General features: G+C 66.8%; 52 protein-coding genes (2 of these 52 cut by a window edge). 32 read left to right on the top strand and 20 right to left on the bottom strand.

Annotated elements, in window-relative coordinates; all coding sequences use genetic code 11:
- On the bottom strand, window positions 1–652 hold the 5' portion of the coding sequence (locus ACZLHH_RS20320) for a lipid A deacylase LpxR family protein (protein WP_032130312.1). Its footprint begins 422 nt before the window's first position; only the first 652 of its 1,074 coding nucleotides appear in the window; its start codon is at window positions 650–652; the stop codon falls past the left edge of the window.
- Window positions 653–913: 261 nt separating this feature from the next.
- Between ACZLHH_RS20320 and ACZLHH_RS20315 the strand changes: the two genes are divergently transcribed.
- The 7 genes from ACZLHH_RS20315 (at window position 914) to gnd (ending at window position 8,439) form a co-directional block, all read left to right on the top strand.
- Window positions 914–1,192, top strand: coding sequence for a YbeD family protein (locus ACZLHH_RS20315; RefSeq protein ID WP_005411067.1), 279 nt, complete (start codon window positions 914–916; stop codon window positions 1,190–1,192).
- Window positions 1,180–1,890: a lipoyl(octanoyl) transferase LipB gene (gene lipB / locus ACZLHH_RS20310; RefSeq protein WP_032130311.1), complete on the top strand. Its 711-nt coding sequence runs from the start codon at window positions 1,180–1,182 to the stop codon at window positions 1,888–1,890. The genes ACZLHH_RS20315 and lipB overlap by 13 nt, the downstream gene beginning before the upstream one ends.
- 19 nt (window positions 1,891–1,909) lie before the next feature.
- Complete coding sequence (gene lipA / locus ACZLHH_RS20305) at window positions 1,910–2,920, top strand: lipoyl synthase (RefSeq protein WP_032130310.1); 1,011 nt, start codon at window positions 1,910–1,912, stop codon at window positions 2,918–2,920.
- 318 nt (window positions 2,921–3,238) lie between these two features.
- Window positions 3,239–5,416 carry a carboxy terminal-processing peptidase gene (locus ACZLHH_RS20300; RefSeq protein WP_032130309.1) on the top strand — a complete coding sequence of 726 codons (2,178 nt, stop codon included), beginning with the start codon at window positions 3,239–3,241 and terminating at the stop codon, window positions 5,414–5,416.
- Window positions 5,417–5,658: 242 nt separating this feature from the next.
- Window positions 5,659–6,267 carry a DUF2242 domain-containing protein gene (locus ACZLHH_RS20295; protein WP_180844679.1) on the top strand — a complete coding sequence of 203 codons (609 nt, stop codon included), beginning with the start codon at window positions 5,659–5,661 and terminating at the stop codon, window positions 6,265–6,267.
- Window positions 6,268–6,284: 17 nt separating this feature from the next.
- Complete coding sequence (locus ACZLHH_RS20290; protein WP_180844678.1) at window positions 6,285–7,523, top strand: hypothetical protein; 1,239 nt, start codon at window positions 6,285–6,287, stop codon at window positions 7,521–7,523.
- A gap of 10 nt (window positions 7,524–7,533) precedes the next feature.
- The gene (gene gnd, locus ACZLHH_RS20285) at window positions 7,534–8,439 is read left to right on the top strand and encodes a phosphogluconate dehydrogenase (NAD(+)-dependent, decarboxylating) (protein ID WP_014648435.1); all 906 of its coding nucleotides are present in this window, start codon (window positions 7,534–7,536) and stop codon (window positions 8,437–8,439) included.
- A 354-nt stretch (window positions 8,440–8,793) separates the two neighbouring features.
- Here gnd and ACZLHH_RS20280 read toward each other — a convergent pair whose 3' ends face one another.
- The gene (locus ACZLHH_RS20280; protein ID WP_180844677.1) at window positions 8,794–9,837 is read right to left on the bottom strand and encodes an oxidoreductase; all 1,044 of its coding nucleotides are present in this window, start codon (window positions 9,835–9,837) and stop codon (window positions 8,794–8,796) included.
- Window positions 9,838–10,008: 171 nt separating this feature from the next.
- Between ACZLHH_RS20280 and ACZLHH_RS20275 the strand changes: the two genes are divergently transcribed.
- The 9 genes from ACZLHH_RS20275 (at window position 10,009) to ACZLHH_RS20235 (ending at window position 15,407) form a co-directional block, all read left to right on the top strand.
- On the top strand, window positions 10,009–10,392 hold the full coding sequence (locus tag ACZLHH_RS20275) for a BON domain-containing protein (protein WP_107433314.1): 384 nt from the start codon (window positions 10,009–10,011) through the stop codon (window positions 10,390–10,392).
- A gap of 231 nt (window positions 10,393–10,623) precedes the next feature.
- Window positions 10,624–12,441 (top strand): sensor histidine kinase, encoded by a 1,818-nt coding sequence (locus ACZLHH_RS20270; RefSeq protein WP_032130516.1) that lies wholly within the window; start codon window positions 10,624–10,626, stop codon window positions 12,439–12,441.
- On the top strand, window positions 12,438–12,878 hold the full coding sequence (locus ACZLHH_RS20265; protein ID WP_005411057.1) for a response regulator: 441 nt from the start codon (window positions 12,438–12,440) through the stop codon (window positions 12,876–12,878). Before ACZLHH_RS20270 ends, ACZLHH_RS20265 begins: the two co-directional genes overlap by 4 nt.
- A gap of 4 nt (window positions 12,879–12,882) precedes the next feature.
- A complete protein-coding gene (locus ACZLHH_RS20260) occupies window positions 12,883–14,394 on the top strand; it encodes an ATP-binding protein (RefSeq protein ID WP_049421376.1) in 1,512 nt (503 codons plus the stop codon).
- A gap of 208 nt (window positions 14,395–14,602) precedes the next feature.
- Complete coding sequence (locus ACZLHH_RS20255) at window positions 14,603–14,731, top strand: hypothetical protein (protein ID WP_262975181.1); 129 nt, start codon at window positions 14,603–14,605, stop codon at window positions 14,729–14,731.
- 40 nt (window positions 14,732–14,771) lie between these two features.
- A complete protein-coding gene (locus ACZLHH_RS20250) occupies window positions 14,772–14,900 on the top strand; it encodes a hypothetical protein (protein ID WP_440977439.1) in 129 nt (42 codons plus the stop codon).
- Between the two features lie 40 nt (window positions 14,901–14,940).
- On the top strand, window positions 14,941–15,069 hold the full coding sequence (locus ACZLHH_RS20245) for a hypothetical protein (protein WP_440977440.1): 129 nt from the start codon (window positions 14,941–14,943) through the stop codon (window positions 15,067–15,069).
- A gap of 40 nt (window positions 15,070–15,109) precedes the next feature.
- The gene (locus ACZLHH_RS20240; RefSeq protein ID WP_440977440.1) at window positions 15,110–15,238 is read left to right on the top strand and encodes a hypothetical protein; all 129 of its coding nucleotides are present in this window, start codon (window positions 15,110–15,112) and stop codon (window positions 15,236–15,238) included.
- Window positions 15,239–15,278: 40 nt separating this feature from the next.
- The gene (locus ACZLHH_RS20235) at window positions 15,279–15,407 is read left to right on the top strand and encodes a hypothetical protein (RefSeq protein WP_478478732.1); all 129 of its coding nucleotides are present in this window, start codon (window positions 15,279–15,281) and stop codon (window positions 15,405–15,407) included.
- A 75-nt stretch (window positions 15,408–15,482) separates the two neighbouring features.
- On the opposite strand, the gene ACZLHH_RS20230 is transcribed toward ACZLHH_RS20235, so the two are convergent.
- Window positions 15,483–16,226 carry a proteasome-type protease gene (locus tag ACZLHH_RS20230; RefSeq protein ID WP_049421375.1) on the bottom strand — a complete coding sequence of 248 codons (744 nt, stop codon included), beginning with the start codon at window positions 16,224–16,226 and terminating at the stop codon, window positions 15,483–15,485.
- 91 nt (window positions 16,227–16,317) lie between these two features.
- Between ACZLHH_RS20230 and folK the strand changes: the two genes are divergently transcribed.
- On the top strand, window positions 16,318–16,803 hold the full coding sequence (folK, locus tag ACZLHH_RS20225; protein ID WP_107432623.1) for a 2-amino-4-hydroxy-6-hydroxymethyldihydropteridine diphosphokinase: 486 nt from the start codon (window positions 16,318–16,320) through the stop codon (window positions 16,801–16,803).
- Window positions 16,804–16,863: 60 nt separating this feature from the next.
- Here the strand turns inward: folK and ACZLHH_RS20220 are convergent, their stop codons facing one another.
- Window positions 16,864–17,601, bottom strand: a complete 738-nt coding sequence (locus ACZLHH_RS20220) for a pteridine reductase (RefSeq protein WP_107432622.1) — start codon at window positions 17,599–17,601, stop codon at window positions 16,864–16,866.
- A gap of 59 nt (window positions 17,602–17,660) precedes the next feature.
- Between ACZLHH_RS20220 and ACZLHH_RS20215 the strand changes: the two genes are divergently transcribed.
- Both ACZLHH_RS20215 and ACZLHH_RS20210 read left to right on the top strand, forming a co-directional pair.
- On the top strand, window positions 17,661–18,845 hold the full coding sequence (locus ACZLHH_RS20215; protein WP_107432621.1) for a class I SAM-dependent methyltransferase: 1,185 nt from the start codon (window positions 17,661–17,663) through the stop codon (window positions 18,843–18,845).
- Window positions 18,842–19,234, top strand: coding sequence for a VanZ family protein (locus ACZLHH_RS20210; RefSeq protein ID WP_049421371.1), 393 nt, complete (start codon window positions 18,842–18,844; stop codon window positions 19,232–19,234). The genes ACZLHH_RS20215 and ACZLHH_RS20210 overlap by 4 nt, the downstream gene beginning before the upstream one ends.
- A 135-nt stretch (window positions 19,235–19,369) precedes the next feature.
- On the opposite strand, the gene ACZLHH_RS20205 is transcribed toward ACZLHH_RS20210, so the two are convergent.
- From ACZLHH_RS20205 to ACZLHH_RS20195, 3 genes are all read right to left on the bottom strand, one after another.
- Window positions 19,370–21,727, bottom strand: a complete 2,358-nt coding sequence (locus ACZLHH_RS20205) for a beta-N-acetylhexosaminidase (protein WP_180845303.1) — start codon at window positions 21,725–21,727, stop codon at window positions 19,370–19,372.
- Between the two features lie 111 nt (window positions 21,728–21,838).
- Window positions 21,839–24,547 (bottom strand): TonB-dependent receptor, encoded by a 2,709-nt coding sequence (locus ACZLHH_RS20200; RefSeq protein ID WP_180845304.1) that lies wholly within the window; start codon window positions 24,545–24,547, stop codon window positions 21,839–21,841.
- 143 nt (window positions 24,548–24,690) lie between these two features.
- Window positions 24,691–25,707, bottom strand: a complete 1,017-nt coding sequence (locus ACZLHH_RS20195; protein ID WP_180845305.1) for a glucokinase family protein — start codon at window positions 25,705–25,707, stop codon at window positions 24,691–24,693.
- 376 nt (window positions 25,708–26,083) lie between these two features.
- On the opposite strand from ACZLHH_RS20195, the gene ACZLHH_RS20190 reads away from it, so the two are divergent.
- The 6 genes from ACZLHH_RS20190 to ACZLHH_RS20165 all read left to right on the top strand — a co-directional run bounded on the left by ACZLHH_RS20190 (window position 26,084) and on the right by ACZLHH_RS20165 (window position 35,058).
- Entirely contained in the window at window positions 26,084–27,373 is a 1,290-nt protein-coding gene (locus tag ACZLHH_RS20190) for a sugar MFS transporter (protein ID WP_049421368.1), read from the top strand.
- Window positions 27,374–27,412: 39 nt separating this feature from the next.
- A complete protein-coding gene (locus ACZLHH_RS20185) occupies window positions 27,413–28,480 on the top strand; it encodes a LacI family DNA-binding transcriptional regulator (RefSeq protein ID WP_032128950.1) in 1,068 nt (355 codons plus the stop codon).
- 7 nt (window positions 28,481–28,487) lie between these two features.
- Window positions 28,488–29,516, top strand: coding sequence for an SIS domain-containing protein (locus ACZLHH_RS20180; RefSeq protein WP_049400482.1), 1,029 nt, complete (start codon window positions 28,488–28,490; stop codon window positions 29,514–29,516).
- A complete protein-coding gene (nagA, locus tag ACZLHH_RS20175; RefSeq protein ID WP_032128952.1) occupies window positions 29,516–30,664 on the top strand; it encodes an N-acetylglucosamine-6-phosphate deacetylase in 1,149 nt (382 codons plus the stop codon). The genes ACZLHH_RS20180 and nagA overlap by 1 nt, the downstream gene beginning before the upstream one ends.
- Window positions 30,664–31,731 carry an acyltransferase family protein gene (locus ACZLHH_RS20170; protein ID WP_180845306.1) on the top strand — a complete coding sequence of 356 codons (1,068 nt, stop codon included), beginning with the start codon at window positions 30,664–30,666 and terminating at the stop codon, window positions 31,729–31,731. The genes nagA and ACZLHH_RS20170 overlap by 1 nt, the downstream gene beginning before the upstream one ends.
- 297 nt (window positions 31,732–32,028) lie before the next feature.
- Complete coding sequence (locus tag ACZLHH_RS20165; RefSeq protein WP_180845307.1) at window positions 32,029–35,058, top strand: autotransporter family protein; 3,030 nt, start codon at window positions 32,029–32,031, stop codon at window positions 35,056–35,058.
- Between the two features lie 108 nt (window positions 35,059–35,166).
- Here the strand turns inward: ACZLHH_RS20165 and ACZLHH_RS20160 are convergent, their stop codons facing one another.
- Window positions 35,167–35,595 (bottom strand): hypothetical protein, encoded by a 429-nt coding sequence (locus ACZLHH_RS20160; RefSeq protein WP_180845308.1) that lies wholly within the window; start codon window positions 35,593–35,595, stop codon window positions 35,167–35,169.
- Window positions 35,596–36,012: 417 nt separating this feature from the next.
- Here ACZLHH_RS20160 and ACZLHH_RS20155 point away from each other — a divergent pair, with 417 nt between their 5' ends.
- The 3 genes from ACZLHH_RS20155 to ACZLHH_RS20145 are packed head-to-tail and all read left to right on the top strand — an operon-like array spanning window position 36,013 to window position 37,873.
- Complete coding sequence (locus ACZLHH_RS20155; RefSeq protein ID WP_180845309.1) at window positions 36,013–37,050, top strand: S41 family peptidase; 1,038 nt, start codon at window positions 36,013–36,015, stop codon at window positions 37,048–37,050.
- Between the two features lie 3 nt (window positions 37,051–37,053).
- On the top strand, window positions 37,054–37,389 hold the full coding sequence (locus tag ACZLHH_RS20150; protein WP_107432995.1) for a hypothetical protein: 336 nt from the start codon (window positions 37,054–37,056) through the stop codon (window positions 37,387–37,389).
- A gap of 49 nt (window positions 37,390–37,438) precedes the next feature.
- The gene (locus ACZLHH_RS20145) at window positions 37,439–37,873 is read left to right on the top strand and encodes an SseB family protein (protein ID WP_005419309.1); all 435 of its coding nucleotides are present in this window, start codon (window positions 37,439–37,441) and stop codon (window positions 37,871–37,873) included.
- Between the two features lie 48 nt (window positions 37,874–37,921).
- Here ACZLHH_RS20145 and ACZLHH_RS20140 read toward each other — a convergent pair whose 3' ends face one another.
- The 3 genes from ACZLHH_RS20140 to ACZLHH_RS20130 form a co-directional block, all read right to left on the bottom strand.
- Window positions 37,922–39,142: a multifunctional CCA addition/repair protein gene (locus ACZLHH_RS20140; RefSeq protein ID WP_180845310.1), complete on the bottom strand. Its 1,221-nt coding sequence runs from the start codon at window positions 39,140–39,142 to the stop codon at window positions 37,922–37,924.
- Window positions 39,143–39,255: 113 nt separating this feature from the next.
- Window positions 39,256–39,492 carry a hypothetical protein gene (locus ACZLHH_RS20135; protein WP_071229519.1) on the bottom strand — a complete coding sequence of 79 codons (237 nt, stop codon included), beginning with the start codon at window positions 39,490–39,492 and terminating at the stop codon, window positions 39,256–39,258.
- A gap of 106 nt (window positions 39,493–39,598) precedes the next feature.
- On the bottom strand, window positions 39,599–41,584 hold the full coding sequence (locus ACZLHH_RS20130; protein WP_180845317.1) for a transglycosylase SLT domain-containing protein: 1,986 nt from the start codon (window positions 41,582–41,584) through the stop codon (window positions 39,599–39,601).
- 151 nt (window positions 41,585–41,735) lie between these two features.
- On the opposite strand from ACZLHH_RS20130, the gene ACZLHH_RS20125 reads away from it, so the two are divergent.
- Complete coding sequence (locus ACZLHH_RS20125; protein ID WP_071229521.1) at window positions 41,736–42,143, top strand: ExbD/TolR family protein; 408 nt, start codon at window positions 41,736–41,738, stop codon at window positions 42,141–42,143.
- Window positions 42,144–42,152: 9 nt separating this feature from the next.
- Here the strand turns inward: ACZLHH_RS20125 and ACZLHH_RS20120 are convergent, their stop codons facing one another.
- Window positions 42,153–42,755: a hypothetical protein gene (locus ACZLHH_RS20120; protein ID WP_180845311.1), complete on the bottom strand. Its 603-nt coding sequence runs from the start codon at window positions 42,753–42,755 to the stop codon at window positions 42,153–42,155.
- Window positions 42,756–42,857: 102 nt separating this feature from the next.
- Between ACZLHH_RS20120 and ACZLHH_RS20115 the strand changes: the two genes are divergently transcribed.
- Entirely contained in the window at window positions 42,858–45,719 is a 2,862-nt protein-coding gene (locus ACZLHH_RS20115) for a TonB-dependent receptor (RefSeq protein ID WP_180845312.1), read from the top strand.
- Between the two features lie 108 nt (window positions 45,720–45,827).
- Here the strand turns inward: ACZLHH_RS20115 and fhuE are convergent, their stop codons facing one another.
- The 3 genes from fhuE to ACZLHH_RS20100 form a co-directional block, all read right to left on the bottom strand.
- Window positions 45,828–47,972, bottom strand: a complete 2,145-nt coding sequence (gene fhuE, locus ACZLHH_RS20110) for a ferric-rhodotorulic acid/ferric-coprogen receptor FhuE (protein WP_032128963.1) — start codon at window positions 47,970–47,972, stop codon at window positions 45,828–45,830.
- A 172-nt stretch (window positions 47,973–48,144) separates the two neighbouring features.
- Window positions 48,145–48,696, bottom strand: a complete 552-nt coding sequence (locus ACZLHH_RS20105) for a M23 family metallopeptidase (protein WP_071229523.1) — start codon at window positions 48,694–48,696, stop codon at window positions 48,145–48,147.
- 77 nt (window positions 48,697–48,773) lie between these two features.
- Window positions 48,774–49,256: an Lrp/AsnC family transcriptional regulator gene (locus ACZLHH_RS20100; protein ID WP_180845313.1), complete on the bottom strand. Its 483-nt coding sequence runs from the start codon at window positions 49,254–49,256 to the stop codon at window positions 48,774–48,776.
- A gap of 72 nt (window positions 49,257–49,328) precedes the next feature.
- Here ACZLHH_RS20100 and ACZLHH_RS20095 point away from each other — a divergent pair, with 72 nt between their 5' ends.
- Complete coding sequence (locus ACZLHH_RS20095) at window positions 49,329–50,204, top strand: EamA family transporter (protein ID WP_032128972.1); 876 nt, start codon at window positions 49,329–49,331, stop codon at window positions 50,202–50,204.
- A gap of 58 nt (window positions 50,205–50,262) precedes the next feature.
- On the opposite strand, the gene ACZLHH_RS20090 is transcribed toward ACZLHH_RS20095, so the two are convergent.
- The 4 genes from ACZLHH_RS20090 to ACZLHH_RS20075 all read right to left on the bottom strand — a co-directional run bounded on the left by ACZLHH_RS20090 (window position 50,263) and on the right by ACZLHH_RS20075 (window position 53,548).
- On the bottom strand, window positions 50,263–51,000 hold the full coding sequence (locus ACZLHH_RS20090; protein WP_005419292.1) for an endonuclease/exonuclease/phosphatase family protein: 738 nt from the start codon (window positions 50,998–51,000) through the stop codon (window positions 50,263–50,265).
- A gap of 53 nt (window positions 51,001–51,053) precedes the next feature.
- Entirely contained in the window at window positions 51,054–51,884 is an 831-nt protein-coding gene (locus ACZLHH_RS20085) for a thiol:disulfide interchange protein DsbA/DsbL (RefSeq protein ID WP_180845314.1), read from the bottom strand.
- A gap of 106 nt (window positions 51,885–51,990) precedes the next feature.
- Window positions 51,991–52,641, bottom strand: coding sequence for a thiol:disulfide interchange protein DsbA/DsbL (locus ACZLHH_RS20080; RefSeq protein WP_049400466.1), 651 nt, complete (start codon window positions 52,639–52,641; stop codon window positions 51,991–51,993).
- Window positions 52,642–52,747: 106 nt separating this feature from the next.
- A complete protein-coding gene (locus ACZLHH_RS20075; protein WP_180845315.1) occupies window positions 52,748–53,548 on the bottom strand; it encodes a c-type cytochrome in 801 nt (266 codons plus the stop codon).
- A gap of 155 nt (window positions 53,549–53,703) precedes the next feature.
- Between ACZLHH_RS20075 and yihA the strand changes: the two genes are divergently transcribed.
- The gene (gene yihA / locus ACZLHH_RS20070; protein ID WP_132810782.1) at window positions 53,704–54,306 is read left to right on the top strand and encodes a ribosome biogenesis GTP-binding protein YihA/YsxC; all 603 of its coding nucleotides are present in this window, start codon (window positions 53,704–53,706) and stop codon (window positions 54,304–54,306) included.
- 73 nt (window positions 54,307–54,379) lie between these two features.
- Here yihA and ACZLHH_RS20065 read toward each other — a convergent pair whose 3' ends face one another.
- Window positions 54,380–55,257, bottom strand: the 3' portion of a protein-coding gene (locus ACZLHH_RS20065; RefSeq protein ID WP_180845316.1) for an MBL fold metallo-hydrolase. 94 nt of this gene lie beyond the right edge of the window; 878 of the gene's 972 nt are visible here — the last part of the coding sequence; the start codon falls outside the window, past its right edge; the stop codon is at window positions 54,380–54,382.

Below are 55,257 nucleotides of genomic sequence, written 5' to 3'. Positions count from 1 at the left end.
AGCCGTCGGCATTGACGCTGGCATCGCCCGGCCAGCGGCGCATGCGCTCATGGGTCAGCATGAACAGCGGCTCGTTGTGCAGCTGGTTGTCCCAGCCCTTGAATTTCTCGTCACCCAGCACTTCGTGCACGGCATTCTGCACCTGCTTGCCCTGTGCCCACGGGCCAACCACGCCCAGCGTCAGCTGGGTGGTCTGCAGGCGGTCGCCGCTGCGCGCATTGAAACCGAAGTTTGCGATCAGTACGCCGGCGTAAGGGCGGTCGTCCTCGATCAGGTCCCTGCGGCTGAAATCGGTCGGGGTGAAGATGCCCTGGCCGATGCTGAAGATCATGTTCTGCTGTTCGAACTTGCCCGGATGCAGCCCTTCCAGGTACTGGTTCACCCAGCGGGCCATGCGTGGCAGGCAGGGGTCGTCGGTGTAATCGACCAGATTGGGCGAGACCAGGGTCAACAGTGCACCATTGGTATAGCCCTGGTCCTGGTGGCGGCCGCCGAACAGGTCGTTGTCAACGCGGAAATTGACCTGCGGAGGGTGGTCGCGCATCGCGTCCGGGCCACATTGTTCGGCCGCCTGGGCGGCGAGGGGGAGGGCAGCAGCCAGCAGGCCGGACAGCCCGAGGGCTGCAAGGCGGCGTTGGGAAGGGGGGCTCATGTGGAGGTTTTTTCTGTCTGTCGTTATATGCCGCGACACGGTACTCGTGCGGGCGTGATGGAACGAGCGCGTTCGAATCACTTGTCTGTTCCGAAAACGACATTGTCTCGTGAAGACAATCCTGCACTGTCCTGCGGCGCCCCAAGGGGCAACGGCCAATGCTGAACGGCTGTTCAGCTGCAACGCAGCGACTCACCGGTGCACTGTTTGACGTTGATGAATACTCTTGGGTTTGTTGGCCTGCGGCCCGATAATGGGGGCATGGAAATCAAGTCCGACAACCCCGACCACGGCTTCCAGTTCCCCGGCCAGTTCGAGCTCAGTGCCATGGGCCCGGCCAACCGCGGCCTGGAACATGAGCTTCCCCGCCTGCTGCTGGCTGCCGGCATCGATGTGGTGAATGAACGCATCAGCTGGAAGCATTCCTCCAACGGCAAGTACGTGTCCGTGCGCATCGTGTTCAAGGCCGAGAGCCGCGAACAGTACGACCTGGCGCACCAGGCACTGCGCGACCACCCGGAAGTGAAGTGGACGCTGTAGCCGACAGCTGCCCGGCCGAAGCCGCCCCGGAAGACCGCGCGCCGCGCCCGGCGCTGGTCCGCGACCTCGGCCGCCAGGCCTATGAACCGGTGTGGCGCGCCATGCAGCGCTTCACCGACCAGCGCAGCGAGGCCGACGCCGATGAGCTGTGGGTGGTCGAGCACGACCCGGTATTCACCCTGGGCCAGGCCGGCAAGGACGAGCATGTGCTGGCGCCGGGCGAGATCCCGGTGCTGCACGTGGACCGCGGCGGCCAGGTGACCTATCACGGCCCCGGCCAGCTGGTGGTCTATCCGCTGCTGCGCCTGCCACGGCTGGGCATCGGTGTGCGCGACTACGTGTGCCGCATCGAGCAGGCCATCATCGATACCCTGGCCGAGTGGAACATCGGCGCCGAACGCCGCGAGGGCGCCCCGGGCGTCTATGTCGGTGGCGCCAAGATCGCCGCGCTCGGCATCCGCGTGCGCCGCGGCTGCACCTTCCATGGCCTGGCCTTCAACGTGGCCATGGACCTGGAACCTTTCCACCGTATCAACCCCTGTGGCTATCAGGGGTTGCAGGTGACCTCGGTAGTAGACTTGGGTGGGCCCTCCGGGATGGAGGCCGTCAAGCCGGTGCTGCTGGACCACCTGGCCCGCCAGTTCGGCCTGCTGCTGCAGCCCACGCCCGAACTGCCTGATCTTTCTGCGGCCGCCTGACCGCCCCCCCGGAACTGCCATGACTGAAACCACCGCCCGTTCCATTCCCCTGCAGATCGTGCAGGGCGACTCCCCGTCCGCCGCGCCGTTGCAGGCCGGGGTCAAGCAACTGGGCGGTGACAAGATCAACCGCTCGCCGGTGCAGTTCGCCGACGCGCCGGTGCTGCGCAAGCCGTCCTGGATCCGCGTGCGCATTCCTTCGGGCAATGCGGTGCAGAACCTGAAGGCCAAGCTGCGCGAGAACCGCCTGGTGACGGTGTGCGAGGAAGCCAGCTGCCCGAACATCCACGAGTGCTTCGGCCACGGCACGGCAACGTTCATGATCCTCGGCGAGGTCTGCACCCGCCGCTGCTCGTTCTGCGACGTCGCCCACGGCCGCCCGAAGCCGCCGGATGCCAACGAACCGGCCAGCCTCGGCCAGACCGTGGCCGACATGGGGCTGAAGTACGTGGTGGTGACCAGCGTCGACCGCGATGACCTGCGCGACGGCGGTGCCCAGCACTTCGTCGACTGCATCAGTGCCATCCGCGCGAAGTCGCCGGGCACCCGCATCGAAGTGCTGACCCCGGACTTCCGCGGCAAGGGCCGCATGGAGCGCGCGCTGGAGATCCTGGCGCAGAACCCGCCGGACGTGTTCAACCACAACATCGAAACCGTGCCGGACCTGTACCGCAACGTGCGCCCGGGTGCGGACTACCAGTGGTCGCTGAACCTGCTGAAGAACTTCAAGGCGCAGCACCCGGACGTGCCGACCAAGAGCGGCATCATGCTGGGCCTGGGCGAAGAGTTCGAACAGATCAAGGCCACCATGCGTGACCTGCGCGCGCACGACGTGGACATGATCACCATCGGCCAGTACCTGCAGCCGACCGCGCACCACCACCCGGTGCTGAAGTACTGGACCCCCGAGGACTACAAGGCGCTGGAAGACTACGGCTACGAGCTGGGCTTCAGCCACGTGGCCTCCGGCCCGATGGTGCGCTCGTCGTACCACGCCGACGTGCAGGCCAAGGGCGCCGGCGTCCGATAAGCGGTTGCGCGATGCGCGCTACCGCTTCCCACGCTGCGCTGCGCACACCGTGGGCCCCGGCTTACCACCACCCACACCCCCGCCGCTTCGCGGCCGCCCCCTGACTCAGGGGGCTTGCAACCCCATGCCCTCTGCAACCGGACAGACGGCGCCGCTGGGTGCGCCGCTCTTCAGCCATTCACAATTTGCTACACCGGCCCGGCTAGGCTGGTTTTCCACCGAGCGCGGCCGGGTGACAAACCCGGCAACTTTCGGCACTGTCGTGGTGTCTTAACACCCCGCAGTCTCCCCCTTGGCAAGGCGCCTTCGAGCACGTCAATGAAATTCAAAGCCCCCGCATTCCTGATGGCCCTGGCGCTGGTCGCGCCGCTGGCGCTGGCGGCCAAGGCCGATTCGCCGGCATTGCCCGCTGCGGCAACCGCCGATCAGGTGACCACCTCCAAGCTGGTGTACGGCCTGCTGTCCGACAGCCGCTACGCGTACCGCCCGCGTGCGCTGGACGAGGCCACCTCCAAGGACGTGTTCAAGCGCTACCTGGAGACGCTGGACGGCGGCAAGCAGTACTTCACCCAGGCTGACGTGGCGCGCTTCGCGCCGTTCGAAGCCAACATTTCCTCGGCCATCCGTGGCGGCGAGCTGGAGCCGGCCTTCCAGGTGTTCGCGGTCTACAAGCAGCGCGTCGGCGAACGTGTGGCCTACGCTCGCAAGCTGCTCAAGCAGGAGCCGGACTTCACCACCGACGAGCGCTTCGAATACGACCGCAAGAAGGTGCCGTGGGCGGCCAGCAGTGCAGAGCTGGATGAGCTGTGGCGCAAGTCGGTCAAGAACGACTGGCTGCGCCTGAAGCTGGCCGGCAAGAAGCCGGACGACATCCGCAAGACGCTGGACAAGCGCTACGCGACGCTGGAGAAGTCGGTCAATGAACTGAAGGGCGAAGACGTCTTCCAGTTCTTCATGAACTCGTACACCAGTGCCGTTGACCCGCACACGGATTACTTCACCCCGCGCACCGCTGAGAACTTCAACCAGGCGATGTCGCTGTCGCTGGAAGGCATTGGTGCGCAGCTGCAGCGCCAGGACGACGTAGTGGTGATCCGCGAGATCATCGCCGGTGGCCCGGCCGCAGTGGATGGCACGCTGAAGCCGGGTGACCGTATCGTCGGCGTCGGCCAGGGCAAGTCCGGCCTGGTCGAGGACGTGATCGGCTGGCGCATCGACGACGTCGTGGCCAAGATCCGCGGCGCCAAGGATACCCAGGTCAAGCTGGAGTTCATCCCGGCTGCTGAGGGCGCCGACGGCAAGCACCACACTCTGGTGCTGACCCGCCAGAAGGTGCGCCTGGCCGAACAGGCCGCCAAGGGCGAGACCATGACCATTCCGGCCGCCAATGGCGAGCCGGCGCGCAAGGTCGGCGTGATCAAGCTGCCGACCTTCTACCAGGACTTCGAAGGCCGTCGCCGCAACGCGGCCGACTACGCCTCGGCCACCCGCGACGTGGCCAAGCTGCTGGCCGGCTTCAAGAACGACAAGCTGGACGGCGTGGTGCTGGACCTGCGCAACAACGGTGGTGGTTCGCTGGATGAAGCCATTGAACTGACCGGTCTGTTCATCGAGCAGGGCCCGGTGGTGCAGGTGCGGGAGTCCGGTGGCCGCGTCACCGTCAACAGCGACCGCAACCAGGGCGTGGCATGGGATGGCCCGCTGGCAGTGCTGATCAACCGCGGTTCGGCCTCGGCTTCGGAAATCTTTGCCGGTGCCATCCAGGATTACGGCCGTGGCCTGGTGATCGGTGAGACCAGCTTCGGCAAGGGCACCGTGCAGAACATCGTCGACCTGGACCGTTGGCCGAGTGGCGAGACCCAGCGCTTCGGCCAGGTGAAGCTGACCATCGCCCAGTTCTTCCGCATCAGCGGCAGCAGCACCCAGCACAAGGGTGTGGTGCCGGACCTGGCCTTCCCGGCCAGCGTCGATGCCACCGAGTTCGGCGAGAGCACCTACGACAACGCGCTGCCGTGGACCCGCATCGCTGCCGTGCCGCACACCCAGTACGGCAACTTCGCGCCGCTGCTGCCGAAGCTGGAAACCCGCCATGACGCGCGCATCGCCGCCGACAAGGAATTCCAGTGGTGGAACGAGGACGTGCAGCAGTTCCGCACCGAGGCCGCGAAGAAGTACATCTCGCTCAACGAGGCCACCCGCCGCGCCGAGCGTGAGCGCCAGGACACCCAGCGCAAGGAGCGCCAGGCGATGCGCAAGGAGCTGGGCCTGGCCTTGGACCCGCTGGCCGATGACAGCAACGACGACGGCCTGACTGGCAACGAGCGCGACATCGTCAAGGATGCCGCCCGCGAGAAGGCTGCCGAGAAGCGTCCGGACCCGCTGCTGCGCGAGTCGGCCTCGATCCTGGCCGATGCGGTGAACCTGCTGGCCAATGATCGCCCGCTGTCGGCGCAGGTGCTGCCGCAGTCGACCGGCGCTGGTCGCTGGGCGGACTGAGCCGGCGACGGCATGTGATACCCGAGGGGCCGGCATTGCCGGCCCCTTTCTGTCTGGGGATCTCGTTCACGGTAGCGCCGGGCCATGCCCAGCGAGCGAAGTGCCACAAACGACTTAATCCCCTCCGTCCCCTTTTCTGTGCATGAACCGGCAGCAACGGGGTGGCTCGGTCACGCCGGTTTCAACCTGCCGCACACGGCCGCAGGGCTACCCTTGGCGGTACCGTCCTCGCAGGAGTACCCATGCGGGCCTCCCGTCTTTCCAGTGCTGCCGTGGCGCTCGCCAGCGCCCTGATCCTGTCGGCCTGTGGTGGCCGCGCCGCCGACAGTACGTTGCTGCGCGAATCCTTTGATTCCGGCGACACCTTCTCGCGTACCGTCGATGGCCGCCCCGGTGACGCCTGCGAGGCCGCGCGGCGCACCCTGCTCAGCCAGGGCTACGCCATCGCCCGCTCCGACGAAGCGCAGGTGGAAGGCAACAAGAACTTCCAGCCACGCGAGGATGATCACGAGCAGCTGGTGCTGCGCATCTCGTGTGCCCCGCGTGGCAACCAGACGCTGGTATTCGTCAGCGCGGTGCAGGACCGCTATGCGCTGAAGAAGAGCCCGACGTCGGCCAGCGTGGGCGTGGGTGCATTGGGCTCGGTGTCGCTGCCGTTCGGCAGCAATGACGACTCGCTGGTGAAAGTGGCCAGCAGCACCGTCACCGATGCCGAGTTCTATCGCCGCTTCTTCCAGCGCCTGCAACAGTACCTGCCGGCGGATGCTGGCAAACCCGCACCGCCTGCGCTCGCGCCGCCCGAGCCTGCATCGTCCGAGCCCGCAACGACCCCCAGCACGGATCAAGGGTGATCGTGCGCGGCAGGTTGATGGGCGTGGCACTCCTGCTGATGCCCGCGCTGGGCATTGCGTCCGCAACGCCGGACTGCACGCAGGGCCTACTGCAGCGGCTGGGATGGCGCTTTGACGAGGTCACGGCCGGTGCACCACAGGTGCACGGCGGCCCGGTGTGTACACGTGCCTCGCTGGCTGAAGCACAGGCGGCAGGCGATCTGCGCGTGGGGTGGCCGGCCGGAATGTCCGCTGCAGCACGCCAGGCGTTGCTGCAACAGTTGCTGGACGATCCAGCCACGGTCTGCGCCTATGCCTTCGAACTGGGCGCGGCCACGCAACGTGCGGCTTCTGCACTGCAGGACAACCCCACCTTCCGCTTCTCCGGCCCGCAGCTGGGCTGGATCGGCTTCGGCCTGCAGGGCCCACGCGCGCAAGGCTGGCAGCGCACACGCAGTTTCGGTCGTGGCTTCGTGCCGAGCGCGGGTAACAGTCATGCACTGGAGGCGTTCTACAGCGGTGCCGTGCGTGCCGAATGCGGGGTCGGCCGCCAGGTCGCGCAGCTGGCTACGCAACGAGAGCTTTATGGTGATGCCGCGTTCGATACTGAGTTCGCAGCGGATGAACTGTCGATCGGCACCTTCCTCGCCCTGCACGAGACCGACAGCATCCTGCTCGGTGCCCACGCGGGTGATTTCTTCGCTGATGGCAAGGCGGTGCGCACCTCGGCGATGGGACGGCAGGCCTTCGTTGGCGTGCCCGGCTTCATCGAGCACGTGTACGACAAGGGCACGCTGGACGACCTGAGCAACCAGGCCGAGAACTTCGTCGTGGTCGAGGTGGGCGAGGGCGCCGCGCAGGCACTGGCTGCGCATGGCGGCCTGGCCTGGTACGACCAGCGCAATGCCGAACTCTGGAAACTCGCGCAGGGCATCCCGCGCATCGGCCAGCGTTACTTCGAGCGCCTGTTGTTCGAGCGCGATCCCAACCTTCGTGCACGGCTGGAACCGCGCTACCACGACACGCTGGCACGCATGGACCAGCTGCTGGACGATCCGTTCTACCAGCAGTTCGTGATCTATGTGCATCCACGCGGTATACGTCCCATCGGCTACCACATCGCCCGCCTGCTCGATCGCAACCCGCGAACGCCGTTTTCGATCGACCTGGCGGTGCACAATCTGCATACCACGCTCTACCGGCGTTGGCGCGAGGCGCAGCTGCGCCACTGCGCGGCTACCGGCAGGCCAGGCAGCCTGACCCTAGACCCCAACTGAAGGTGAAACAATGGACATTGCAATGATCGGCCTTGGCCGCATGGGCGCCAACATGGCCCAGCGCCTGCATCGCGGCGGCCACCGCGTGGTCGGCTACGACCCGGGCGAAGGCGCCCGCCAGCGCGCCGCCGAGGCCGGCCTGGAGGTGGTCGATTCGCTGGCCGCCGCGGTTGCCGCGCTGCCGGTACCGCGCGTGGTGTGGCTGATGGTGCCGGCCGGCGAAACCGTCGACCAGACCCTGGGCCAGTTGACCCCGCACCTGGCCGAGGGTGACATCGTCATCGATGGCGGCAACTCCAACTACCAGGACTCGATCCGTCGCGCCAAGGCACTGGCCGAAGACGATCTGGGCTACGTCGACTGCGGCACCAGTGGTGGCGTGTGGGGCCTGCAGGAGGGCTACAGCCTGATGGTCGGTGGCGAAGCGTCGGTGGTGGAGCAGATCGCACCGCTGCTGCGCACGCTGGCACCGGCCGAAGATCGTGGCTGGGGTCGTGTCGGCCCGTCCGGCGCTGGCCACTTCACCAAGATGGTCCACAACGGCATCGAGTACGGAATGATGCAGGCCTACGCCGAAGGCTTCGCGCTGATGGAGCGCAAGCAGGAAATGGAACTGGACCTGGCCCAGGTCGCCGAAGTCTGGCGCCACGGCAGCGTGGTGCGTTCGTGGCTGCTGGACCTGAGCACTGAAGCCCTCAAGCGCAATCCGTCGCTGGATGGCATCGCCCCGTACGTGGAGGATTCCGGCGAAGGCCGCTGGACCGTGGCCGAAGCGATCGCGCTCGATGTGCCGGCACCGGTGATCACCCTGTCGCTGCTGGAACGCCTGCGCTCGCGCGAATCGAATTCGTTCACCGACCGCCTGTTGTCGGCGATGCGCAATGAATTCGGCGGCCACGCCATCAAGAAATCGTAAGCACCGCGGTGGGGTCGGAGCCCTTTCCGCAGGAAAGGGCTCTGACCCCTTGCAGCCAGTCGAGCATGGCTCGACTCTACAAAAGCGTTCTCCGATCGTTTCCACGTCATCCACGCATGGCGTGGATGTGTCGACCAAGGTCGACACCTACCGTCGGGCGCGGGAATCTGTCGAAGGCGGGTGGGTCCGGTTGCGGGGGCGTGAGCGCCATGGATGGCGCGACCGAGCCTACAGGGACGTATTTACGGCGTCCCCCGCAACCGGACCCACCCCGCCATCACACGGATAGCTTGCCTTTGACGTTGACGTTGACGTTGCCGTTGATTCGGCAGGTGCAGGGCGCAGCCCTGCCGATCACCCCAACGCGATTCGCCGCCCTTCGCGCGCGCTGTCCATGCCGGCCTGCAGCAACCGCATCAGCTGCAGTGCCTGCACCGCACTGACCGTCGGCTCGCCATCGCCGTGCATCGCCGCCGAGAACTGCGAATACAGCCGCCGGTAGTCGCCCGGCAGGTTGTCCACGGTACTGCGCTGCACATTGTCCTCAGTATCGCAGCGCACCAGCTCGCCGTGCCGTGGGTCGATGCCCCAGCCTGGCGCTCCTGGCCCAACACCGCGCCGCAGCTGTGCCTCCTGCACGTCCAGCCCATGCTTGATCCAGCTGCCACGACTGCCATGCACACTGAAGTGCGGCGTGGGGGCCGCCACCAGCGAACCGGCATGCACGATCGCGCGATGCCTCGGGTAGTGCAGTACCGCGTGGAAGTAATCGATGCCGCTGCCACCTTCGCGTTGCACGGCCAGATCGGCATCGATGGCCTCGGGCCAGCCGAACAGCACCAGCATCTGGTCCAGCAGGTGCGGTCCGAGGTCGTACCACAGGCCGCTGCCCGGTCCGTCCTGCTCGCGCCAGCGGTCGCGCACCTGCGGCCGGTAGCGGTCGAAGTGCGCATGGCACTCGGCCACGTTACCGAGCGTGCCTTCGGCCAGCAGCGCCTGCAGGGTGAGGAAGTCGGCATCGAAGCGCCGGTTCTGGAACACGGTCGCGATGCGTCCGGCATCACGTGCCGCAGCCAGCACCGCTTCGGCTTCAGCGACATCCAGCGCGAACGGCTTGTCGACCAGCACATGCTTGCCCGCGGCCAACGCCGCGATCGCCAGCGGTGCGTGTTGTGCGTTCGGAGTGGCGATCACCACCGCGTCCACCGCCGGGTCGTCGAACACCTCCTGCGGCGTGGCGCGCACGTGCACGTCGCTGAACGCGCGCAGCAACGTGTCGCGCTGCGAACTGACGATGCTGTGCAGCACCAGCCCGGGCGTGTGCTGGATCAGCGGCGCATGGAAGACGCGGCCGGCGAGGCCGTAGCCGATCAGGGCCAGTTGCAGGTCGGGGCGCATGAGACGGCTCCGGCAATGGGGAAGGGCAGGGTAAACGACACCTGCGTACAGGCCAAAACTGAACCGTTGCCGTTGGAAACGCCTCGATTCACAGCGGCATGACCGCAACGCCACGCCTGCTCTACGGAGGCTTGTCCAGACTGGCAGCACATCCCGAAGGAGTACGACACGATGAGCAATACCACCCGCACGCTGATTGCTTCCGCCCTGACCCTGGGCCTGGCGCTGTCCTCCTCGGCTGCATTCGCCAAGGACCCGGCCGCGAAGAGCCCGCCGACCAGCACTCATCCGACGACCCATGCCGATCGCCATGACTCAAACGAGCCGGTGACCGACAGCTGGATCACCACCAAGGTGAAGGCCGACCTGCTGGCCAGCAGCAACGTTCCGGGCACTGAAATCAAGGTTGAAACCGTGAATGGCGTGGTCAGCCTGAGCGGTGCCGTGGCCACCCAGGCCGAGAAGGACAAGGCGGTCACCACCGCCAAGGGCATCAAGGGCGTGACCCGCGTCGATGCCGCCGCATTGAAGGTCAGCGCTGCCGCCAAGCGCTGAACCGGGCGGGCGCCCCGGTGCGGGGCGCCCGCTGCCTGGGTAGAGTCGAGCTTGCTCGACTGCCCTTTGGGTTGCAGCCGAGCACGTCTCGGCTCTACCGTGGGTTTCCGCAACCCGTTCAGCCAACCAGGCTGGAAACTCCAGAGTTGTGACCGCCTGCGCTATATTGCCCGTTCCGCCGCAGCCGGGCCGGTATCGGCCTACGCTCCGCGGCTGTGCTGACGAGGAACTATGGCGCTGGTTTTCAGTGATGACATCTGGGACCGTTGGCGGTTGCCGGCCTTGGCGCTGGCCGCCGCCGCGATCATCGTGGTGCCGTGGTTGACCCTGCGCCAACTGCAGCAGGACAGCGAAGATGCGATGGCCTGGGTCAATCATACCCAGGCCGTGGGTGTGGCCCTGCAGCAGCTGCAGGCTGATGTACGCGATGTCGAATCGGCTGCGCTGACCCTGTCCAAGGGTGTGGATGCGCCTGGCCTGCGCGAGCGCATGGCCAAAGCCAATGACCTTCCCGGTCGCCTGGCTGAACTGGGCCGGATGACCCGCGACAATCCTGAGCAGCTGATCCGCATCGGCCGTATCGAGTCGATGCTGGAAGGGCGCATGGCGCTTGCCCGCGAACTGGCAAAATCCGAACCCAACAGTGATCAGCGCGAGCTGGTGCAGGACCTGAGCACGCGCTATCCGATCCGTGGCCTGGTGGAGGAACTGCAGGCGAGCGAGCAGAAGCTGCTGACACAGCGCGCCGAGCAGGCCGCACGCCAGCGCAAGCAGACCGAGCTGGTGTCGTGGAGTTCGCTGGTGATCCAGCTGGCGCTGCTTGGCCTGGTGCTGTGGCTGCTGCAGCGGCAGATCGGTCGCCGCCTGCATGCCGAACGACAGTCGCTGCGTTCGGCCGCGCGTGCAGCCTCGGTGCTGCAGACCGTGCGTGAGCCGATCGTGCTGCTCGACCGCGACCTGCGTGTGCAGCTGCACAACCCTGCCTTCGCCGAGCTGTACGGGCTGCAGGATGAACGCGCCGATGGCCTGTTGCTGGACACTGTCGGCGACGGTGCATGGAAAGACCCCGTGATGCGCCAGCGACTGTCCGATGTGCTGTTGCGCGGCCGCGAACTGTGGGACTTCGAGCATGAACAGCGCGCCGCCGATGGCATGGTGCGCTACATGCTGCTCAACGCGCGGCGCATGCCGCTGCCGGACACCGACGACGAAGTGGTGTTGCTCACGGTCAGCGACGTCACCGTGCAGCGTGCCGTGCAGCTGCGGGTGGAGGAACTGAACCGCCAGCTGGAAGGCAAGGTTGCGCAGGTGTCCGAGGTCAACAGGGAACTGGAAGCCTTCAGCTACTCGGTGTCGCACGACCTGCGTGCACCACTGCGCCACGTGGCCGGTTTCTCCGACAAGCTGTCGCGCCACCTGGGCGACGCCGCCGATGACAAGAGCCGCCATTACCTGGAGGTGATCTCCAGTTCGGCGCGGCGCATGGCGGCACTGATCGACGACCTGCTGGTCTACTCGCGGCTGGGCCGCGCGGCAATGCGCCAGCAGGCGGTGGACATGCAGTCGCTGGTGGCCGATACCCGCGCCATGCTCGATTCCAACCTGCAGGCCGAGGCCGAGAACAGCGGCCATGCGCACCACGTGGAGTGGAGCATCGCGCCGCTGCCGATCGTGGTGGGCGATGAGAACATGATCCGCCAGGTCTGGCTGAACCTGCTCGGCAACGCGGTGAAGTACTCGGGCAACCGCGAACCAGCGAAGATCCGCGTGGACTACCAGCCACAGCCTGACGGCGGTCATCAGTTCACGGTCAGCGACAATGGTGCAGGCTTTGACATGGCCTACGCCGGCAAGCTGTTTGGTGTCTTCCAGCGCCTGCACAAGGCCAGCGACTACCCGGGTACCGGCATCGGCCTGGCCAGCGTGCGCCGCGTGCTCACCCGTCATGGCGGCCGTATCTGGGCCGAGGCTGAACCGGACGTCGGCGCCACCTTCCACTTCTACCTGCCTCCCGCGATCGATGCGGACAAACAAGGGCCTTCTGCATGACCACTCTGCGCACCATTCTTCTCGCCGAAGACAGCCCGGCTGATGCCGAAATGGCGATCGACGCCCTGGAAGAGGCGCGTCTGGCCAACCCCATCGTGCACGTCGAGGATGGCGTGGAAGTGATGGACTACCTGTTGCGCCGTGGTGCCTTCGCCAACCGCGAGGAAGGCCTGCCGGCGGTGCTGCTGCTGGACATCAAGATGCCGCGCATGGATGGCCTGGAGGTGCTGCGGCAGATCCGCGAGCACGAAGAGCTCAAGCGCCTGCCGGTGGTGATCCTGTCGTCCTCGCGCGAGGAAAGCGACCTGGCCCGCAGCTGGGACATGGGCGTGAACGCCTATGTGGTCAAGCCGGTGGACGTGGACCAGTTCTTCGGCGCGGTGCAGACCCTGGGCAAGTTCTGGGCGTTGATCAACCAGGCACCGGAACTCGAGTGAGCCCATGCCCCTGACCGGTCCCGCCCTTGGGGCGCTGCGCATCCTGCTGGTGGAGGACTCACCGGAAGATGCCGAGCTGATGTCCGAACAGATGCTCGACGCGGGCCTGGAAGCCCGCTTCGAACGTGTCGAGAGCGAGGGCGAACTGCGCCAGGCACTGGTCGCGTTCCAGCCGGACATCGTGCTGTCCGACCTGAGCATGCCGGGGTTCTCCGGTGATGACGCGCTGCGCATCGTGCGCGAGACATCACCGGAAGTGCCCTTCATCTTCGTCTCCGGCACCATGGGTGAGGAGAATGCAGTGGCGGCGCTGCAGAAGGGCGCCAACGATTACATCATCAAGCACCTGCCGGCGCGCCTGCCGTCGGCGGTGGCGCGTGCGATCCGCGATGCACGTAGCGCCATAGAGCGCGCACGGGTGGAAACCGAACTGATGCGCGCGCAGCGCCTGGAAAGCCTGTCGCTGCTTGCCGCCGGCCTCAGCCACGACCTGCGCAACATCCTGCAGCCGCTGCTGATCATGCCGGATCTGCTGAAGGCACGCACCGAGGATCCGCAGCTGCACCACCTGGCCGACGTCATCGCCGAATGCGGCCGCCGTGGCCACGAGATGGCCGAGTCGATGCTGTCGTTCGTGCGCGGCTCGCGCAAGCCGAGCGAGCGCATCGAGATCGATGGCCTGTTCGATGCGGTGGCGCTGCTGTTGCGCAGCAACGTGCCCGATGCGGTGCGCCTGGAGTTGCAGGTGCAGGACGAAGGCCTGGTGGTCGACGCCAACTACACCGAACTGCAGCAGGTGATGCTGAACCTGGCGCTCAACGCGATCCAGGCGATGCCCAATGGCGGCCGCCTGAGCCTGACCGCCAGCCATGCCGGCCAGCGCGATGGCGTGGACTGGATGCAGATCTGCGTGGCCGATGAAGGCATCGGCATGGATGCGGACACGCTGTCACACCTGTTCAATCCGTTCTTCACCACCAAGGCCGATGGCACCGGCCTGGGGCTGATTTCCTGCAAGCGCATCGTTGAAGGCGCCGGTGGCAGCATCCACGTCAACAGCCAGCCGGGGCAGGGCACCTGCTTCGAACTGCGGCTGCCGATGCATGAGGCCATCGATGGCAGCGAGCCGATCGAGCAGCTGGTGGCGCTGGGCAGTGGCCAGTCGATCCTGGTGGTTGACGGCGAAGCCACACGCCTGTCGCTGCTCGGCAACGCGCTGTCCAGCCAGGGTTACCAGTTGCAGCTGGCCTCCGATGGCCCGGCGGCGTTGCGCTGGATGCAGCAGGAGGCGATGCCGGCGCTGGTGATTGCCGATGCCGGCTCCAAACTGCTGCCGGCCAGCCAGCTGCTGGGCGAGATGGCCACGCTTGGCTACCGCGGTCCGGCGCTGGTGCTGGAGGATCCGGCGGTGCCAGTCGCGGCGGACGCGTTCCCGGCCGGTGTGGAGGTGCATGTGCTGCACAAGCCGCTGCAGATGCAGCAGGTCTTCCGCGCGGTGGCTGAAGCGCTGGGCTGATGCCGCGGTAGTGCCGGCCGCTGGCCGGCATCGCCGTGCAGTGGGATCACTGCGGTTGCCGGCCAGCGGCCGGCACTACCGGTCCCCGGTTTCCCTGGCGATGCGTGGCTGGTGTTGCCGCTGCCGATGCAGCAGGTGTTCCGCGCGGTGGCCGAAGCGCTGGGCTGACGCCGCGGTAGTGCCGGCCGCTGGCCGGCATCGCCGTGCGATGGGATCACTGCGGTTGCCGGCCAGCGGCCGGCACTACCAGTCCCCGGTTTCCCTGGAGATGCGTGGCTGGTATTGGCCGCTGCCGATGCAGCAGGTCTTCCGCGCGGTGGCCGAAGCGCTGGGCTGATGCCGCGGTAGTGCCGGCCGCTGGCCGGCATTCCCGTGCGGTGGGATCACTGCGGTTGCCGGCCAGCGACCGGCACTACCAGTCCCCGGTTTCCCTGGAGATGCGTGGCTGGTATTGGCCGCTGCCGATGCAGCAGGTCTTCCGCGCGGTGGCTGAAGCGCTGGGCTGACGCCGCGGTAGTGCCGGCCGCTGGCCGGCATTCCCGTGCGATGGGATTACTGCGGTTGCCGGCCAGCGGCCGGCACTACCGGTCCCCGGTTTCCCTGGAGATGCGTGGCTGGTATTGGCCGCTGCCGATGCAGCAGGTGTTCCGCGCGGTGGCCGAAGCGCTGGGCTGACGCCCCGGTAGTGCCGGTCGCTGGCCGGCATCGCCGTGCGATGGGATTACTGCGGTTGCCGGCCAGCGGCCGGCACTACCGGTCCCCGGTTTCCCTGGAGATGCGTGGCTGGTATTGGCCGCTGCCGATGCAGCAGGTGTTCCGCGCGGTGGCCGAAGCGCTGGGCTGACGCCCCGGTAGTGCCGGTCGCTGGCCGGCATCGCCGTGCGATGGGATTACTGCGGTTGCCGGCCAGCGGCCGGCACTACCGGTCCCCGGTTTCCCTGGAGATGCGTGGCTGCTATTGGCCGCTGCCGATGCAGCAGGTCTTCCGCGCGGTGGCCGAAGCGCTGGGCTGATGCCGCGGTAGTGCCGGCCGCTGGCCGGAATCGCCGTGCGGTGGGATCACTGCGGTTGCCGGCCAGCGGCCGGCACTACCGGTCCAGGGTTTCCCAGGGGAACCGCGGCAGCGCGTCCACCGCCTGTTCCAGCCGCCGCGACCAGTTCTGGTGAATATCGGCATACAACGCGGAATCCGCGCCCAGCCGCAGCTGCTGGCCGATGCGCAGCTCGCCGTCGCGCAGCAGCGCCAGATCGATCGGCAGGCCCACCGACAGGTTGGAACGGATGGTGGAGTCCAGCGAGACGATCGCCGTGCGCGCGGCATCCTCCAGGTGTGTGGCCGGACTGAGGATGCGATCGAGTATAGGTTTGCCGTACTTGGACTCACCGATCTGCAGGTAGGGCGTTTCCGGCGAAGCAGCGATGGCGTTGCCGAGCGGGTAGATCATGTACAGCCCGGGACGCTCGCCGGCGATCTGGCCGCCGAAGATCAGCGTGGCCTGGGTGTTGACCCCGTCATGGCCGTGTTCGCTGTGGCTGCTGTGCACCTGGCTGTCCACCAGCAGCTGGCCGACGTACTCGGCGGCTTCGAACAGATGGGCCATGTCGCGCAGGTTGGGCGTGCGCCGTTCGCCGGCATCGCGCCCCAGGCGCGACACCAGCAGCTGGGTGGTGGCCAGGTTGCCAGCCGCCATCAGCACGTAGGCTGCCTGGCCGGGGTACTCGAACACGTGCAGCTTGCGGTGCACGCGCACATCGTCCAGCGAGGCATTGGTCCGGGTGTCGGCGGCGAAGACCAGGCCCTCGTCCACCTCGATTCCAACGCAATAGGTCATGTCGGTGCCCTATCATGTGCGTCCCGGATTGTAGGCAGGCCGCCGTGACGACGGCATGTCCACGCCCCCCAAGTGCCGTCACCTGAACCGCATGACCACCGTGCTCCTGAGCCTGGGCAGCAACGTCCAGCCCCGTCGCTACCTCCACGCCGCGGTGGCGGCCCTGCGCGAGCGCTTCGGCGCGCTGCAGGTGTCGCCCGCCTACCGTACCGCCGCGGTCGGCTTCGATGGCCCGGCCTTCCTCAACAATGCGGTGGCGATCGAAACCGACCTGCCGCTGCAGGAACTGGACGAGTGGCTGCATGCGCTGGAAGACGCGCACGGGCGCGACCGCAGCGGGCCGCGCTTCTCCGATCGGACCCTGGACATCGACGTAGTGTTCTACGGCGACCTGGTGGTGGAAGGTCCCGGCCACCTGCGCATTCCGCGCCCGGAGCTGAAGCATGCCTTCGTGCTGAAGCCGCTGGCCGACATCGCGCCGGGCTTCATCGACCCGGTCAGCGGGTTGGACCTGGCCACGCTGTGGCGTGCGCACAGACAGTTTGGCGAGGCGTTCGAGGTGGTGGACCTGGAATGAGGGTGGTTGCCGGCCAGCGGCCGGCACTACCGCTCGCGCCGGCCGCTGGCCGGCAACATTTCAACTGACCGTGCGCCCACCATCCACGCGCAGGGTGTGGCCGGTGACGAAGCTGGCTTCGGCCACCAGCCAGTAGACCGCCTCGGCGATCTCCTCGACCGTGCCGATCCGTGCCAGCGGCGTGCGTGCCAGCAGCGCTTCGCGGGCGAAATCGTCCTTGCCCTGTTCCGGCCACAGGATCGCCCCCGGCGCTACCGCATTGACCCGCACTTTCGGCGCCAGCTCCAGCGCCAGCGAGCGGGTGGCCATCTCCAGCGCGGCCTTGGCCATGGTGTAGGCGATGTGGTCGCGCATCGGGTCGGTGCCGTGCAGGTCGGTCAGGTTGACGATGCAGCCCTGCTGGCGGCGCAGGTAGGGCGCCGCCGCCTGTGACAGCAGCAGTGGCGCGCGCGCGTTGACCGCATACAGCTCGTCCATTGCCTCGGCAGTGACCTGGCCGATCGGGGTGGGGAAGAAGTTGGAGGCGTTGTTGACCAGCGCGTCCAGTCGCCCGAAGTGGGTGACGGCCTGTTCCACCAGGTCGGCCAGGGCGTCGGCGTCACGTAGGTCGGCCTGCAGGGCCAGCACGCTGCCCGGGCGCACGTTGTCGAAATCGAACGCGGCCTGCTGCAGCTCGGCGCTGGAGGTGTTGGCGTGCAGCACCACCGACCAGCCACAGGCATGGAACTGGCGGGCGATGGCCGCACCGATCCGGCGCGCGCTGCCGGTGATCAGGACCACGGGGTGGGTGTCGCTCATCGAGGGTCCTCCAAGGCTCGGCTATCCTGTGCACCATTGTCACCGCATTCGAAGACGCCATGCAGCCCACCTTCCCCTTGCCCGAAGCCGATGCCCTGGCCCACAGCGACCAGCTGGCCGCCGCCCTGCGCGCCGAAATCCTTGCGCAGGGCGGGGCGATGCCGTTCTCGCGCTTCATGGAACTGTGCCTGTACACCCCCGGCTGGGGCTATTACAGCGCCGGCGCCAGCAAGTTCGGTGGCAGCGGTGACTTCACCACCGCGCCCGAGCTCGGCAGCCTGTTTGCCGGCAGCGTGGCCAATGCGCTGGCGCCGGTGTTCGCCCAGCTGGGTACGCAGGCGCGCATGCTGGAGCTCGGCGGTGGTACCGGCGCCTTCGCCGAGGCGGTGCTGCTGCGCCTGGCCGAGCTGGACGCACTGCCCTCGCGGTACGCCATCCTCGAACCCAGCGCCGACCTGCGCGAGCGCCAGCAGCAGCGCCTGCAGCAGAACCTGCCGGCCGAGCTGGCGGCGCGCGTGGGCTGGGTCGACCGCCCGTTCGAGGAGGACTGGGAGGGCGTGGTGTTTGCCAACGAGGTGATCGACGCGCTGCCGACCCCGCGCTTCCTGATCCGGGATGGCGAGGTCTATGAGGAAACCGTCGAGCTGGATGCCGAAGGCAACTTCATCCGCGGCGCGCAGCCGGCCGACATCCTGCTCAATGGCGCGGTACGCCACATCGAGCGCTACCTGGAAAAGCCCTTCGCCGAGGGCTACCGCTCCGAAGTGCTGCCGCAGCTGCCGTACTGGCTGCAGGCGGTGGCCGGTGGCCTGCAGCGTGGCGCGATGCTGTTCGTCGACTACGGTTACAACCGCGGCGAGTTCTACCAGCACGACCGCGACGATGGCACCGTGCGTGCGTTCTACCGCCACCACGTGCACAACGACGTGCATCGCTGGCCGGGCCTGCAGGACATCACGGCGTCGGTGGATTTCACGGCGATGGCCGAGGCCGGCATGCACGGCGGTTTCGAGCTGGCCGGTTACTGCAGCCAGGCCAGTTTCCTGCTTGGCAACGGCCTGGACCAGGTGCTGCTGCTGGCCGAGGAACGCACCGATGAAGTGGGGCGCATCCAGCTGCGCGACCAGGTGAAGAAGTTGACCCTGCCGACGGAGATGGGCGAGCGCTTCCAGGCTATCGGCCTGCAGCGTGGCGTCGACTTCGAACCGGCCTTCGAGCTGGGTGACCTGAGCTGGCGCCTGTGAGCCACGCGTTGCCGGTGATCAAGCCGCTGCGGCGGCCCCGGCTCTGGGCCGCGCTGTGGGCGGTGGCAGTACTGCTGGTGATCGTGGTCTGTCTGATCCCACCACCGCCGATTCCGTTGCCGGAAAACAGCGACAAGGGCGAACACTTTCTCGCCTATTTCATCCTGGCCGGCAGCGCGGTGCAGCTGTTCCGTCGGGGCCGCCCGCTGCTGTGGGTGGGCGTGGGCCTGGTGCTGATGGGCATCGGCATCGAGTTCGCGCAGGGCGCGCTGACCAGCAACCGCATGGCCGACCCGATGGATGCGCTGGCCAACACCATTGGCGTGCTGGCCGGCATGGCCACCGCACTGACCCCGATGCGCGACCTGCTGCTGCGCTGGCGCGGGTAAAGGCGTGCCAACCAAGGTTGGCACCTACCGGTAGATCCACGCTGCGTGTGGATGGAATCAGTAGATCCACGCCATGCGTGGATGAGCTGCCCGAGGTGCCGACCAAGGTCGGCACCCACCATGACAGACCTGTCATTACTTCCCCAGCGTGACCTCATCCAGCACCCACATCGCCGGGCGCGTGTCGCCGGTGAAGTTGATGCACAGGTCGCCGTTACCCTGGGTGCCCTTCGGCAGCGTCGCACGCAGCGTCACGAAGCCATCGGCATCCGGCTTGGCCGGCAGCGGTACCTCAGCCAGCACCTTGCCGCTGCAGTCGCCGCGACGCACCTGCATCTCGCCGTGGGCACGCTTGGCCTTTTCGAAACGGCGCTTGGGTTCGTCGTGGGCCAGTTGGAAGTAATACGGGATGCGACCTGCACGCACTTCCACGCTGCCGATGCCGTCCAGCTGCGCCTGCGGCCAGCGCCAGCACGGCTGGAAGATGTCCACGTTGAACACCGCACGGTTGCCTTCGCGTGGGCCATCGTCTTCCAGGCGCAGCACCAGGCCCTTCTTGCCCACGCAGCTGAGCAGCTCATCGCTGCGGCGGCTGAGCAGCGACTGTGCGGTGAAGGTGGCAATGGTCGGTTTCGCCGCCAGCATCTGGCCCTGGTAGAACGCGGCAGCCTGCACGGTGGTTGGCAGTTTTCCGGTCAGCGGCTGCTGGTACAGCGGTGACTGCGCGCTCACCGGCTGGCCATCGGTGCTGTAGCGCACTTCATAGCCCAGCGGATTGGCCAGCGACACCGTCACCGTGTTGTCCGCGCGATTGTCGGTGTAGTCCACGCCCACTTCGAACGGAGTCTGCGCATAGGCCAGGCCCCAGGCACGGTAGCGCTGCAGCTGGGACGGCAGGCGCGCGAGGAAATCGCGGAAATCGCGATGTTCCGGCGTGCTCCAGCCGGTCTCGGCCACGGCGGCCAGGCGTGGGAACAGGTTGTGCTGCAGGCGTGCGTAGCTGCGCGTGTGCTCGGTGAACATGTTGGCCTGCAGGCCGAGGATGTGCCCGCGCTTGTCAGCGGCCAGCTCGGCCGGCACCGGCTCGAAGTTGTACAGCTTGCCGAGGTTGACTTGGGTCGGGCGGCCGGGCGGTTCGTTCGGCGAGGCCGTCTGCAGGTAATCCAGATAGAGGTAGCCGACCGGTGACATGATCACGTCATGGCCGGCGCTGGCCGCAGCCAGACCGCCTTCGGTGCCCTGCCAGGACATCACCGTGGCCTGCGGCGGCAGCCCACCTTCGAGGATCTCATCCCAGCCGATCAGGCGCCGGTCGTGCTCCTCCAGGAAGGTCTCCAGGCGCTTGATGATGTGGCTCTGCATGGCCATTTCATCCTTGATGCCCAGCGCACGCATGCGCTGCTGCACCTGCTTCGACGCTTCCCACTGGTCCTTCACCGCCTCGTCGCCACCGACGTGCACGTACTTGGCCGGGAACAGGTCGATCACTTCTTCCAGCACGTTCTCGAGGAAGGTGACGGTGCTGTCTTCAGTGTTGAACAGGTTGGGGAACACGCCCCATTCACTGATCGGTTTCAACGGCGTATCGATGGTGCCCAGCTCCGGATACGCAGCAATCGCGGCAGTCGCGTGGCCCGGCACATCGATTTCCGGAATCACCTGGATATGCAGCTTCGCCGCATAGGCAATAACTTCGCGGATCTGGTCCTGCGTGTAGAAGCCGCAATACGGATGCTCCTTGCCAGTGACCGGATCGATGCCACCGTCGCCGGCCGGCAGGCGGCAGCTGCCTACGTCGGTCAGCTTCGGATAGCGCTTGATCTCCATGCGCCAACCCTGGTCATCGGTCAGGTGCCAGTGGAAGGTGTTGAGCTTGTGCGCGGCCATCGCATCGAGCACGCGCTTGATCTCGTCCAGGCTCTGGAAGTGACGTGCGGAATCGAGCATGAAACCGCGCCAGCTGAAGCGCGGCGCGTCCTGGATCTGCACCGCCGGCAGCACGCCATTGCTGCCGCCGGTGGCGAGCTGGGCGAGGGTGGTCGCGCCGTAGAACAGGCCGGTTTCGTTGCCGGCCTGGATCAGCACGCCCTGCGCGGTGCTCTCCAGCGTGTAGCTTTCGCCGCTGTCGCGGAAGGTGGGCACGATCTGGAAGCGGATGCTGCCCGACGTGCCTGCCGCCTTGCCCCTGGCTGGTGCAAGGCGCGGACCACCGCTGCGGGCCAGCAGATCGGCGAACTGGCTGGCGACGCGCTGCGCGGCTTCGCCTTCGGCCTGCAGCACGGTGTCGGCGCGGACGGTGATGCCGCTGCCCTGGCCGCGCTGCACGGTCGCCGGTGCGGGAATCAGCATGAGGCTGCCGGCGCGCAGCAGAGGGCCGGGTGCTTCAGTGGCGGGTGTGGGGTCGGCGGCAAGTGCCGGCAGTGCCGGCAACAGGGCGAGCAGGCTGCCCAGCAGCACTGCGCTGCGCATCCGGGCGCGGGAAGGCTTGACCATCGGTACGACTCCTTGGAACGGTGCGATGAACGCTATACATGAAAAACGCCGGGCCCGGAATGACCCAGGCCCGGCGTGCGTGCACGACTCGGCGATGTTGCCGCCGCTGGATCAGTACTTGAAGCGGAAGTTGAGGTAGTACTGGCGACCGTTGCTGTAGAACGAGGTCGGGATGGCCGCGGTCTGGTAGTACTTGTAGGTCGGGTTGTTGAGGTTGAGCGCATCGAAGCTGATGCTCAGCCAGTCGGTGGCCTTGTAGCTCAGCGACGCCGACAGGGTGCCGAAGTCATCCTGGTAGTACGGGTTGGCGCCGGACAGGCCGATCAGGAACGACGAACGGCGGGTATAGCTGACGCGTGCACCGAAGGTATCGTTCTCGAAGTAGGCACCGACGTTGTAGGTGTTCTTCGAAGTACCCAGCAGGTTGTCGCTGCCATCGGCCCAGGTGTGGTCGGTGCTGCCATCGGCGTAGGTGTAGTTGGCATTGACACCGAAGTACTCGCCGATCGGCTGCTCATAGGCCACTTCGATACCGCGCACCTTGCCGTCGGCATTGCGCGGGCGGGAGATGTTGTATTCCTCGAGACGGTTGGTCAGCTCGCTGAACAGCATTTCCTTCTCGGTGCTGAAGGCGACGTAGTCCTTCAGGCGCATCGAGTAGGCACCGATCGACAACATGCCGCGCGGCATGAAGTACCACTCCAGGTTGGCGTCGAAGTTGGTCGACACCACCGGCTTCAACTTCGGATTGCCGCCACCGCCGGTCCGGTTCAGGTCCGAACCGTAGGACGAGGCACCCAGTGCCGAGAAGTCCGGCAGGGTCTGGGTCTGCGATGCGGCCACGCGCAGCACCAGGTCGTCACGCAGGTCGTACTTGAAGTTGGCGCTCGGCAGCACACGGTTGTGCTTGTTCTCGAAAGCTTCGCGGGTCCACGCGCCGAACAGGCTGCTCACGTCCGGCACGGTCGAGCCGGTGGCGGCGGCGTAGGTATCGATATCCTGCTTGATGTTGACGTAGCGCAGGCCGACGTTGCCGCTCCAGCGGTCGCCGCTGAAGTTGCCCTGTACGTAGGCAGCAAAGTTCTTCTCGGACACCTTCCACTCGGCGCCGTAGTTGTGGCGGCCGGTCGGGCCGTCATTGCCGGACAGCCAGGTGGAGTTGTTGGTCACTGCTTCCTTCAGTGCGCCCGGGGTGAAGTACCACAGGTCACGCGGGAAGCTGCCACCGATGCCGTTGGCGAAGCCACCGGGGAAGTTGGCAGTGGCGCCGTTCTTCAGCGCATTCCAGATCGCGCCCGGGGTTGCGCCTTCCGGCGACTTGGCCTCGCGCTCGTGGTCGCCGAAGCGGGCGCCGAAATCAATCGAGTTCAGTACGCCAGCGTCGGCGAAGTACTGGTTGAAATCGAGCGTGGCCCACTTTTCCTTGTCGATCGCGGTGACCTGCTGGTTGCCCCAGGTACCGAAGTCGGTCACGCCGCTCGGGCCGATGTTGCCCCCGACGTTCCAGTCGATCGGCGAGCCGTTGCCGTGGGTTGCCCAGGTGGCGCCGCCACCACGGGCCAGGTTGACTTCGGCGATGTACTGGCGCGGCGTTTCGCCGGTGCCCTTGGTGCTGCCAGCCTGGAATTTCATGCCCAGGTTGTCGCTGATCTGCCAGTCGGCATCGAAGGTGATGTAGTTGGTCTTGGCCTTCGACTCGCGGTAGATCATGTCGTACACCGCGTAGTCGCGGTCGGCCTGGCCGGCGAAGGTGGCGTTGGACAGCACGCCATCCTTGATGACGTAACCCGGATTCGGGGCCTGGCCCGGAATCAGGATCTTGTTGCCATTGGCATCTTCAACGGTGCGGTCATTGAGGATGCGGCCACCCCACAGCATGAAGTTGCGGTTGTAGTTGTTCGCCTTCAGTTCCGAGCTGAAGCCTTCCAGGCCCAGGGTCAGGTTGTCCATCGGCTTGAACTGCAGCGACACCAGGCCGCCCTTGCGCTCGCGGGTCTGTTCGAACAGGGTCGAGCCGAGCAGGCCCGGGGCATAGACGCCGGCCAGGTCCGGGTTGGACTTGGCCACGGTGCCATTCGGATCGATCTGGAAGAAACCGCCCGGGATTTCCTGCGCTTCGCGGCGCAGCTCGCGCTTCTGGCTGAAGGCCTGCACCATCACGCCGAAGTTGCCTTCGTCGTTCTTGTAGTTGAACAGTGCCGACAGCTGCGGGTCGTTGGACTTGGCCTGGTCCGAACGCACCATGCCGACGGAGCCTTCCGCAGTGAGCTGCTTGGAGAATTCCAGCGGCTTGCGGGTGATGATGTTGACGGTACCGGTGGTGCCGCCGTCCTGCAGCTTGGCCTGCGAGGACTTGTTGACTTCCACCGAGCTGACCAGTTCCGATGGCAGCAGCGAGTAGCTGACGCTGCGGCCGACGTTGTTGCCCTGGCTGAGCACGAACCAGTCGGCCGAGCCGACGGTATGGCCGTTGATCAGGGTCTGGGTCAGGCTCGGGCTGGTGCCGCGCAGGCTGACACGGTCGGCTTCGTCGAAGCCGCCTTCGTCGGCGCTGGACGAGCTGATGTTCACACCCGGCAGGCGCTGCAGGGTGTCGGCGACGTTGTGCGCGGGCAGCTTGCCCACGTCTTCGGCGGTGACCACTTCCACGCGCGCATTGGCTTCGCGCTTGGTATCCAGCGACTTTTCCATCGAACCACGGATGCCGGTGACCTGCACGGTATCCAGGTCGGTGGCGGTCTGGGTGGCCTGCTGCGCGTGCGCGCTGAAGGCGAGGCAGCTGACGATGGCGGCCGAAAGCAGGGTCTTGCGGGTGTTCATGATGTCTCTCCTCATCACTCGATTGGATGCCGGCGGCGGTGTTCGATTACGGTTGCGATGACATGCGCGGGGCGGCGGCGAAGTCCCGTGCGTTGGCGTGCCACGTACTGCGTGCTGCGATTGCGTTGAAGCCTGTTGCGGTGTCAGGCGGCCGACTGCTGCAGGTACCAGCTGGCAGCGCCGACCACGCCCAGCTGGCCGTGCTCGACGACCTTCACCGGGATGCGTGCCAGCGCTTCGCCCATCGGTCCCTTCTGCAGGTAGCGTTCGACGAAAGTGCTGGCGTGCAGGTATTCACGGATCTGCGGCAGGATGCCGCCGGCCAGGTAGACGCCACCATGGGCGCCGTAGAACAGCGCCATATCGCCGATGGTGCTGCCGAGCAGGCCGCAGAACACATCCAGCGCCTGGCGCGCATGTGCATCGCTGTCGGCCATGGCCGCAGCGGTGACCGCGTCGGGGCTGGCCAGGGTCGGCGCCTGGCCCTGCAGTACGCACACCGCGCGGTACAGGTTCATCAGGCCCGGGCCGGAGATCGCGTGTTCGATCGACACGTGCGCGCGGTCGCGCTGCATGTGGCGGACGATGGCCATTTCCAGTTCGGTGCTGGCGGCCAGGGTCGGTTGCCCGGCTTCGGTCGGGAGCACGACCGGGCCGTGCGCGGTAGGGATCCACAGCGCGGCGCCGAGGCCGGTGCCGGGGCCGACCACCAGGGTCGGGCCGCGGGCGGCGGTTTCCGGTCCGCACAGGTGCAGCACGCCACTGGCGTCAACCTGCGCGGCGGCGTAGGCCACGGCTTCGAAGTCGTTGACGATGTAGACCCGCTGCAGGCCGACGTCGGCTTCCACCTGGCGCGCCGACAGCGGCCACGGCAGGTTGGCGGTGATCACCGTGCCGTCCTCGCGGGCGTAGCCGGCACTGGCGACCACGCAATGCGTGGGCCGCGGGCCTTCGCCGAGGAAGTCGGACAGGATCGCGCTGAGGCCGGCATGGTCGGCGTTGCGGTATTTGCGGTACTCCAGCACCTGCACCGGATGGGCGGCATCACCGCTGGCCTGGACCCGGGCCACGCGCACATGGGTGCCACCGACGTCGGCGGCCAGGAACGTCGGCGCGACTCGGGACAGGACATGGGCCGGGGCGGGGTGGCTGGCGGTCACGCGGGCTCCTGCTGCAGGTGGGGCCGGCCCCGGGATCGGGGGCGGCGATTGGGGCGGAGTCTGTAACCCCGCTGACAACGATGTCAACGAGTTCGTGACACTTTCGTTGCTGCATCGCAACGAATGCGACATGCAGTAAACGTTTACATGGCGTGAGTGCGGGTTTCACGTGGGAACCGTTGCCGCACATGGGTCAAGGCCTTCGGCGCATTCAGCACGATGCGTTGCGATCGGGTTGCGCAGTGCAGCACGAGGTTCACAGGGTTGCGCGTGGAAGTTGACAAACCGCGGCTGTCCATCGAAAGAATGTGACAACGTTGTTCCCAGCCACTCTCCGACGCCGTGTTCTGCGGCCGTCGCCGCAGGAGCCCTCCTGATGTCCGCCGTCCCCGCTGCAAGCGCGCGCCCGAACGTGGCCACCTCCATCGCCATCGTTGGCGTGTTGTTCTTCCTGATCGGCTTCTTCACCTGGCTCAACGGCCCGCTGATCACCTTCGTCAAGCTCGCCTTTGAACTCAGCGAGGTCGGCGCCTTCCTGGTGCTGATGGTGTTCTACCTGTCCTACTTCTTCCTGGCCCTGCCGGCGTCCTGGATCCTGCGCCGCACCGGCATGAAGAAGGGCCTCAGCCTGAGCCTGCTGGTGATGGCCGGTGGTGCTGCGTTGTTCGGTGAGTTCGCCACCCAGCGCTGGTACCCGGGCGCGCTTGGCGGCCTGTTCGTGATCGGCAGCGGCCTGGCCCTGCTGCAGACCGCGATCAACCCCTACATCTCCATCCTTGGCCCGATCGAGACGGCGGCACGCCGCATCGCGCTGATGGGTATCTGCAACAAGATCGCCGGCATGCTGGCGCCGGTGCTGATCGGCACGCTGGTGCTGCACGGCATCGGTGACCTCGATGCACAGGTGCAGGCCGCAGATGCGGTCACAAAGGCCGCGCTGCTGAACGAGTTTGCCGCCAAGATCCACACCCCGTACCTGGCGATGGCTGCGCTGCTGGTGGTACTGGCGGTGGCCGTGCTGTTCTCGCCGCTGCCGGAAATCAAGTCGTCCGAAGCCAACGCTACGCCGGTGGCGGCCGGTGCCGCCGAACGCCGCAGCATCTTCCAGTTCCCGCACCTGTGGCTGGGCGTGCTGTGCCTGTTCGTCTACGTGGGCGTGGAGGTGATGGCCGGTGATGCGATTGGTACTTACGGGCATGGCTTCGACCTGCCGCTGGACCAGACCAAGTTGTTCACCTCGCTTACCCTTGGCGCGATGCTGGTGGGCTACGTGGTCGGCCTGCTGCTGATCCCCAAGGTCGTGTCGCAGTCGCGCTACCTGACCATTTCGGCGGTGCTGGGCGTGGTGTTCTGCCTGGGCGCCTGGGCCACCCACGGCTATGTATCGGTGGCCTTCGTGGCCCTGCTGGGCTTCGCCAACGCCATGATGTGGCCGGCGATCTTCCCCCTGGCGATCCGCGGCCTGGGCCGCTTCACCGAGACCGGCTCGGCCCTGCTGGTGATGGGCATTGCCGGTGGCGCGATCATTCCGCAGCTGTTCGCCGTGCTCAAGCAGCACATCGACTTCCAGCTGGTGTTCGTGTTGCTGATGGTGCCGTGCTACCTGTACATCCTGTTCTACTCGGTGGTCGGCCACCGCGCCGGCCTGCCGCAGGACAAGGCCTGATCGGCGATGATGGACGGCAGCCAACCCCAGGGAAAACCCATGCGCAGAGCGACCATCAAGGACGTTGCGGAAAAGGCCAAGGTCTCGCTGAAGACGGTCTCGCGGGTGATCAACAACGAGCCCTCGGTGATGCAGGCCACCCGTGCGCGGGTGCTGCGTGCCATCGCCGAACTCGATTACGAACCCGATCCGTCCGCGCGCAACCTGCGCAGCGGCACCACCTTCGTGATCGGGCTGGTCTACGACAACCCGAACCCGTACCACATCATCGGCGTGCAGAACGGCGTGCTTGCGGCCTGCCGCGAGACCGGGTTCGGGCTGCAGATCCATCCCTGTGATTCCAGCTCGCCGCTGCTGGCCGATGAGCTGGCCGACTGGGTGCAGCGTTCGCGCCTGGCCGGGTTGGTGCTGACCGCACCGATGTCCGAGCGCCGCGACCTGATCCAGGCACTGACCGCACGCGGCATCAAGCTGGTACGCATCATCGCCGCCACCGAGGACCCGGCCGACGGCGCCTGCGTATTCGTCGACGACCGCGAGGCCGCCTATGAAATCACCGAGCACCTGATCCAGCTGGGTCACCAGCGCATCGGCTTCCTCTGGGGCGGCATCTCGCACCGCTCCTCGGGCGAGCGTTATGCCGGTTACGAAGCTGCGCTGAAGGACTACGGCATGACCGTGGACAAGCACCTGGTGGTGCAGGGCGACTACACCTTCGACGACGGTTTCCGCGGCGCGCGCCGCCTGCTGGCGCTGCGCGAGCCGCCCACGGCCATCTTCGGTTCCAACGACGAAATCGCCGCCGGTGTGCTGGCAGCAGCGAAGTCGGCCGGTATGAACGTGCCGTACGACCTCTCCATCGCCGGTTTCGAGGACAGCCCGTTCTCGCGCCAGTCGTGGCCGCCGCTGACCACCGCCAAGCAGGCCACCGAAGACATCGCCCGCCACGCCGCGCGCCTGCTGATCGCACAGCTGCGCAGCGACGCCTATGACGATGCGCCGGCACCGCTGCACAACCAGGGCTTCGTGCCGCAGCTGGTGGTGCGCGGTTCGACCGCGCCGATGCGCCCGGTCGGCGCACGCCCCCTTCCTTCCGATCCTGCCTGAGCCTGCCATGTCGCTGTCAGACCCCACGTCCACCCTGATGTTCGCCGAGGCCGCTGAAGCGGCCGACGTGGTCGCGCGCCAGTTCTCGCGCAACCACGCCACCATGGAAACCCTGGCCGCCAGCCTGCGTGCGGCGCCGCCGCCGTTCGTGGTCACCTGCGCACGCGGCAGCTCCGACCATGCCGCCACCTATGGCAAGTACCTGCTGGAAACCCAGCTGGGCCTGGTGGTCGCATCGGCTTCGCCGTCGGTGGGTTCGGTCTATGCCGCACCGCTGCAGCTGCGTGGCGCGCTGTTCATCGTCATCTCGCAGTCGGGCAAGAGCCCGGACCTGCTGCGCAACGCGGAAGCTGCCAAGGCCGCCGGCGCGCGCGTGATCGCACTGGTCAACGTCGAGGATTCGCCGCTGGCGCAGCTGGCCGATACGGTCATTCCGCTGCATGCCGGTGCCGAGAAGAGTGTGGCGGCGACCAAGAGCTACCTGGCGTCGCTGGCCGCGCTGCTGCAGCTGGCTGCCTACTGGAAGCAGGACGCAAGCCTGCGTGCGGCGCTGGACCTGCTGCCGGACGCGATGCGCGAGGCCTGGCAGTGCGACTGGACGCCGGTGACCGAGGGCCTGGTCGAGGCGACCAACCTGTTCGTGCTCGGCCGTGGCCTGGGCCTGGGCGCGGCGCAGGAAGCCGCACTGAAGTTCAAGGAAACCTGCAGCCTGCATGCCGAAGCCTACAGCTCGGCTGAAGTGAAGCATGGCCCGATGGCGCTGGTCGACCGCGGTTTCCCGGTGCTGGCCTTTGCCCAGCCTGATGAAACCGGCGCCGGCACGCGTGCCGTCGTCGAGGAATTCACCGCGCGCGGTGCACAGGTGTGGATGGCCGGTGCCGGTGGCAACCTGCCGGTAGCGGCCGCGCCGCATCCGCTGTGCGCACCGCTGCTGACCGTGCAGAGCTTCTACCGCGCCATCAACGCGCTGGCGCTGCGTCGTGGCTTCAATCCGGATCTGCCGCCGCACCTGAACAAGGTCACGGAGACGGTGTGATGGCCACGGTCCTGCGCAATGCCCGCATCCTGGCAGGCGACGAGTTCCGCGACGATCTGGCGGTGGTGATCGAGCACGGCCGCATCAGCGCGCTGCTGCCCGATGCAGCGCCGCAGCTGGGCCAGGCCGCCGAGCAGGTTGATCTGAGCGGTGGCTGGCTGCTGCCCGGTTTCATCGATGTGCAGGTCAATGGTGGCGGCGGCGCGCTGTTCAACAATACGCCGGACGTGGCGGCACTGCGCACCATCGCGCAGGCGCACCGCCGCTTCGGTACCACCGCGATGCTGCCGACGCTGATCAGCGACGACGTGGGCGTGATGCGTGAAGCCATCGATGCGATGCGCGAGGCGATCGCGCAGGGTGTGCCAGGCGTGATCGGCATCCATCTGGAAGGTCCGTACATCGCGCCGGCCCGCAAGGGTACGCACGATGCCAGCAAGTTCCGTGTGCCAGACGAAGCAGAGATCGCGCTGGCCGCATCGCTGGACAACGGCGTGACCCTGCTGACGCTGGCACCGGAACGCGTGCCGCTGGAGACCATTCGCGCGCTGGTCGAGCGCGGCGTGGTCGTTGCCGCTGGGCATACCGCAGGCACCTACGAAGAGATCCGCGCCGGTCTGGATGCAGGCGTGCGTGGCTTCACCCACCTGTACAACGCGATGTCGCCGCTGCAGGGCCGTGAGCCCGGCGCGGTGGGCGCTGCGCTGGAAGACCGCGACAGCTGGATCGGCATCATCGTCGATGGCGTGCATGTGCATCCGGCCAGCCTGCGCGTGGCGCTGGCAGCCAAACCGCGTGGTCGCCTGCTGCTGGTCACCGATGCGATGCCGCCGGTTGGCGCCGACGATCCCAGTTACGTGCTGTATGGCGAAACCATCACCGCCATCGATGGCGTGGTGCGCAATGCCGCCGGTTCGCTGGCGGGCTCGGCGCTGGACATGGCCACCGCCGTGCGCAACACCGTGCAGCTGCTCGGCCAGCCGCTGGCCGAAGCGGCGCGGATGGCCTCGACCTATCCGGCACAGTTCCTCAATGTCGACGACCGCCTCGGCCACATCGCCGAGGGCTACCAGGCCGACCTGGTGCTGCTGGACGATGCCCTGCAGGTGCGTGGCACCTGGATTGCCGGACAATACGAGGCCGCCTGATGAACAGTATGCCGCCGCGCCGCCTGGGCTCGATCGATGCCCTGCGCGGCATCACCGTGGCGGCAATGCTGCTGGTCAACAACCCGGGTGACTGGAGCGCGGTGTTCGCGCCGCTGCGTCATTCGGAATGGCATGGCTGCACGCCCACCGATCTGGTGTTCCCGTTCTTCCTGTTCCTGGTGGGCGTGTCGATGGCCTTCAGCGTGGCGCCACGCGCGCTGGACACGGCGGCGCGACCCGCGTTGGCGCGCGGCGTTCTGGAGCGCGCACTGCGCATCCTGGTGGCCGGTGCGTTGCTGCACCTGCTGATCTGGTGGGCGCTGGATACCCATCACTTCCGCATCTGGGGCGTGCTGCAGCGGATCGCGGTATGCGCGGCGCTGGTGGGCGTGCTCGCGGTGTATGCGCGTCCGCGCGCACAGGCGGCCGTACTGGTCAGTCTGCTGGTGGGGTATACCGTGCTGCTGCTGGGCGTCGGCGATCTGGCGCCGTGGACCAATCCGGCCAGTCGTCTGGATACCGCGCTGTTCGCACCGTGGATCTACCAGTGGCATGCCGATACCGGGCTCGGACATGACCCGGAAGGATTGCTGAGCATGCTGGGCGCGCTGGCCAGCACGGTGCTCGGCCTGCTTGCTGGTGGCCTGCTGCGCAACGGGCGTTCGGCGGCATTGGCCGGGCTTGGCGTGGCGACCGCTGTGCTCGGCCTGTTGCTGGCCATCGTGTTGCCGCTGAACAAACAGCTGTGGACGCCCAGTTACGTGCTGTGGACGGGCGGTCTTGCGGCGCTGGCGCTGTGGCTGGGCCACGTGCTGATCGACCAGAAGGGCTGGCCCGCGCTGGGCCGGCGCTTCGGGGTCAATGCAATCACCGCGTACCTGGGGGCATCGGTGATGTCGGTGGTGCTGATGGCCACCGGGATCTGGGGGGGGATCTGGCAGCAGCTGGCCACCGCGATGCCGCAGGCGCTGGAGCTGGCGTCGATGCTGCAGGCGCTGGTGTTCGTCGCACTGTGGTGGGGCGTGGCGTGGTGGCTGGATAAGCGGAAGATCTACCTGAAGATCTGACCCCATCCGCCAACGGCATCCACGCATGACGTAGATTTACCAGTGCCGTGAGCGAATCGATTGGCGATGCAGGATCCGTAGATCCACGCCATGCGTGGATGCTTTGCGCGTGATTCCGGATGGCGGAAAAATGAACGATTTCAGCCACATCACATCGGCGTGAGGGCCGGGCGATTTCCCATCTGAACTGTGATTTCCCGCACGCAAGTTCACCTGTCGAAACGGTTCACCACACGGCAGACTGCAAGCGCAGTGCCGCACATACGCAGTTCCTGATTTCCCGTCCAGGAGTGCCCCATGTCCCGTGCCGTTCCGCGTGCGTTCCGCCCGCGCCGCCTTGCTGTTTCCGTGTTGCAGGCCCTCGCCGTTCCCTCCCTGCTTCTGACGACCGCCAGCGTCGCCTGGGCCGGCTGTAACAACTCGACACCGACCGCCGGCCAGACCGTCACCTGTGATGCCAACGCACCGAATCCGCAGACCACTCCCGTTACCGCCAGTGGCGCGGCTGGCGTCACCGTCAACGTCGGCAATGGTGCCCAGTTGCAGCAGAGTGGTGGTGGATCGGCCCTCGTGCTGGTCGGTGCCGGTGGTCACCTGCTGTCAAACCAGGGCACGATCAGTTCGGTGGGCGGTGCGGCCGTGCAGCTTGGGGGCGGCAGCCGCGTCGACAACCGCGGCAGCATCAGCACCGGCAACAACATTGCCCTGCAGTTCATCGGCGCAGGCGACAGCGTGCTGGTCAATCGGGGAACGATCAGTGGTCAGACCGGCGTGCAGTTCGATGCGGGCAACGATCGCCTCGAGATGCAGGCCGGCAGCATCACCGGAGGCGTCCTGCAGGGCGATGGAAACGATGTGCTGCTGCTCAGTGACGGCACGATCGACAGCGTCGACCAGGGCGGTGGCGATGACCAGATGACTGTCACCGGCGGCACCGTCACCGGCGTGGTGGTGCAGGGCAGTGGCCGCGATGATTTCGTCATGAGTGGCGGTACGATCGGCGCGCTGCAGCAGGGCGACAACATCGATACCTTCCGCATGAGCGGTGGCCGCATCGTCGGTGCGTTCGAGGATGGCGACCAGGCCTGGATGACCGCTGGCCGCATCGGCCGCGTCAACATGAAGCTGGACAAGAATCTGTGGGATCAGTCCGGCGGCATCGTTGAGGGCAACGTGGTCACCGGCTTCGACACCGACACCATCATCATCTCGGGTACGGCCTACATCGGCGGCAACATCAGTGTCAGTGGTGGTGCCGACAGCGTGACCATCACCGATGGCACCGTGCGCGGCCAGGTACTGCTCAGCACCGGCAACGACACCTTCAACTGGAGAGGTGGCGGCATCGTCTATGGCGCGATCGACATGGGTCCTGACAACGACGTGGCCAATCTCGCCAGCCTCAACCAGGGCAACCTTGGTGCAGTGCCGCTGTTCGACGGTGGCAGTGGCATCGATCAGCTCAACTTCAACAACGTCAAGGCTGCAGGCATGGGACGCTTCCAGAACTGGGAGGCGATCAGCCTGGCCAACAGCACCGAGCTGAGCTTCGATGGGGATCTGGTGCTGGGTGACAGCGGAACCGGCACCGGCACGCTCACGGTGGATGACACCAGCACTGTCTACGCGGGCAGTGGCGGCCATGCCGTCCGTCCGTTCAACAGTGGCACACTGGTGGAGATGGTCAATGCCGGGCGCATCGACCTGACCGGTGCCGGCGCCGGCGACGTGTTCACCGTGCGTGGCAACTACCGCGGTGACGGTGGCGGCCTGTACCTGCGTACCGTGCTGGGTGCGGACAATTCCACCAGCGATCGACTGGTGATCGATGGCGGTGCCGCCACCGGCACGACCGGCATCGGCGTCATCAACGCTGGAGGCAGTGGAGCGGCCACGTTGGCCGATGGCATCCTGGTGGTGCAGGCCTTGAATGGTGGTCGCACCGCGCCGGGCGCGTTTTCGCTGTTCGCACCGGTCGCGGCCGGTGCCTACGAGTACTTCCTGTTCAAGGGCGGTGTCAGTGCCGGTACCAGCGAGAACTGGTACCTGCGCTCGACCGTGGTGGCCGGCCCGGCACCGGCGCCCAACGGAAGCGGTATCAATGGCGTACCACCGCCGCCGACGCCACCCGTCGCACCCCCACCACCGATCACCCCGGCGCCGCCACCGCCGCCCGAAGGTGCCACCGATCCGGATCTGACCGCAGGCGAGACCGCGCCGCCACCACCGCCGCCGGAACCCGTGCCGGTGGCGCCGCCCAGTGATCCGGCGGTGCCGGACGTACCGGTGGCGGGTGGCAGCCTGCCCGGTACCGGTGCGCCGCCGACGCCGGGCGCACGCCCCGCCGAGGGCGCAGTGGTGCCGCTGTACCGCGTGGAAACCGCCACCTACGCCGTGCTGCCGCCGCTGCTGCGCGAGACCTCGCTGGCCAGCCTCGGCACGTTCCATGAGCGGCAGGGCGAACAACGCCTGCTGTACAACCAGGGCGCATTCCGCACCGCGTGGGGCCGGTTGGTGGGGCAGAGCAGCGAGATCCACTGGAAGGGTGATGCGAAGCCCGGCTTCGATGGCGATGTGATGGGCCTGCAGGCCGGTCTGGATGTGTGGGCCGCAGCGTCTGACAATCATCGCAACCAGATCGGCGTGTTCGTCGGCCGCACCCGCGCGCAGGGCAAGACCACCGGCCTGGCACTCGGCTGGGAGAACGTGCAGGTGGGGCAGAACCGCTTGGACGACAAGCACGTGGGCCTGTACTGGACGTTCACCGACAGCAGCGGTGGCTACATCGACGCCGTGGCGATGCAGAGCCGTTACGACGGCCGCGTACGCTCCTCGCGTGGGCTAGGCTTCGGGATCAAGGGCGATGGCACCAGCGTGTCGGTGGAGGCGGGCAAGCCGCTGCTGCACTTCGGTCAGTCCGCATGGTGGCTGGAACCGCAGGTGCAGGTGATCTGGCAGCGCACCTCGCTGGACGACCGCCGCGATGAAGTATCGAGCGTGCGTTTCGACAACGACAATGCCTGGACCGGCCGCATCGGCCTGCGCCTGGCCGGCGACTACCAGTTGGCCGACAACGGCTGGCAACCGTACTTCAAGCTCAACCACTGGCATGGCCGTTCCGGCGAGGACCGCGTCAGCTTCGACAACGACACGATCATCAATTCGCAGCGCTCGCGTGCACTGGAAGCCGGCGTAGGTGTGGTCGGGCGCTTCAACCGCACCATCAGCGCCTATGCCGTGGCCGACTACACACGCGAGCTGGGCGGCGACCGCAACGAGAAGCGCAGCATCATCGAAGGCAACATCGGCCTGCGCGCGGACTGGTGACCACCGCAGGCTTGGGTAGGTGCCGACCTGGGTCGGCACTCATCCCGTCACCGCCATGCTCCGCTCTGGTAGGTGTCGACCTTGGTCGACACGAATCCATCGGTGCCATTACCCCGCGCATGCACCCGGCGCCACCAGCGCGCTAGCATGATCGGCCAACACCACCACCGCGTGCAGCAGGCCTTCCTCCACCTGTGGCGGACACTGCGCCTGTGCATCGTCCGTCTCGCGCGCCGACTGTGCAGCCAGCAGTACCCCGCAGCACGCAGACAATGCTGCCAAGCAGCGCGTCGCCTCCGCCAGTTCCCGGCCACGCACATCGCTGAGTTGCCGTTCGCGCCAGACCTGACCATCGGCGGCGTGGCTTTGCGCGATGCCGTGCAACCGGGCGAAGAAGGCCGGCGGCGGAGCGTGTTCATGGGCTTCTGTGAGCGCATCTTCCAACGCTTCGGCTGCGGCATTGGAGAGCTGCAGGCCGGGCATTGCGGCACCGAGCAGTACATACAGACGTGGGTAGGTGGGGTAGAGCGTGGTCATGGCAGCAACCTCACAAGGCTGGGCCACCTGCAGGGATGCAAGGTGGCGGGCGGTGCGGGTTGGCGTGCCGGTGAAGCTACCCAAAGGAAACGAAGCCGGCGGATCGGAAGGATCCCCACGCACCGCCCGCCGCAGGACGACGGACGGTGCATTATTCGAGCCCGCGACATGGTCGCAAGCCCGACTTCAGGTAGCTTCATTCAGGACGCCAATCCCGGCCAGCGCAGGAGGCGCCGACGGAGGCAACCTTCTCGCGTTCTACGTGGCGATGACATGGGCAAAGTTGCAATCTACTGATCGCGTGCAAGCTGTCTTGCTGCAATCCGCGGCGGGGCCAGATACGACAGTCCGCGCATGGCGAAAGCCATCACCTGCGGGCTATGCTGTGCGCCTGCCTCAACGACAAGGAAACGTCACATGCAGGTTCGCAAGGGAGTGCGTCGCATTGGTGCGCTGATGATTGCGCTGGTGGCTGCCAACGCCATGGCCGATACGCCCAAGGCAATCGAGGTGCCCTCGCCGGAGGCGGAGGCCGAGATCCTCAACCTGCTTGAACGGCAGGCGCTGTATCGCGACCGGGTGGACTGGCCTGGCACCCGCACACGACTGCAATCGGTGCAGGGCGACCCCCAGAAGCGGCTGGCGTTGCTGCGCGAAGCCATTGCGGTCAGCACGGGCAATCATGGCGTATGGACGACGACCCAGCGCCAGAGCGAATCCCTTGCGCGCGCGCAGCAGGTCGGTGCCGCCGCCGTGGAAAGGGCCAAGGCCGCCGATGCGGTGGATGCGCGCATCGGCTGGTTGGTCATCGAGGGATATGCCTCCACGCCCGGCGCGACGCCACAGGAAGCGTTCCGCCAGAACATCCAGCGCGCCGCGCGGTGGCAGCAGGTCATCCGCAGCAAGGACGACGGCATGCGCTGTGGCTGGATCGTCGACCTGCGTGACAACAGCGGTGGCAACATGTGGCCGATGCTGCTGGGCATGGCACCGCTGCTGCGCACCTCGGTGGTGAACAATGAAGATGTGGGGTCGTTCGAAACCGCACAGGGGCCGGAGCGCTGGACGTTGACCGCGACCGCCGTGCAGCGTGCAGGCAAGCCGGTGCTGGACTTCGGCCAGACCGGCTATTTGCTGCGGCAGCCTGGCGCGCCGGTGGCGGTGCTGTTCGGACAGCGTACCGGCAGTTCGGGCGAGGCCTCGGCGCTGGCGTGGCGTGGCCGTGCGCAGACGCGCAGCTTCGGCCAGCCGACGGCAGGGGTCTCGACTGGCAACAACGTGCGCACACTGGCCGATGGTAGCCGCCTGTTGTTGACCACCACCGTGATGCGCGACCGCAATGATCGTGGTGATGGGTTGAAGATCGAGCCCGACCAGCGCATCGAGGGTGATGCCGCCACTTTGGCCGCCGCCCAAGCCTGGCTGCTGGCCCAACCCGCCTGCCAGGGCCGCTGATCCATGATCCTGATCGGCCAGCAGGAACGGGTGATGGTGGTCGGCCCGACCGAAGCCCACCACTGCCTGCGCTGCCAGACGGAAACCGAGTTCGCCCCCCAGCTGCGTTACAAAATGGCGCGCATCGACCTGCTGTTCGGCCTCACCTACCATCGCCGCTACGAGCTGGCCTGCTGCCGGTGCGGGCACGGCTGGGTGCTGGATACCGAGACCATGGACCAGCAGCTGGGTGGGGTGCCGATCCCGTGGCGGCACCGCTTCGGCCTGCCGCTGATGCTGGTGGTGGTGGCCGGTCTGGCGGCGCTGGGCTGGCTGTGGCGTCATGGATTCCTCGGTTGAGGAGCGGGCCTGTTAAAGTCTGCCCTGCAATCACGTACCGGAACCGACCATGGACCACGACACCCCGTTCGAACCCCTCAACGACCTCGAGGTGCGCCTGCTGCAGGCCCAGGACGGCACGCTGACCGCAGCGCAGTTCCTTGACGGCCTGCTGACCTCGACGGCGTTCGTGCTGCTGGACAAGGCCATCGGCGAAGATGGCGCCTGGGACGAGAGCATCTCGCCGCTGGTGCTGACCAGCGAGAGCGGCGAGCCTATGTTCGCCGTGTTCACCGCCCCCGAGCGCGCCGGCCTGTGGCACGAGCAGCTGCCGCAGTTTGCCCATGCCATGCCGATCGCGGTGCACGCGCTGCTGGCCGGTATCGGCGACGGCGTCGGCCTGGTGCTGAACCCGGGCCTGGACGTGGGCATGGAGATGATTCCCGATGCCGTGGCCCAGCTGAAGCAGCGTGCGGCGGCGATCACCCGCGGCATGGCGCACTGAATCCAGGGATTGTCTGGGTGCCGGCCAGCGGCCGGCACTACCAGGGCTTCAGCGGGCGGCGGCGATGGCTTTCACCCGCGCCTTGGCCAGTGCTTCGCCGATGGCCGGGCCCTTCAGATGCGTGGTATCCAGATCCCGCGCCTGCACTGACAGCGCCGCCTGGTGCAGGCGCTTGAGCGTTTCGCCCTGTGGGTAGTCGGCATCCTCGAAACCGAGCCGACCGCGCTTGTCGGCCTCGCAGCACAGCGCGATACGAGCCACGCGCTCTGGCCTGCGCAGCGCATCGCAGCGGCCCAGCAGTTCCAGCACAGTGGCATCGCGCAGTTCGTCGATGCGGTGCACGTTCAAGTGCTCGCGGCAGACCGCTTCGGCCAGCTGCTGGTGCTCGGTGGGAATCTTCAACCGCGCGCACAATGCCTTCAGCGGTTTGATGCCGCGCTGCTCGTGCATGATGTGGCGCGGCCATTCCTCCGGCGGGGTCAGGCCCTTGCCGAGGTCGTGGGTGAGGGCAGCGAAGCCGACCAGGTCATCGCCCGGCGCCAGTTTCGCGGCCATGTCGCTGACCATTTCCTGGTGGATGCCGGTGTCGACTTCCGGGTGGAATTCGGCACGCTGCGGTACGCCATACAGCGCTTCCAGTTCGGGCAGGATCGGGCCCAGCGCCTGCGCATCGTGCAGCGTACGCAGGAAGGCGGAGGGCCGTTCACTGACCAGCGCCTTGCGCAGTTCCTGCCAGACGCGTTCCGGCACCAGCGCGTCCAGCTCGCCACTGGCGGCGACCTCGCGCATCAGCGCCATGGTCTCTTCGGCGACGGTGAAGCCCAGTGGCGCGAAGCGCGCCATGAAGCGCGCCGCACGCAGCACGCGCAGCGGGTCTTCCACGAATGCAGGACCGACGTGGCGCAACACGCGCTGCTCAATATCGCGAACGCCACCGTAAGGATCGACCAGCGTGCCGGTTTCCTCATCGCAGGCGATCGCGTTGATGGTGAAGTCACGGCGCTGCAGGTCCTCTTCCAGCGTCACCGCCGGATCGGCATCGACCACGAAGCCGCGATAGCCACGGCCGGATTTGCGCTCGGTGCGCGCCAGCGCGTATTCCTCGCCGGTCTTCGGGTGCAGGAACACCGGGAAATCGCGGCCGACGGCGGTGTAGCCCTGCGCTTCCATCTGCGGGGGCGTGGCGCCGACGACGACCCAGTCACGGTCGCCGGCCGGGCGCTGCAGCAGGCGGTCGCGCACGGCGCCGCCGACAAGATAGATCTTCATGGGGGGATGATCGCATGGTCGGCGCAGATGCACCGGTAGTGCCGGCCGCTGGCCGGCAACCCTTGGACAATGGCGGTTGCCGGCCAGCGGCCGGCACTACCGATGAAGAGGAATCACGGCAGGCCGCGCCACTCCGGCACGAACAGGCCGGCCAGGAACCACAGGCCGTAGACGATCCACAGGCAGAGGAAGTACAGCTTGATCTGCGATTCGTCCCACAGGCTGCCCCAGCTGTCGATGAAGGCCAGCGACTTCCAGCCTTCCATCCAGGCCGCGCCACCCCAGCGCAATACCCAGGTGGCGAACAGGCTCCAGGCGGCGAATATCCCGATCCAGGCCAGCAGGCTCATCGCTTTCCCCTCCCCGGGAAACGGATGCCGGGCAGTGCCGGCCGCTGGCCGGCAACCCTTGGATGATGGCCGAAGCCGGCCAGCGGCCGGCACGACCGCAGTGCGATCAATCGCCGCCCTGGTCAGCGTTGGCGGCGCAGCTGAAGCTCTTGCGCTTGTCCACCAGGCGGCCCATCAGGCGGTCGCTCAGCGGCAGCGCATCGCCGTTGAGGCGCCAGTCGTAGATCACGCTGAAGGCCAGCACGCGCGCCACGTACTCACGGGTTTCCTTGTAGCTGATGGTCTCGATCCACAGGTCCGGGTCAAAGCCCGGGCGCTGGCCCTGCCAGCGCGCGGTCGGGGTCGGGCCGGCGTTGTAGGCGGCGATGGTCACGTACGTCAGGCCGTCGTACTTGTTCATCAGCTGGCGCAGGTAGGCGGTGCCGATGGCGATGTTGGTGTCCGGGTCGTACAGGCTGTCGGCGCCGCCGTAGCCGGTCAGGCCGATCGACTTGGCCACGCCGGCACCGGTGGCCGGCAGCACCTGCATCAGGCCCATGGCGTTGGCAGGCGAGCGCGCGCGCGGGGTGAAGGTGCTCTCGGCGCGGATCTCTGCCGCCACCCAGGCCGGATCGATCGCGTTGCGTGCCGATTCGCGGCGGATGGTGGCGTCGTGGTGCAGCGGGAAGCGCAGGTCATACAGGCGCTGTTCCTGCGGCTGCTTGCCGAGTGCGAACACGGCGCGGTCGAACCAGCCATTGTCCTGCGCCACGCGAACGGCGAGGCGGCGCTGGGTGTCATCGAAGCGCGACAGCGCACTGTTCCATTCGGCCACGGCCCAGCCGGCGCGGTCGATCTGGTACAGCGCCATCGCGCGCTGGATGGCTGGGTCGCGCGCGATCACCGCCTGTGCCTGCGCGCTGTCGTTCGGCTTCCACGGGCACAGCGTGTAGCCCTGCTGCAGTTTGTCGGCGGCGAGGAAACCATGGAAGGTCGGTGCGCGCGCGGCCTCGCGGAACAGCGGCTGCGCCTGTTGGGCCTGGCCGGTCTTCTCCAGCATGCGGCCTTCGAAGTAGCGCCAGCGCGGGTCGCTGCGCTGCTTGCTGCCCATCTTGCGGATCGCGGTCAGCGCCGCCGGCCAGTCACCGCGCGACATCGCTTCGCGCACGCGCCACTCGTGCAGGCGTTCGTCGTACGCCGATTCCGGCACCGCGTTGAGGCGCCGCGCCGAATCGGGCAGGTAGGACGCCACCGTCCACAGTGCGATCTGGTACAGCACCTGGCCCTGCTGCTCGGCACTCAGGCCCAGTGCCTGCGCGTACTGCGGCAGCTGCTGTTCGGTGGCGCCGGGATCGGCCTTGGCCAGCTTGGCCAGGCCATCGGTGGCGATGCGCCGGCTGCGCTCGTTGCGCGGCCAGTTCAACGCGCTGGCGTTGGGCTTGTCGACAAAGGCGGCGTAATTGTTGGCCAGCGCCAGGTCGGTGGCAGGCAGGCCCCGTGCGGCGCTGCGCATCACAGCGGGTTGCTGGGCGTCGGCGGCGGCATCGATGCGTTCCCAGCGCAGCGCGTCGCTCAGACCACCCTGCGCCTGCAGCACGGCGAAAACGGCATCACAGCCGTCCGGCAGCGACTTGCCGTTCTTGCGCCACAGATCCTGCGCTTCGCTGATCCACTGCGGATCAACCTTGCCGGTCACCTGGCGCGCGGTCAGCTGCACACAGCGCAGGCCGGCGTTGTCGGTGGGCGCCCAGTTGGCGAGCAGGGTCGGCCAGTCCTGGCGGCGTGCGACCGAGGGCAGCCATACGCTGCGGAACGTGGTGGCCACGGCCTGGCCGTCATAGCGCTTGAGGAAGGCCTGCGCCTGCGCGGTATCGACGGTGTCGATGTTGCGGCGCAGGTTGGCGTACTCCAGCCAGCCGTATGCCGGATGGCGGCTGAGTGCGGCGGCTTGGCCGGGATCGAACTGGCCGCGTTCGGCGGCAGCGATCGCGGCCTTCAGCTGTGCGTTCTGGGCGTCGAGGGACTGGGCATTGGCGCAGCCGATCAGCAGCGTGGTGGCCAAGGGCAGCAGGGACAGGGCGGTCGAAGAGCGTCGGGTCATGGCGGGCAGCATAGCGGGCAATGGCTGAATTCAGTTTCGCATTGCGTGCACGCGATGGGTCGGCAACGGCAGCTGAATGCTCGTGCTGCAGGCACTGCCTCGCGAGCCTGCGGGCGACGTAGTGTCGAGCTTGGGCGAACGGCCCGGCTGCAGGGAGCGGCACATGGCGTTCAGTAGCGCAGGAAGAAGCGGCCCGCTGGCGGACATCAATGTCACGCCACTGGTGGATGTGATGCTGGTGCTGTTGATCATCTTCATCGTGACCGCGCCGATCGTGGCCCGGCCGATAGCCGTGCAGTTGCCACAGGCCACCGATCGCGTGGTCGACCGTCCCGAACCGCCACCGCCGATCGAGCTGCGCCTGGACGCTGCCAACCAGCTCAGCTGGAATGGTCAGCCGATGGTGATCAGTGAGCTGCAGGCGCGCCTGCAGGCACAGGCGGGCGAACATGCCGGCAACCTGCCGGAGCTGCGTATCGCCACCGATCCGGCGGCCGAATACGAAGGCATGGCGAGGATTCTGGCCGCAGCCGAGGCGACCGGCATGGAGCGCATTGCGTTCGTGCGGTAGTGCGATGTCTCACTGCCGCTCATGCGGTGATTGCCGCATGGGCGGCGCTTCCCCTGCTGACAGCGTCGCATCCAGGATCCGCAGAAAGGCCATTTCAATCTGCGCTGGAACCGGGGTTGGATGTGCTCGCCACCTTCCGGTCCCAGGGGCACGTTCAACGTCGAAAGCAGTCAACTCGGCTCTCTCGAAATCCACCACAACCGTCAATCCCTCTCCCGAGGCCAAGGCCGCATCGCTGGGAGAGGGGCAGTTGTTGCACTCGATCACGCCGCCTGCTCTCGATTCGCCCGCCAGGGAAAAAAGCAGCGTCATCACCGTCGTGACACCCAGCACCGCACTCACCGCTTTCATGATCGACCCTCCCGCGAATGGCTGGAGGTGCGAGTCTGCGCTGGATCGACTAGCGGCGCCTTCTGAAAGAGGGAATTTCAAACTATTCCTGAAACGGTCCGGCAAAGACCTTTTCCATGAATGTGGCAGCCCCCGGCGTGCGCTGTCGCAGCCGGCATCAAGGCTGCCTGTCGCGAACAATATCGTCCGGTCATAACCTGCAGCTATCTGACGCAATTGGCCTGCAATTGCGTCAATTTCGCGTGAAAGAGTGTCGATCATCACGCCGCGATTTTTACCACTTGTTTACAAAGGAGACGGCGCCGCCATGCAGGGAGGGAGTGCGGCAGCCCATGTCCCGACATTCCTTTGGAGAGAGAGCGAATGAATCACCTGCACCACCGCCCTTTGGCGGTTGCCGTCGCGCTGTGCGTGATGACCCTGGCACCGTTGGGTGCCGCTGCACAATCCACCACCAACCTCGATGCGGTGGAAGTCACCGGTACCCGCATCAAGCGCGCTGAAGTCGAAGGCCAGGTGCCGATCCAGACGCTGACCCGCGGTGATATTGAACGCACCGGCCTGACCTCGATCGGCGAAGTGCTGCAGCAGCTCACCGGTTCCGGTTCCGCGCTCAATGCCAAGTTCAATTCGTCCGGCAACTTCGGCTTCCCGCCCGATGGCAGTGGTGTAGGTGCTGGCTCGGCGCAGGTGGACCTGCGCCATCTGGGCGCCAAGCGCGTGCTGGTGCTGGTTGACGGCATCCGCTGGGTCAATGAGTCGTCCGCCTCCGGTGTGGGCTCGGCCACCGACCTCAACACCATTCCGCTGGCCATCGTCGAGCGCATCGAAGTGCTGGAAGATGGCGCGTCGTCGCTGTACGGCTCCGATGCCATTGCCGGCGTGGTCAACATCATCACCCGTCGTGATTTCGATGGCGGCCAAGTGACCCTGAACTACGGCGAGTACAGCAAGGGCGATGGCACGCAGAAGGGCGTGGACCTGGCCTGGGGCAAGAGCGGTGACCGCTTCAGCCTGTTCCTCGGCGCCAGCTGGACCAAGCAGGATCCGGTGTTCGCCAAGGACCGCGAGCAGTCGCGCTTCCCGATTCCCGGCACCGGCCTGGCCTTCGGCAGCGGTGGCATTCCGCAGGGCCGTTTCATGTTCACCGACCCGAACACCGGTGCGGTGCAGAACATCGTGCCCAATACCGGCGTGAGCAACCCGCGCTACGACGGCAGTGCCGGCTGCGCGCGCACCGATGACTATCACTGCTTCACCAGTGCTGATCGCTTCAACTTCGCCGAATACAACATGGTGCTGACACCGTCGGAGCGTAAGGGCCTGTTCGGTCAGTTCCGCTTCGACATCACCGACAACGTGCAGTGGTACGTCAAGGCACTGGGCAACCGCCGTGAGTCGGCCAACCAGGCCGGCCCGGAGCCGCTGTTCTTCGGTCCCGATGGCGCCACCGGCAATCCGCTGGCCGACAACATCACCGTGTCTGCGCTCAACCCGTACAACCCGTTCGGCTTCGACCTGGTCTCGGGTGACAACCTGAGCCTGATCGGTCGCCGTCCAGTAGAAGGCGGCGCGCGCGTGTTCAAGCAGGAAGTGGACACCACGTATTTCGCCACCGGCTTCGTCGGCAACTTCCAGGCGGCTGACCGCAGCTGGTACTGGGACGTCAACGGCATGTACAGCAAGAACAAGGCCGAACAGACCAACTACGGCAGCTACAACATCTACAACGTCAACATGGCGCTGGGCGATCCGTCCGTCTGTGCGGCGACGCCGGGCTGCGTGCCGCTGAACATCTTCGGCGGTGCCGGTTCGATCACGCCGGACATGCTGAAGTGGATCCAGCCGGTGGTGCGTGACCGCAGCCAGAACGAACTGAGCCTGTTCACCGCCAACCTGTCCAGCGACCTGTTCACGCTGCCGGCCGGCCCGGTGTCGTTCGCTACCGGCTTCGAGTATCGCAAGTACGAGGGTTCGTACCAGCCCGATCCACTGACGGTGGCGGGCCACTACAACGGCGTGCCTTCGCAGCCGACATCCGGCTCGTATGACGTCAACGAGGCCTATCTGGAGTTGAGCGTGCCGATCTTCGCCGACTCTTCATTCGGCAAGAAGCTGGACCTGAGCCTGGCCGGCCGCTATTCGGACTACTCCACCTTCGGTGGCGAATTCACGCCCAAGTACGGCCTGCGTTGGCAGCTGACCGACGATTTCGTGCTGCGCACGACCTATGCCGAGGGCTTCCGTGCACCGTCGATCGGTGAGTTGTACGGTTCGGCCGCGCGTGCCGACCTGCAGTTGTTCGATCCATGCTCGGTGGGCCTGGGCGGTACGCCGCCGCGCGGCAGCGCCGCCAACTGTGCCGCGCTGGGCGTGCCGGCCGGCTTCCAGCAGGCCAACTCGCAGATCTCGGTGACCACCGGCGGCAACCGCGAGCTGGATCCGGAGCGCTCGCGCAGTTTCAGTGCCGGTTTCGTGTGGAGCCCGTGGTTTGGCAACAACACCTCGTGGTCCGAGCGCTTCGACGTGGAGGTGACCTTCTATCGCCATGCCATCGATGGCGCGATCCAGGCAATCAACGCGCAGACCCAGCTGGACCTGTGCGTGGAAACGCTGGATCCGATCTACTGCGATGGCATCACCCGCGCCAATACCGGTGCAGTGAGCAGCTTCAACAACCGCCTGACCAATCTCGGCTCGATCAAGACCGATGGCTGGGACGTGGATCTGTTCTGGACGTTGCCGCAGAGCTCGATCGGCCAGTTCAAGCTGGGCTGGAAGAACACGTTCGTCGGCCGCTACGAGGCCACCGGTGCGGCGGGCCAGAAGCAGCCGCAGAAGCCGGGCGTGGAAGTGGCCGACAGCTCGATTCCGGAATGGACCAGCAATGCCAGCATCGGCTGGACGCTGGACCGCTGGAGTGCCAACTGGACCGTTCGGCATATCTCCGAATTGACCGAGAACTGCGGTGACGCCTCTGTATTCCCGGTCTGCAGCAACCAGGCCGCAGGCACCAATACGCTGTCGGCCACCACCTTCCATGACATGCAGGTGGGCTACAAGATCGACTGGATGAAGGGGTTGCAGCTGACCGCTGGCCTGAACAACGTGTTCGACAAGGATCCGCCGATCTGCCTGTCGTGCTCGTTGAACGGTTACGACGCTTCGACCTATGACATCCCGCGTGGCCGCTACTGGTACCTGCGCGCGGACCTGCGTTTCTGATGAAGGGACGGCGCCGGGCTCAGCCCGGCGCCGTTGTGGTGTCGAGCCGTGCTCGACGACCCCGTGTGATCGAGTCGAGCATGGCTCGACGCTACAAGGCCGGTTGGATCAGAACGCCCAGGTGAACGTCAGCGAGCCATTGCGGCCGTCGCCGTAGGCACCGTAGCCGGTGATCTGCGAGTAGTACTTCTTGTCCAGCAGGTTGTTGAGGTTGGCCTGCACGCTGAACTCCGGCGAGATGCGGTAGCGCACGAAGGCACTGACCAGCGCGTAGCCTTCCTGTTCGAAGCGGCCCACTACCGGCGCAGCGTAGTAGATGCGGTTCTGCCAGTTGGCACCGCCGCCGACGGTCAGTTCCTGCAGCGATTGCGGGGTGTAGCTGGTGAACAGCTTCAGCGCGGTCTGCGGCAGGTTGGTGTTGATGTCGGCGCCGTTGATGTCCTTGGCCACGTAACGTGAAGCACCGAAGGTCGCGTTCCAGCCCGGTGCCAGTTCGCCGTTCACTTCGAACTCGAAGCCGCGGCTGACGGTGCCACGTGCAGCGATGTAGGCGGTCTCGTTCATTTGCCCGTCGACCTTGTCCATGGTTTCCTGGCCAACGTTGTCCTGCTCGATGCGGAACACTGCCACGGATGCATTCAGCCGGTTGTCGAACCACGCGCCCTTGACGCCGACTTCGTAGCTCTTGCCATCGACCGGATCGAGGTAGCTGCCCTGCTTGTTGCGCAGCGTCTGCGGCTGGAAGATCTCGGTATAGCTGGCGTAGGCGGAGTAGGTATCGTTGATGTCGTAGACCAGGCCGGCATACGGCGTGGTCACTTTGTGCGAGCGGTCGTTGCCTTCGTCTTCGCTCTTCCAGTCGGTGTAGCGCGCACCGATGATCAGCTTCAGTGGATCAGCCAGCGACAGGCGTGCGGCGGCATAGCCGGCCTTCTGGGTGATGGTGCCCTGGCTGGCAAGCTTCAGCGGTCGCCAGTTCGGCTGCGGGAAATCACCGGTCCAGCCGAAGTAGCTGGCCAGCGGCAGGTACTGTGCATTCGGATCGTTGAAGTCAGGCTGGAAATCACCATAGTTGGCGAACTCACGCTTGTTGTAGCTCAGGCCGGCCATGAACTGGTGCTCGCGGCCGAACAGCTGGAACGGCCCATCGATGTAGCCATCGATGCCATCAACCTTGCGCTCGGTGTTGTAGAAGCCGGCCATCGGCGTGATGCCGGCGCCCGTGGTCTTGTTGAACGCGGTGTAGGCCGGATAGAACAGCTTGTCGTCGGCCTTGGTGCGGTCGTGGGTGGCGCCGATCTTGAACTTCCAGCCGTTGCTGAAGGCATGCTGCAGGGTGGCGAACGCACGCTTGCTGGTGGTGTCCCAGTAGGTCCAGTCCGGCGACGGATTGAACGAGGTCGGATAGTTGGTCGGGCTGCCATCGGCGTACCACATCGGGAAGCCGCCCCAGGTCGCGCCGTTGGCGCGCTTCTGCTGGTAGTCGTAGCCCACGCTGAGCTGCGTGTCCGGGGTCAGGTCGGCGTCGATGACGGCATAACCCAGCGTCTTGCGCTGGTTGTAGCGGTCCATCTGACCATCGGTGTCCAGGTAGCTGCCGATCACCCGGCCGCGCACCGTGCCACTGGCGTTCAGCGCCGTGCCCACGTCCACGGTGGTGCGCGTGCGGCCCCAACTGCCGACGTTCACCGAGATGCTGCCGGTCAGTTCTGCGCTGTCGGCGTGTTTGCGGATGAGGTTCACCGAGGCGGACGGATTGCCGGCACCGCTGAGCAGGCCGGTAGCGCCGCGTACCACTTCCACGCGGTCGTACAGCGCAAGATCGAGGCCGGAATCGCCGTAGCTCCAGTTCTGCACCATCTGCGTCGGCAGGCCATCGAACTGGTAGGCATCGATGTAGAAGCCACGCGCGTAGAACTCGGTGCGCTCGCTGTCGGACTGGGTGCTGGTCACGCCGGTGGTGTTGGCCAGCACGTCGATGATGTCGTCCAGCTTCTGATCTTCGATGCGCTGGTGGCTGATGATGCTGACCGACTGCGGGATCTCGCGCGGTGCCAGATCGAAGCGGGTACCGGCCGAGGTGCGGCGCACCGAATAGCCTTCGGCACGTTCGCCCTTGACCACCACCTTGTCCAGCGTGGTCGGATCGGCGGCGGTGTCGGCGAAGGCGGCCGGGGCCACGGCGCAGAGAACGGCAAGCACGGCAACGGACAGCCGCTGCGGCTGCAGGGTACGGAAGGCGGGACGGGTCATGGGGGTCCTGGACGAGCACGCGCGTTCGGCCGGCATCCAGGAGGCGAGGCGCTACGGGTAGGGGAAGGGCGGGCAGGCCGTCCTGGCACCACCGGAAACGAAAGAAATGGTAATACGAACTATTCCTATTTACAAATCATGAACGGTTCGGTGCGCGGGTGCGCCGTGGCGATCAGCGCAGCAGCGGCAACGGGTTGCGGGGACCGTTCGTGCCGTAGATGCCCCAGTGCAGATGCGGCGGCGTGCCCTTGGCATTGCCGCTGTCGCCCACGTGGCCGAGCAGGTCACCGGCCTGCACCACCTGGCCGCGCGCCAGGCCCTCGGCCCAGCCTTCCAGATGCGCGTAGTAGTAGCGTTCCCGCCCGGGCCCGATCACCCAGACCTGGCGACCACCGAGGCCGCGTTCGCTGACATCCGCGATGACGCCGGCAGTGACGCTGCGCACCGGCGTGCCGCGCTGGGCGAAGATATCGATGCCGGCGTGGGAGCGGTCGCGGCCGCGCGGCGCGCCGAAGGTATCGGCGATCTGGCGGGGGCGCACACCCTCCACCGGCACCGGGAGTTCGGTGGCCGGCGGCATCTGCGCGAGTGTCCACAGCATCTTTGGTGCGGCGGCCCAGGGACTGTTCCACAGCGCCATCGCGGCAACGACAGCAATGGCCAGCCACAGACCGCGCAGCAGCCAGCGGCGCAGGCGACCGGCAGGAGAGGATGGAGTGCTCATGGTCTCCGACTGTAGCGTCGAGCCATGCTCGACGGCTGTTGCTCTGCGGTAAAAGCGCAGTCGAGCATGGCTCGACGCTACAGAACCGCTGCCAGCGGGACCTCGAAACTCCGCTTCAAGGTGCCCAGTGCCACCGAGGTACGGAAGCGCTCGATGTTGTCATCGCCACCGAACAAGCGCTCGGTGATCGCCTCGTACTCCTCCATCGACGCCGCTGAAAGCAGCAGCAGGAAATCGCCATCGCCGGTGATCGAGTAGCACTGCTGCACGGCCGGGTCGTCCTGTACGCGGCGCTTGAACGGCGCCACCCGCTCGCGCTGCTCGCTGACCACGCGCACCTCGACGATGATGGTCAGCGGCCGCCCGACCTTGGCGGCGGCGACCACCGCTACATTGGCCGCGATAACGCCGCTGTCCTGCAGGCGCTTGATGCGGCGCTGCACGGCCGGGGTGGACAGGTGCACGGCCTCGGCGATTTCGCGCTGCGGCAGGGTGTTGTCCCGCTGCAGCAGGTCGAGGATGGCGCGGTCGAAGCTGTCGAGCACGGGGGCGGTGGCCATGGCGAGCAGAAGTTGCACGAACGGGCCGTCAATTGAGCCAAGTGCTCGGCGCCGGCGCAATAGACTTTGCGCATGCAGACCTCACGACTCGCGCCGATGTTGCCGGCGCTGGCGGTGCTCGGCTCGGTCACCTCGCTGGCCATCGGCACCTCCTACGCAAAACACCTGTTCCCGCTGATCGGTGCCCAGGGCACCAGCGCGCTGCGCGTGGGCTTTTCGGCGCTGTTGCTGCTGCTGTTCTGGCGGCCATGGCGCTGGAAGACCAGCCGCGTGGATGCGATCACCATCCTGCGCTACGGGCTCACCCTGGGCCTGATGAACCTGCTGTTCTACATGGCCCTGCGCACGATTCCCTTCGGCATCGCGGTGGCCATCGAGTTCACCGGGCCGCTGACGGTGGCGATGCTGTCATCACGACGACCGATCGACTTCCTGTGGGTAGGCTGCGCGGCGGTGGGGCTGCTGTTGCTGTTGCCGATCGGTGGCGGCCCGGCGCTGGACCCGGCCGGCGTGCTGTATGCCATGGGTGCGGCGGCGTGCTGGGGCCTGTACATCGTGTTCGGCAAGCGTGCCGGCCATCTGCACGCCGGGCATTCGGTGTCGCTGGGGCTGCTGGCGGCGTCGCTGGTGGTGGTGCCGGTGGGCGTGGTGCATGCCGGCGCCGCACTGCTCGATCCGAAGATCCTGGCCGCTGGCCTGCTGGTGGCGTTGGTGTCCAGCGCGATCCCGATGTCGCTGGAGATGATGGCGCTCAAGCGCCTGCCCAAAGAGACCTTCGGCATCCTGATCAGCATGGAGCCGGCAGTGGCCGCGCTGTGGGCGATGCTGCTGCTGCACGAGCACCTGCATGGATTGCAGTGGCTGGCGATCGGCTGCACGGTGCTGGCTTCGGTGGGCAGCACGATGACCGCGCGGCGGCTGAAGGTGCCGGTGGTGCAGGCGGGGTAGCGCCGGGCCATGCCCGGCGGAGAGCGTGCCAACCAAGGTTGGCACCCACCAGGAGCGGTCAGCGCAGGGCGTCGGCCGGGACGTCGATCTGCATCGCCAGGGCGAGGTGATCGGAGAACGCGGCCGGTACGGCTTCCACGGTGCGGGTCTGCAGGCCGCTGCTGACCAGGATGTGGTCGATGGCGCGATCGGGGCGCCAGCTGGGGAAGGTCGGCACGATGCAGCCGGGGGGCTGCAGCCGGGTCTTCTGGTACAGCACCTGCATTTCCGGGCGTTCGGCCAGGCAGTTGAAGTCGCCCATCAGGACGGCGTTGGGATGGTCGGACAGCAGCTCGGCAATGAAGCCCAGCTGCGACATCCGCGAACCCGCGCCCAGCGACAGATGGGCTACCGCTACCGCCAGGCCATCGGCGCCGTCGCCGAACTTGGCCAGCAGCACGCCGCGCCCGCCGATGCGGCCGGGCAGGGCGTGATCCTGCACTTCCACCGGTTCCAGCTTGCTCAGCAGGCCGTTGGCGCTGGAGGCGACCCCGCCCATGCGCCGGTTCGGCTGGTGGCTCCAGTAGTTGAAGCCGGCACGCTGGGCCAGGTAGTGGGTCTGGTTGGTGAAGCCCGAGCGCAGGCTGCCCGGGTCGGCCTCCTGCAGGCCGACGATGTCATGTTCGCGCGCCAGGGTGGCGATCGCGTCCAGGCTGCTGCGCTTGCGGCCCGCCGGCAGCGCATGTGACCAGCTGCGGGTCACATAGTCGCTGTAGCGGCGGGTACTTGAGCCGGCCTGGATGTTGGCCGTCAGCAAGCGCAGGGTCCGTGTACGGGGGGAATTCACGGCCGGGAAACGCTTCTCTTGGATCAGTGAGCCTGGGCCGCACCGCGTTCGCGGGCGATCAGGTGGTCGGCAATGCGCAGCATGTCCGGGAAGCTCTTGCCCTTCACCAGGTACTTGCCGTTGACGATGATCGACGGGGTGCCGCTGATCTGGCTGCGCTGGGCGAACTGCTTGGCCGAGTTGGTCTTGGCATTCACCGCGAAGCTACCCATGGTGGCGGCGAACTGCTTCGGATCCACGCCGTAGGCACCGTAGAACTTGGCGATGTCGTCAACTGAATCGGTGCCGCGCTCGCCCTTCAGGGTCTTCTGCGAATGGATGGCAGCGTACAGGGCTTCGTGGGTCTTCTCCTGCACGCCCAGGGTCTGCGCGGCGTAGAAAGCACGGGCGTAGTTGTCCCAGGTACCGCCGAACATGGCCGGCACGTAGACGAAGTTCACGTCGCTCGGCAGGCCGGCCTTCCACGGGCCGACCAGCGGCTGGAACGCGGCGCAGGCCGGGCAGACATAGCCGAAGATCTCGGTCACTTCGATCTTGCCGGCGGCCGGCTGGAACGGCTGGCCGTTCGGGATCACCTGGTAGTCGGCGCCTTCCACCGGGGCCGGGCCGGTCAGTGCGGTGGTGGTCGGGGCCGGTGCAGCGGCCGGGGCGGCTTCAGCCGCGTCCTTCTCGCCTTCGGCAGCGGCCGGGACGGCGCCTTCGGTACCCGCGGCCGGAGCGGCCGGTTCGGTGGTCGCCGGAGCTGCAGCCGGTTCGGCCGGGGCCGCGGTGGTGTTGGTGCTGCCGTCGTCGGCCTTGCAGGCCGCCAGGATCGGCAGCAGCGCTGCGAGTGCGAGGGCGTAACGGATCTTCATGGAAACGTCTCCAGCATCTGGAAAGGTGGGGCCGGCGTCATGCGCCGGCCAGGGGGAAATGATGACACGCGGCGGCGACAGCGCCGTGTCGGTGGTGGGTGTTGGTTCAGCGGCCGCGGGCGGCGCGGGCCTGGGCGATCAGCGCCGAGGCGATGCGCAGCTGGTCGTCGAAGCTGTCGCCACGGACCAGGTACTGGCCGTTGATGATCAGCGCCGGGGTCCCGGGGATCTTGGTGCGCTGGGCGAACGCGCGGGCGGCATCGACCTTCTTCTGTACGGCATCGCCGCGCAGGGCCTGCAGGTAACGGTCCGGGGTCACGCCGTAGGCCTTGTAGAAGGTGGCGAGCTCATCGGCCGAGACGTTCTGCATCGGCAGCGAGCCGTCCTGGTGCAGGGCCTTGAACACGGCGCCATGGCTGCGCTTGGCCACGCCGACTTCGTCGGCGGCGTAGTAGGCCAGTGCCCAGGCATCCCAGGCGCCGCCGAAGGCTGCCGGTACCGGAGTGAAGCGCACATCGGCCGGCAGCTTGGCTGCCCAGGCTTCCAGCTGCGGTTCGAAACGGGCGCAGTGCGGGCAGGTGTAGCCGAAGACCTCGACCACCTCGATCTTGCCGGCCAGCGGCTGGAACGGGCCCGGCTGGGCGATGCGCTCGTAGTCCTTGCCTTCGACCAGCGGGGCATTGGCGGGGGTGGCGGCGCAGGCTACCAGCGGCAGCAGCACCAGCACAGACAACAGCAGGCGGGAAATCAACCTCATCGACACGCATCTCCGTTGAAAAAAGCAACGCCGGCGCGGTCGCCGGCGTGAAGGAAACATACCGCAGCCGCGGGCCGGCGTGGCGACCCGGGCCGACCAGTGGTGGTCAGGGGGCGGCAGCCGGTTGTGCCGGCGAGGTGGCAACGGCCACGTCGTCGGCCTTGTTGTGCAGGCCCTGCAGGTAGCTCGACAGCGCCTGCACCTCCTGCTCGCTCAGCTTCTGCGCAACCGCAGCCATGATCTGGAAGTGCGCCTTGTCGGTCTCGTTGGTCTGGCCGGCCTGGTATTCCTGCAGGCGGCGCGCGACATAGCTGGCATGCTGGCCACCGATGTGCGGATAGGCCGGCCCCGGATTACCGGCGCCACTGGGGCCGTGGCAGGCCATGCAGGCCGGCAGGCCACGCTTGGCATCGCCGCCACGGTACAGCTGCTGGCCGATCTCGTAGAACTTCATGCCCTTGTAGGGGCCTTCGGTAACCGCCGTGTCGTCGGCAATGCCGGCGGTGGCCTTCTGCGTGGCGAAGAACGCGCCGATGTCGCGCATGTCCTGCGGGGTGAGGTTCTGCACGAACGGCACCATCGCCACCGCCGCGCCGGAGCTGCGCTGCCCGTTGGCGATCAGGGCCATCTGCTGGGCGACGTAGCGTTCGCTCTGGCCGGCGATGGATGGGTACATCTCCACCGTGGAATTGCCGTCGGCGCCATGGCAGGCCGCGCAGGCCGAGGCCTTGGTCTGGCCGGCCTTGGCATCGCCCCAGTGGGTCTTGCTGAAATCGACCTCCAGCGAGGCGGTGTTGATCGGCCCGTTGTCGGGCAGCGGGGTCAACGTGGTCTGCGCGAACGCAGCAGCGGCAACAACTATGGCAGTGGCAAGGGCGGATACGGCAAGAACGCGAGCGTGGCGCATGCTAAAGCTCCGTATGGACCGGGCCGGGCGGCAGCCACGGCATCGTCCGGATTATCAACGCCGTTTCCGCGCACGGTCAACGCAGCAGTGCAGCATTTTCCCGGCGGAGGGCCCGGGGCCGGGCGCGCGGTGCCGCAACATGCGATCCTATGCACATGTCATTGCTCATCGAACGCGCTCAATACCACCTCTCTGCCCACAACATGGGGCAGCTGCCGCCCGATGAGGGGGCCGAAGTGGCCTTTGCGGGCCGCTCCAACGCCGGCAAGTCCAGTGCCCTCAACGCATTGACCCGGCAGAACAGCCTGGCCCGTGTCTCCAAGACCCCCGGCCGCACCCAGCAGCTGGTGTTCTTCCAGGTGACCCCGGAAGCCCATCTGGTCGATCTGCCCGGTTACGGTTACGCCAAGGTGCCGCTGGACCTGCAGGCGCACTGGCAGGCCTTCATCGACCGCTACTTCCGCACCCGCAATGCGCTGAGGGGCCTGGTGGTGGTGATGGATATCCGCCACCCGCTGAAGGACTACGACCGGCAGATGCTGGCCTATGCCGTGCAGCGTGGCCTGCCGGCGCATGCGTTGCTGACCAAGGCCGACAAGCTGAGCCGCAGCCAGCAGATGCAGACCCTGCAGAAAGTGCGCAAGGAACTGCACTCGGCCTACGGCGACAGCGTCAGCGTGCAGGTGTTCTCCGGCGAAGACCGCACCGGCGTGGACGAAGCCCGCGGCGTGATCGGCGGCTGGCTGGGGTTGGAGTAAGCGCTCCCCCGTCGCCCGGCTGGCAGCCGGGCGCTACCGGATCGGGTGGGTGCCGACCTTGGTCGGCACACCCTCACAACGGCGAATATTCCGCCGGCACCCAGGCATAGGCCTGGCCTTCGCTGCGCACATGGCCCAGACCGGGGAACGGCAGGTGCGCACCGGCCACCCACCAACCATTGGCGGTGGCCTGCTGCAGCAGCCCGCGACGGCTGGCGATGGCCGCTGTGCGGTCCGAATCGGCCTCGAATGCCGCCTCCGGGTGCGCGAACTGCACCGCATGGAAGTGCAGCACATCACCCCATACCAGCAGTGACTGGCCCTGGCTGTCGAACCGGTAAGAGACATGGCCGGGCGTATGGCCATGGGTGTCCATCGCCACCGCGCCACCGGGCAGGGCGTCGCCGGGGCTGAAGGTGCGGAGGTGGCCGCTGGCCTGGTATGGCGCGACCGCATTGCGTGCCAGCGGGAAGGCGAAGCGCACGCCCTTCGGCGCGGTGGCCTCGCTGGCTGGGTTGAGCCAGTAATCGGCATCCGCCTTGGACAGCCACACCGTGGCATTGGGATAGGCCGGCTTGCCCTGCGCGTCGAGTACGCCGCACAGGTGGTCCGGATGAGCGTGGGTCAGCAGCACCTCATCTACCTCGGCCGGGTCCACGCCGGAGGCGCGCAGATTGCCCAGCACCTGGCCCAGGCCGGGGCCGAAGCACTGCGCGGTGCCGGTGTCGACCAGGGTCAGGTGGTTGCCCTGGCGGATCAGGAACGCATTGATCGCGGTCTGCAGGCCCTTCTTGTCTTCGGGCACGTAACGGCCTTCCAGCAGGCGGCTGACCAGCGTCGGCGGCACGCCCACGACTTCCTGCCGGCCCAGCGCGACCACGCCATCGAACAGGGCGGTGACCTGCAGCGCACCGACGCGCTGGTGGTAGACGCCTGGGACCTGCTGGGTGG

The sequence above is a fragment of the Stenotrophomonas sp. 28608_Sma genome (assembly GCF_056486185.1).
This window is presented reverse-complemented; position numbering and strand designations above follow the sequence as displayed.

What these genes read in the sequence shown, in the direction of transcription:
- ACZLHH_RS20230 (WP_049421375.1), bottom strand. Translation starts at nt 16,226, where the DNA reads ATGACCTATTGCGTTGGAATCGAGGTGGACGAGGGCCTGGTCTTCGCC.
- ACZLHH_RS20265 (WP_005411057.1), top strand. Translation starts at nt 12,438, where the DNA reads ATGACCACTCTGCGCACCATTCTTCTCGCCGAAGACAGCCCGGCTGAT.
- ACZLHH_RS20295 (WP_180844679.1), top strand. Translation starts at nt 5,659, where the DNA reads ATGCGGGCCTCCCGTCTTTCCAGTGCTGCCGTGGCGCTCGCCAGCGCC.
- folK (WP_107432623.1), top strand. Translation starts at nt 16,318, where the DNA reads ATGACCACCGTGCTCCTGAGCCTGGGCAGCAACGTCCAGCCCCGTCGC.
- ACZLHH_RS20315 (WP_005411067.1), top strand. Translation starts at nt 914, where the DNA reads ATGGAAATCAAGTCCGACAACCCCGACCACGGCTTCCAGTTCCCCGGC.
- ACZLHH_RS20075 (WP_180845315.1), bottom strand. Translation starts at nt 53,548, where the DNA reads ATGCGCCACGCTCGCGTTCTTGCCGTATCCGCCCTTGCCACTGCCATA.
- ACZLHH_RS20095 (WP_032128972.1), top strand. Translation starts at nt 49,329, where the DNA reads ATGCAGACCTCACGACTCGCGCCGATGTTGCCGGCGCTGGCGGTGCTC.
- gnd (WP_014648435.1), top strand. Translation starts at nt 7,534, where the DNA reads ATGGACATTGCAATGATCGGCCTTGGCCGCATGGGCGCCAACATGGCC.
- ACZLHH_RS20115 (WP_180845312.1), top strand. Translation starts at nt 42,858, where the DNA reads ATGAATCACCTGCACCACCGCCCTTTGGCGGTTGCCGTCGCGCTGTGC.
- ACZLHH_RS20150 (WP_107432995.1), top strand. Translation starts at nt 37,054, where the DNA reads ATGATCCTGATCGGCCAGCAGGAACGGGTGATGGTGGTCGGCCCGACC.
- ACZLHH_RS20105 (WP_071229523.1), bottom strand. Translation starts at nt 48,696, where the DNA reads ATGAGCACTCCATCCTCTCCTGCCGGTCGCCTGCGCCGCTGGCTGCTG.
- ACZLHH_RS20130 (WP_180845317.1), bottom strand. Translation starts at nt 41,584, where the DNA reads ATGCTGCCCGCCATGACCCGACGCTCTTCGACCGCCCTGTCCCTGCTG.
- ACZLHH_RS20135 (WP_071229519.1), bottom strand. Translation starts at nt 39,492, where the DNA reads ATGAGCCTGCTGGCCTGGATCGGGATATTCGCCGCCTGGAGCCTGTTC.
- ACZLHH_RS20100 (WP_180845313.1), bottom strand. Translation starts at nt 49,256, where the DNA reads ATGGCCACCGCCCCCGTGCTCGACAGCTTCGACCGCGCCATCCTCGAC.
- ACZLHH_RS20125 (WP_071229521.1), top strand. Translation starts at nt 41,736, where the DNA reads ATGGCGTTCAGTAGCGCAGGAAGAAGCGGCCCGCTGGCGGACATCAAT.
- ACZLHH_RS20190 (WP_049421368.1), top strand. Translation starts at nt 26,084, where the DNA reads ATGTCCGCCGTCCCCGCTGCAAGCGCGCGCCCGAACGTGGCCACCTCC.
- yihA (WP_132810782.1), top strand. Translation starts at nt 53,704, where the DNA reads ATGTCATTGCTCATCGAACGCGCTCAATACCACCTCTCTGCCCACAAC.
- ACZLHH_RS20220 (WP_107432622.1), bottom strand. Translation starts at nt 17,601, where the DNA reads ATGAGCGACACCCACCCCGTGGTCCTGATCACCGGCAGCGCGCGCCGG.
- ACZLHH_RS20160 (WP_180845308.1), bottom strand. Translation starts at nt 35,595, where the DNA reads ATGACCACGCTCTACCCCACCTACCCACGTCTGTATGTACTGCTCGGT.
- ACZLHH_RS20275 (WP_107433314.1), top strand. Translation starts at nt 10,009, where the DNA reads ATGAGCAATACCACCCGCACGCTGATTGCTTCCGCCCTGACCCTGGGC.
- ACZLHH_RS20300 (WP_032130309.1), top strand. Translation starts at nt 3,239, where the DNA reads ATGAAATTCAAAGCCCCCGCATTCCTGATGGCCCTGGCGCTGGTCGCG.
- ACZLHH_RS20260 (WP_049421376.1), top strand. Translation starts at nt 12,883, where the DNA reads ATGCCCCTGACCGGTCCCGCCCTTGGGGCGCTGCGCATCCTGCTGGTG.
- ACZLHH_RS20205 (WP_180845303.1), bottom strand. Translation starts at nt 21,727, where the DNA reads ATGGTCAAGCCTTCCCGCGCCCGGATGCGCAGCGCAGTGCTGCTGGGC.
- ACZLHH_RS20240 (WP_440977440.1), top strand. Translation starts at nt 15,110, where the DNA reads ATGGGATTACTGCGGTTGCCGGCCAGCGGCCGGCACTACCGGTCCCCG.
- ACZLHH_RS20180 (WP_049400482.1), top strand. Translation starts at nt 28,488, where the DNA reads ATGTCGCTGTCAGACCCCACGTCCACCCTGATGTTCGCCGAGGCCGCT.
- ACZLHH_RS20255 (WP_262975181.1), top strand. Translation starts at nt 14,603, where the DNA reads ATGGGATCACTGCGGTTGCCGGCCAGCGGCCGGCACTACCAGTCCCCG.
- ACZLHH_RS20120 (WP_180845311.1), bottom strand. Translation starts at nt 42,755, where the DNA reads ATGATCGACACTCTTTCACGCGAAATTGACGCAATTGCAGGCCAATTG.
- ACZLHH_RS20215 (WP_107432621.1), top strand. Translation starts at nt 17,661, where the DNA reads ATGCAGCCCACCTTCCCCTTGCCCGAAGCCGATGCCCTGGCCCACAGC.
- ACZLHH_RS20280 (WP_180844677.1), bottom strand. Translation starts at nt 9,837, where the DNA reads ATGCGCCCCGACCTGCAACTGGCCCTGATCGGCTACGGCCTCGCCGGC.
- ACZLHH_RS20185 (WP_032128950.1), top strand. Translation starts at nt 27,413, where the DNA reads ATGCGCAGAGCGACCATCAAGGACGTTGCGGAAAAGGCCAAGGTCTCG.
- ACZLHH_RS20170 (WP_180845306.1), top strand. Translation starts at nt 30,664, where the DNA reads ATGAACAGTATGCCGCCGCGCCGCCTGGGCTCGATCGATGCCCTGCGC.
- ACZLHH_RS20165 (WP_180845307.1), top strand. Translation starts at nt 32,029, where the DNA reads ATGTCCCGTGCCGTTCCGCGTGCGTTCCGCCCGCGCCGCCTTGCTGTT.
- ACZLHH_RS20270 (WP_032130516.1), top strand. Translation starts at nt 10,624, where the DNA reads ATGGCGCTGGTTTTCAGTGATGACATCTGGGACCGTTGGCGGTTGCCG.
- ACZLHH_RS20080 (WP_049400466.1), bottom strand. Translation starts at nt 52,641, where the DNA reads ATGAGGTTGATTTCCCGCCTGCTGTTGTCTGTGCTGGTGCTGCTGCCG.
- ACZLHH_RS20140 (WP_180845310.1), bottom strand. Translation starts at nt 39,142, where the DNA reads ATGAAGATCTATCTTGTCGGCGGCGCCGTGCGCGACCGCCTGCTGCAG.
- ACZLHH_RS20155 (WP_180845309.1), top strand. Translation starts at nt 36,013, where the DNA reads ATGCAGGTTCGCAAGGGAGTGCGTCGCATTGGTGCGCTGATGATTGCG.
- ACZLHH_RS20085 (WP_180845314.1), bottom strand. Translation starts at nt 51,884, where the DNA reads ATGAAGATCCGTTACGCCCTCGCACTCGCAGCGCTGCTGCCGATCCTG.
- nagA (WP_032128952.1), top strand. Translation starts at nt 29,516, where the DNA reads ATGGCCACGGTCCTGCGCAATGCCCGCATCCTGGCAGGCGACGAGTTC.
- ACZLHH_RS20235 (WP_478478732.1), top strand. Translation starts at nt 15,279, where the DNA reads ATGGGATTACTGCGGTTGCCGGCCAGCGGCCGGCACTACCGGTCCCCG.
- ACZLHH_RS20290 (WP_180844678.1), top strand. Translation starts at nt 6,285, where the DNA reads ATGGGCGTGGCACTCCTGCTGATGCCCGCGCTGGGCATTGCGTCCGCA.
- ACZLHH_RS20245 (WP_440977440.1), top strand. Translation starts at nt 14,941, where the DNA reads ATGGGATTACTGCGGTTGCCGGCCAGCGGCCGGCACTACCGGTCCCCG.
- lipA (WP_032130310.1), top strand. Translation starts at nt 1,910, where the DNA reads ATGACTGAAACCACCGCCCGTTCCATTCCCCTGCAGATCGTGCAGGGC.
- ACZLHH_RS20200 (WP_180845304.1), bottom strand. Translation starts at nt 24,547, where the DNA reads ATGAACACCCGCAAGACCCTGCTTTCGGCCGCCATCGTCAGCTGCCTC.
- fhuE (WP_032128963.1), bottom strand. Translation starts at nt 47,972, where the DNA reads ATGACCCGTCCCGCCTTCCGTACCCTGCAGCCGCAGCGGCTGTCCGTT.
- ACZLHH_RS20145 (WP_005419309.1), top strand. Translation starts at nt 37,439, where the DNA reads ATGGACCACGACACCCCGTTCGAACCCCTCAACGACCTCGAGGTGCGC.